General features: G+C 71.2%; 53 protein-coding genes and 1 rRNA gene (1 of these 54 only partly in view). 21 read left to right on the forward strand and 33 right to left on the reverse strand.

From position 1 onward, the window contains the following. The first annotated feature begins 160 nt into the window (after positions 1-160). Positions 161-277: ribosomal RNA gene (rrf, locus tag ACFY0P_RS14255) — 5S ribosomal RNA — on the forward strand. A gap of 106 nt (positions 278-383) precedes the next feature. On the opposite strand, the gene ACFY0P_RS14260 is transcribed toward rrf, so the two are convergent. From ACFY0P_RS14260 to ACFY0P_RS14280, 5 genes are read right to left on the reverse strand one after another with little or no spacing between them, the layout of a single operon-like run. Then, complete coding sequence (locus ACFY0P_RS14260; protein ID WP_388911502.1) at positions 384-1,694, reverse strand: DUF58 domain-containing protein; 1,311 nt, start codon at positions 1,692-1,694, stop codon at positions 384-386. Continuing rightward, positions 1,694-2,683 (reverse strand): MoxR family ATPase, encoded by a 990-nt coding sequence (locus ACFY0P_RS14265; protein WP_351501493.1) that lies wholly within the window; start codon positions 2,681-2,683, stop codon positions 1,694-1,696. Before ACFY0P_RS14265 ends, ACFY0P_RS14260 begins: the two co-directional genes overlap by 1 nt. Then, on the reverse strand, positions 2,683-3,882 hold the full coding sequence (locus ACFY0P_RS14270) for a DUF4350 domain-containing protein (protein ID WP_388911505.1): 1,200 nt from the start codon (positions 3,880-3,882) through the stop codon (positions 2,683-2,685). Before ACFY0P_RS14270 ends, ACFY0P_RS14265 begins: the two co-directional genes overlap by 1 nt. Next, positions 3,879-4,640 (reverse strand): DUF4129 domain-containing protein, encoded by a 762-nt coding sequence (locus ACFY0P_RS14275; protein ID WP_388911508.1) that lies wholly within the window; start codon positions 4,638-4,640, stop codon positions 3,879-3,881. Before ACFY0P_RS14275 ends, ACFY0P_RS14270 begins: the two co-directional genes overlap by 4 nt. 34 nt (positions 4,641-4,674) lie before the next feature. Then, entirely contained in the window at positions 4,675-6,045 is a 1,371-nt protein-coding gene (locus ACFY0P_RS14280; RefSeq protein ID WP_388911511.1) for a hypothetical protein, read from the reverse strand. A 140-nt stretch (positions 6,046-6,185) separates the two neighbouring features. Here ACFY0P_RS14280 and mtnA point away from each other — a divergent pair, with 140 nt between their 5' ends. Next, positions 6,186-7,325 (forward strand): S-methyl-5-thioribose-1-phosphate isomerase, encoded by a 1,140-nt coding sequence (gene mtnA / locus ACFY0P_RS14285; RefSeq protein WP_388911514.1) that lies wholly within the window; start codon positions 6,186-6,188, stop codon positions 7,323-7,325. 91 nt (positions 7,326-7,416) lie between these two features. On the opposite strand, the gene xerC is transcribed toward mtnA, so the two are convergent. The 15 genes from xerC to ACFY0P_RS14360 form a co-directional block, all read right to left on the reverse strand. Then, entirely contained in the window at positions 7,417-8,622 is a 1,206-nt protein-coding gene (gene xerC, locus ACFY0P_RS14290; protein ID WP_388911517.1) for a tyrosine recombinase XerC, read from the reverse strand. Next, complete coding sequence (locus tag ACFY0P_RS14295; protein ID WP_388911519.1) at positions 8,622-8,810, reverse strand: helix-turn-helix transcriptional regulator; 189 nt, start codon at positions 8,808-8,810, stop codon at positions 8,622-8,624. Before ACFY0P_RS14295 ends, xerC begins: the two co-directional genes overlap by 1 nt. Then, on the reverse strand, positions 8,807-10,231 hold the full coding sequence (repSA, locus tag ACFY0P_RS14300; RefSeq protein WP_388911521.1) for a replication initiator protein RepSA: 1,425 nt from the start codon (positions 10,229-10,231) through the stop codon (positions 8,807-8,809). Before repSA ends, ACFY0P_RS14295 begins: the two co-directional genes overlap by 4 nt. Further along, a complete protein-coding gene (locus tag ACFY0P_RS14305; RefSeq protein WP_388911523.1) occupies positions 10,228-10,923 on the reverse strand; it encodes a DNA methylase in 696 nt (231 codons plus the stop codon). Before ACFY0P_RS14305 ends, repSA begins: the two co-directional genes overlap by 4 nt. Beyond that, a complete protein-coding gene (locus ACFY0P_RS14310) occupies positions 10,920-11,165 on the reverse strand; it encodes a hypothetical protein (protein ID WP_388911525.1) in 246 nt (81 codons plus the stop codon). The genes ACFY0P_RS14305 and ACFY0P_RS14310 overlap by 4 nt, the downstream gene beginning before the upstream one ends. Continuing rightward, complete coding sequence (locus ACFY0P_RS14315; RefSeq protein ID WP_388911527.1) at positions 11,165-11,347, reverse strand: hypothetical protein; 183 nt, start codon at positions 11,345-11,347, stop codon at positions 11,165-11,167. The genes ACFY0P_RS14310 and ACFY0P_RS14315 overlap by 1 nt, the downstream gene beginning before the upstream one ends. A gap of 93 nt (positions 11,348-11,440) precedes the next feature. Further along, on the reverse strand, positions 11,441-11,677 hold the full coding sequence (locus ACFY0P_RS14320) for a hypothetical protein (RefSeq protein ID WP_388911529.1): 237 nt from the start codon (positions 11,675-11,677) through the stop codon (positions 11,441-11,443). Between the two features lie 5 nt (positions 11,678-11,682). Then, on the reverse strand, positions 11,683-12,000 hold the full coding sequence (locus tag ACFY0P_RS14325) for a hypothetical protein (protein ID WP_388911531.1): 318 nt from the start codon (positions 11,998-12,000) through the stop codon (positions 11,683-11,685). A 20-nt stretch (positions 12,001-12,020) separates the two neighbouring features. After that, positions 12,021-12,203: a mobile element transfer protein gene (locus ACFY0P_RS14330; protein WP_351957803.1), complete on the reverse strand. Its 183-nt coding sequence runs from the start codon at positions 12,201-12,203 to the stop codon at positions 12,021-12,023. Position 12,204: 1 nt separating this feature from the next. Beyond that, positions 12,205-12,384 (reverse strand): hypothetical protein, encoded by a 180-nt coding sequence (locus ACFY0P_RS14335; protein ID WP_388911533.1) that lies wholly within the window; start codon positions 12,382-12,384, stop codon positions 12,205-12,207. An 18-nt stretch (positions 12,385-12,402) separates the two neighbouring features. After that, positions 12,403-13,041, reverse strand: coding sequence for a DUF2637 domain-containing protein (locus ACFY0P_RS14340; protein WP_388911535.1), 639 nt, complete (start codon positions 13,039-13,041; stop codon positions 12,403-12,405). A 40-nt stretch (positions 13,042-13,081) separates the two neighbouring features. Continuing rightward, entirely contained in the window at positions 13,082-13,258 is a 177-nt protein-coding gene (locus ACFY0P_RS14345) for a hypothetical protein (protein ID WP_388911537.1), read from the reverse strand. Between the two features lies 1 nt (position 13,259). After that, positions 13,260-13,481 carry a hypothetical protein gene (locus ACFY0P_RS14350; RefSeq protein ID WP_388911540.1) on the reverse strand — a complete coding sequence of 74 codons (222 nt, stop codon included), beginning with the start codon at positions 13,479-13,481 and terminating at the stop codon, positions 13,260-13,262. Between the two features lie 81 nt (positions 13,482-13,562). Continuing rightward, entirely contained in the window at positions 13,563-14,909 is a 1,347-nt protein-coding gene (locus ACFY0P_RS14355) for an FtsK/SpoIIIE domain-containing protein (RefSeq protein ID WP_388911543.1), read from the reverse strand. 2 nt (positions 14,910-14,911) lie between these two features. Beyond that, positions 14,912-15,241, reverse strand: a complete 330-nt coding sequence (locus tag ACFY0P_RS14360) for a hypothetical protein (RefSeq protein ID WP_351957808.1) — start codon at positions 15,239-15,241, stop codon at positions 14,912-14,914. A gap of 191 nt (positions 15,242-15,432) precedes the next feature. Between ACFY0P_RS14360 and ACFY0P_RS14365 the strand changes: the two genes are divergently transcribed. From ACFY0P_RS14365 to ACFY0P_RS14405, 9 genes are all read left to right on the forward strand, one after another. Then, positions 15,433-15,753: a putative quinol monooxygenase gene (locus ACFY0P_RS14365; protein WP_388911546.1), complete on the forward strand. Its 321-nt coding sequence runs from the start codon at positions 15,433-15,435 to the stop codon at positions 15,751-15,753. Continuing rightward, on the forward strand, positions 15,750-16,985 hold the full coding sequence (locus tag ACFY0P_RS14370; protein WP_388911549.1) for a helix-turn-helix domain-containing protein: 1,236 nt from the start codon (positions 15,750-15,752) through the stop codon (positions 16,983-16,985). The genes ACFY0P_RS14365 and ACFY0P_RS14370 overlap by 4 nt, the downstream gene beginning before the upstream one ends. A 486-nt stretch (positions 16,986-17,471) precedes the next feature. Continuing rightward, complete coding sequence (locus ACFY0P_RS14375; RefSeq protein WP_388911552.1) at positions 17,472-18,014, forward strand: hypothetical protein; 543 nt, start codon at positions 17,472-17,474, stop codon at positions 18,012-18,014. A gap of 198 nt (positions 18,015-18,212) precedes the next feature. Further along, entirely contained in the window at positions 18,213-18,902 is a 690-nt protein-coding gene (mtrA, locus tag ACFY0P_RS14380; RefSeq protein ID WP_015659998.1) for a two-component system response regulator MtrA, read from the forward strand. 1 nt (position 18,903) lies between these two features. Next, on the forward strand, positions 18,904-20,946 hold the full coding sequence (gene mtrB, locus ACFY0P_RS14385; protein ID WP_388911555.1) for an MtrAB system histidine kinase MtrB: 2,043 nt from the start codon (positions 18,904-18,906) through the stop codon (positions 20,944-20,946). Continuing rightward, the gene (locus ACFY0P_RS14390; protein WP_388911558.1) at positions 20,936-22,774 is read left to right on the forward strand and encodes an LpqB family beta-propeller domain-containing protein; all 1,839 of its coding nucleotides are present in this window, start codon (positions 20,936-20,938) and stop codon (positions 22,772-22,774) included. Before mtrB ends, ACFY0P_RS14390 begins: the two co-directional genes overlap by 11 nt. Positions 22,775-23,053: 279 nt before the next feature. Beyond that, positions 23,054-23,980 carry a ComF family protein gene (locus ACFY0P_RS14395; RefSeq protein WP_388911561.1) on the forward strand — a complete coding sequence of 309 codons (927 nt, stop codon included), beginning with the start codon at positions 23,054-23,056 and terminating at the stop codon, positions 23,978-23,980. A 314-nt stretch (positions 23,981-24,294) separates the two neighbouring features. Continuing rightward, a complete protein-coding gene (gene hpf / locus ACFY0P_RS14400; RefSeq protein ID WP_388911564.1) occupies positions 24,295-24,987 on the forward strand; it encodes a ribosome hibernation-promoting factor, HPF/YfiA family in 693 nt (230 codons plus the stop codon). 207 nt (positions 24,988-25,194) lie between these two features. After that, positions 25,195-25,944 (forward strand): response regulator, encoded by a 750-nt coding sequence (locus ACFY0P_RS14405; RefSeq protein WP_388911567.1) that lies wholly within the window; start codon positions 25,195-25,197, stop codon positions 25,942-25,944. A 27-nt stretch (positions 25,945-25,971) separates the two neighbouring features. On the opposite strand, the gene ACFY0P_RS14410 is transcribed toward ACFY0P_RS14405, so the two are convergent. Further along, complete coding sequence (locus ACFY0P_RS14410) at positions 25,972-27,189, reverse strand: winged helix-turn-helix domain-containing protein (protein ID WP_388911570.1); 1,218 nt, start codon at positions 27,187-27,189, stop codon at positions 25,972-25,974. A gap of 49 nt (positions 27,190-27,238) precedes the next feature. Continuing rightward, positions 27,239-27,814 carry a GNAT family N-acetyltransferase gene (locus tag ACFY0P_RS14415; RefSeq protein WP_388911573.1) on the reverse strand — a complete coding sequence of 192 codons (576 nt, stop codon included), beginning with the start codon at positions 27,812-27,814 and terminating at the stop codon, positions 27,239-27,241. A 291-nt stretch (positions 27,815-28,105) separates the two neighbouring features. Here ACFY0P_RS14415 and secA point away from each other — a divergent pair, with 291 nt between their 5' ends. Beyond that, positions 28,106-30,952, forward strand: a complete 2,847-nt coding sequence (secA, locus tag ACFY0P_RS14420; RefSeq protein ID WP_388911576.1) for a preprotein translocase subunit SecA — start codon at positions 28,106-28,108, stop codon at positions 30,950-30,952. A gap of 129 nt (positions 30,953-31,081) precedes the next feature. Here the strand turns inward: secA and ACFY0P_RS14425 are convergent, their stop codons facing one another. Then, positions 31,082-31,543, reverse strand: coding sequence for an Rv3235 family protein (locus tag ACFY0P_RS14425; protein ID WP_388911579.1), 462 nt, complete (start codon positions 31,541-31,543; stop codon positions 31,082-31,084). 338 nt (positions 31,544-31,881) lie between these two features. Between ACFY0P_RS14425 and ACFY0P_RS14430 the strand changes: the two genes are divergently transcribed. The 4 genes from ACFY0P_RS14430 (at position 31,882) to ACFY0P_RS14445 (ending at position 39,470) form a co-directional block, all read left to right on the forward strand. Further along, on the forward strand, positions 31,882-32,397 hold the full coding sequence (locus ACFY0P_RS14430; protein WP_388911582.1) for a DUF6912 family protein: 516 nt from the start codon (positions 31,882-31,884) through the stop codon (positions 32,395-32,397). Between the two features lie 91 nt (positions 32,398-32,488). Further along, positions 32,489-33,154 carry an HAD family hydrolase gene (locus ACFY0P_RS14435; RefSeq protein ID WP_388911585.1) on the forward strand — a complete coding sequence of 222 codons (666 nt, stop codon included), beginning with the start codon at positions 32,489-32,491 and terminating at the stop codon, positions 33,152-33,154. Between the two features lie 748 nt (positions 33,155-33,902). Beyond that, on the forward strand, positions 33,903-38,840 hold the full coding sequence (locus tag ACFY0P_RS14440; protein WP_388911588.1) for an NAD-glutamate dehydrogenase: 4,938 nt from the start codon (positions 33,903-33,905) through the stop codon (positions 38,838-38,840). A 186-nt stretch (positions 38,841-39,026) separates the two neighbouring features. Beyond that, positions 39,027-39,470, forward strand: coding sequence for a GtrA family protein (locus ACFY0P_RS14445; RefSeq protein ID WP_388911591.1), 444 nt, complete (start codon positions 39,027-39,029; stop codon positions 39,468-39,470). 36 nt (positions 39,471-39,506) lie between these two features. Here the strand turns inward: ACFY0P_RS14445 and ACFY0P_RS14450 are convergent, their stop codons facing one another. Then, complete coding sequence (locus ACFY0P_RS14450; protein ID WP_388912783.1) at positions 39,507-40,388, reverse strand: ABC transporter ATP-binding protein; 882 nt, start codon at positions 40,386-40,388, stop codon at positions 39,507-39,509. Positions 40,389-40,410: 22 nt separating this feature from the next. Then, complete coding sequence (locus ACFY0P_RS14455; protein WP_388911595.1) at positions 40,411-41,328, reverse strand: ABC transporter permease; 918 nt, start codon at positions 41,326-41,328, stop codon at positions 40,411-40,413. Positions 41,329-41,709: 381 nt separating this feature from the next. Between ACFY0P_RS14455 and ACFY0P_RS14460 the strand changes: the two genes are divergently transcribed. The 3 genes from ACFY0P_RS14460 to ACFY0P_RS14470 all read left to right on the forward strand — a co-directional run bounded on the left by ACFY0P_RS14460 (position 41,710) and on the right by ACFY0P_RS14470 (position 43,752). Next, positions 41,710-42,336, forward strand: a complete 627-nt coding sequence (locus ACFY0P_RS14460; protein ID WP_388911598.1) for a TetR/AcrR family transcriptional regulator — start codon at positions 41,710-41,712, stop codon at positions 42,334-42,336. A gap of 78 nt (positions 42,337-42,414) precedes the next feature. After that, positions 42,415-42,792, forward strand: coding sequence for a DoxX family protein (locus tag ACFY0P_RS14465; RefSeq protein ID WP_388911601.1), 378 nt, complete (start codon positions 42,415-42,417; stop codon positions 42,790-42,792). Positions 42,793-42,825: 33 nt separating this feature from the next. Next, positions 42,826-43,752, forward strand: coding sequence for an RNA polymerase sigma-70 factor (locus ACFY0P_RS14470; RefSeq protein WP_388911604.1), 927 nt, complete (start codon positions 42,826-42,828; stop codon positions 43,750-43,752). Positions 43,753-43,759: 7 nt separating this feature from the next. On the opposite strand, the gene ACFY0P_RS14475 is transcribed toward ACFY0P_RS14470, so the two are convergent. From ACFY0P_RS14475 to ACFY0P_RS14485, 3 genes are read right to left on the reverse strand one after another with little or no spacing between them, the layout of a single operon-like run. After that, positions 43,760-44,698, reverse strand: a complete 939-nt coding sequence (locus ACFY0P_RS14475; RefSeq protein WP_388911607.1) for an ADP-ribosylglycohydrolase family protein — start codon at positions 44,696-44,698, stop codon at positions 43,760-43,762. Positions 44,699-44,715: 17 nt separating this feature from the next. Further along, a complete protein-coding gene (gene galE / locus ACFY0P_RS14480; RefSeq protein ID WP_388911610.1) occupies positions 44,716-45,696 on the reverse strand; it encodes a UDP-glucose 4-epimerase GalE in 981 nt (326 codons plus the stop codon). Positions 45,697-45,751: 55 nt separating this feature from the next. Then, positions 45,752-46,969, reverse strand: coding sequence for a glycosyltransferase 87 family protein (locus ACFY0P_RS14485; protein ID WP_388911613.1), 1,218 nt, complete (start codon positions 46,967-46,969; stop codon positions 45,752-45,754). Positions 46,970-47,354: 385 nt separating this feature from the next. Here ACFY0P_RS14485 and ACFY0P_RS14490 point away from each other — a divergent pair, with 385 nt between their 5' ends. Then, positions 47,355-48,872 (forward strand): glycosyltransferase family 39 protein, encoded by a 1,518-nt coding sequence (locus ACFY0P_RS14490; RefSeq protein ID WP_388911616.1) that lies wholly within the window; start codon positions 47,355-47,357, stop codon positions 48,870-48,872. A 72-nt stretch (positions 48,873-48,944) separates the two neighbouring features. On the opposite strand, the gene ACFY0P_RS14495 is transcribed toward ACFY0P_RS14490, so the two are convergent. Further along, entirely contained in the window at positions 48,945-49,433 is a 489-nt protein-coding gene (locus ACFY0P_RS14495) for a MarR family winged helix-turn-helix transcriptional regulator (RefSeq protein ID WP_388911619.1), read from the reverse strand. 136 nt (positions 49,434-49,569) lie between these two features. Between ACFY0P_RS14495 and ACFY0P_RS14500 the strand changes: the two genes are divergently transcribed. After that, positions 49,570-49,986: an organic hydroperoxide resistance protein gene (locus tag ACFY0P_RS14500; protein ID WP_388911622.1), complete on the forward strand. Its 417-nt coding sequence runs from the start codon at positions 49,570-49,572 to the stop codon at positions 49,984-49,986. On the opposite strand, the gene ACFY0P_RS14505 is transcribed toward ACFY0P_RS14500, so the two are convergent. The 4 genes from ACFY0P_RS14505 to ACFY0P_RS14520 form a co-directional block, all read right to left on the reverse strand. Further along, positions 49,976-51,502, reverse strand: a complete 1,527-nt coding sequence (locus tag ACFY0P_RS14505) for a hypothetical protein (RefSeq protein ID WP_388911624.1) — start codon at positions 51,500-51,502, stop codon at positions 49,976-49,978. The genes ACFY0P_RS14500 and ACFY0P_RS14505 overlap by 11 nt on opposite strands. 72 nt (positions 51,503-51,574) lie before the next feature. Continuing rightward, positions 51,575-52,873 (reverse strand): hypothetical protein, encoded by a 1,299-nt coding sequence (locus ACFY0P_RS14510; protein WP_388911627.1) that lies wholly within the window; start codon positions 52,871-52,873, stop codon positions 51,575-51,577. After that, a complete protein-coding gene (locus ACFY0P_RS14515; RefSeq protein WP_388911629.1) occupies positions 52,870-55,083 on the reverse strand; it encodes a CDP-glycerol glycerophosphotransferase family protein in 2,214 nt (737 codons plus the stop codon). The genes ACFY0P_RS14510 and ACFY0P_RS14515 overlap by 4 nt, the downstream gene beginning before the upstream one ends. Positions 55,084-55,085: 2 nt before the next feature. After that, positions 55,086-56,115: the final stretch of a bifunctional glycosyltransferase family 2 protein/CDP-glycerol:glycerophosphate glycerophosphotransferase gene (locus ACFY0P_RS14520; protein WP_388911632.1), read on the reverse strand. It continues 1,163 nt past the right edge of the window; 1,030 of the gene's 2,193 nt are visible here — the last part of the coding sequence; its start codon lies off the right edge, out of view; it ends in the stop codon at positions 55,086-55,088.

Raw genomic sequence — 56,115 nt, forward strand, 5'->3', positions numbered from 1 at the left:
GTTGATAGGCCGGATCTGGAAGCCAGGTAACTGGTGGAGGTGACCGGTACTAATAGGCCGAGGGCTTGTCCTCAGTTGCTCGCGTCCACTGTGTTAGTTCTGAAACCACGAACAGCCCCACGTTCCACAGAGCGTGGCTCGGTTGTCTGTTTCATAGTGTTTCGGTGGTCATAGCGTGAGGGAAACGCCCGGTTACATTCCGAACCCGGAAGCTAAGCCTCACAGCGCCGATGGTACTGCAGGGGGGACCCTGTGGGAGAGTAGGACACCGCCGAACAAATATTGAGAAAGAGCCCCACACCTCACGGTGTGGGGCTCTTTTGCGTTTGGGGGCTTGGAGTGAAATCGACAGAGGCCGGCCTGCAGCCCCTGTCGTCCGAGAATCAGAGTCGGCCCGCCGCCTTCAAGGCCAGATACGCATCCGCCAACGCAGGCGCGAGATCATCAGGCGTCGCGTCCACAACCGTCACACCGTGCCGACGGAGTTGTTCTGCGGTCCGATGCCGTTCGCTCTGGGCCTGCGCGGCCGCCGCTGCCTCGTACACCGCGTCGGCGTTTCCACGACCCGTCGCCATGCGGGCGATCCGGGGATCGGCCACCGAAGCGAGCAGAACCGTGTGCCGTTGGGTCAGTTGAGAGAGCACGGGAAGCAGACCCTGCTCGACCGGAGCGGTGTCGAGCGTCGTGAGCAGGACGACCAGGGACCGCCGTGGAGCCGTCCGGAGCGCGGTGGCGGTGAGGCCGCGGGCGTCCGTTTCGACGAGCTCGGGCTCCAGCGTGGCCATGGCACTGACCAGAGAGGGGAGCACATCGCCCGCGGCGCGGCCCTGGACGAGAGCGCGGACCCGGCGGTCGTAGGCGAGGAGATCCACCCGGTCGCCCGCTCGCGACGCGAGGGCCGCGAGGAGGAGTGCCGCGTCCATGGAGGCGTCCAGGCGCGGGGCGTCGCCGACTCGGCCGGCGGAGGTGCGTCCGGTGTCCAGCACCAGCAGGATGTGCCGGTCGCGTTCGGGGCGCCAGGTGCGTACCGCGACCGCCGACTGCCGTGCTGTGGCCCGCCAGTCGATGGAGCGGGTGTCGTCTCCGGGCACGTACTCGCGCAGGCTGTCGAATTCCGTGCCCTCACCGCGGGTCAGGACGCTGGTGCGGCCGTCGAGTTCACGCAGTCGGGCGAGTTTCGACGGCAGATGCTTGCGGCTGGTGAAGGGGGGCAGAACCCGTACGGTCCAGGGCACCTTGTGGCCGCCCTGGCGGGAGAACAGGCCGAGGGGGCCGTAGGAGCGGATCGTGACGCGGTCCGCCTGGCGGTCGCCGCGGCGTGTGGGGCGCAGGCGGGTCGTGACGCGTCGGCGTTCGCCCGGAGGGACGGTCAGGCGGTGGCGTGAGGCCTCGACCTCGGTGCCGGGCTGCCAGCTGCTCGGTGGCCAGCCGTCCCTGAGGCGGGCCCGCAGAGGGCGCCCGGACGGGTTGGTGACCGTCAGGGTGACGTCCGCGGTCTCGCCCAGGCGGGCGGACGTGTCGCCTGCGCGGGTCAGCACGAGGCGTCGTACCGGAGCCGCCAGAGCGAAGTCGCAGGCACAGGCCAGAGCCAGTGGGCCGTCGACGGCGAGGATGCCCGTCCAGCTGGGTCCCCAGATGCCGATGGGGATCGATCCGATGGCCGCGACGAGGGCGGCGCGTCCGGTGAGGGGCATCAGCGGGGGACCGGGACGTGGGCGAGGATCGCGTTGATGACGGAGTCGGCGGTCACGCCCTCCATCTCGGCCTCGGGGCGGAGTTGGACGCGGTGGCGGAGCGTGGGCAGGGCGAGGGCCTTGACGTCGTCGGGGATGACGTAGTCGCGGCCGGTCAGCCAGGCCCAGGCGCGTGAGGTGGCCAGGAGGGCGGTGGCGCCGCGCGGGGAGACGCCGAGGGTGAGGGACGGCGACTCCCGGGTGGCGCGGCAGATGTCGACCACGTAGGCGGTGATCTCGGGGGAGACGGTCGTCTTGGCGACCGCTGCGCGGGCGGCTTCGAGGTCCGCGGGGCCTGCGACGGGGCGTACGCCGGCGGCGCGCAGGTCGCGCGGGTTGAAGCCCTCGGCGTGGCGGGTGAGGACGTCGATCTCGTCCTGGCGTGAGGGCAGAGGGATCGTCAGTTTGAGGAGGAAGCGGTCGAGCTGGGCTTCGGGGAGGGGGTAGGTGCCCTCGTACTCGACGGGGTTCTGGGTCGCGGCGACCAGGAACGGATCGGGGAGCAGGCGCGGGATGCCGTCGACGGTGACCTGGCGTTCCTCCATGGCTTCGAGGAGCGACGACTGGGTCTTGGGCGGGGTGCGGTTGATCTCGTCCGCGAGGAGGAGGTTGGTGAAGACCGGGCCGGGCTGGAAGGAGAATTCGGCGGTGCGGGTGTCGTAGACGAGTGAGCCCGTGACGTCGCTCGGCATGAGGTCGGGAGTGAACTGGACGCGTTTGGTCTCCAGTTCGAGCGCGGACGCGAGGGCGCGGACGAGCAACGTTTTGGCGACTCCGGGGACTCCTTCAAGGAGAACGTGTCCGCGGCAGAGAAGAGCGACGACGAGGCCGGTCACGGCGGGGTCCTGGCCGACCACGGCTTTGGCGATCTCCGCGCGCAGGGCCTCCAGGGAGGCCCGGGCGTCGGCCGGGTTCCCGGTGTTCCCGGCGTTGTCAGTGGTCGGGTCCATCATGGACGGCGTACCTCTCTTTCGAGGGCGTCGAGTTGATCGGTGAGGGCGATGAGGGCCGCGTCGTCGCCGGGCGGCGGTCCGAAGAGCAGGGCATGCAGGGTCTGTCCGTCGCCGTGCAGGTGGGCGGAGAGGGCGGGGAGCAGGGCCTCGGGCGCGTGCGCCTGGGAGACGGGGACGCCTACGAGGGGGGCGAGACGAGTGCGGGCGGTGGCGCGAAGAGCGGCGGCCGCGCGGTCGCGGGCGCTGGCCTTGCGGTAGAGGCGGGCGCGGCCTTCGACGGTCTCGGAGGCCCGGATCGCCACGGGGAGTTTCTCGGGTACCAGGGGGCCGAGCCGGCGTGCCCGCCAGAAGGCGGCGAGGGCTGCGGCGATGAAGAGCTGGAGCGTGCCCCAGAGCCAGCCGGAGGGCAGCAGGTCGAACAAGGATTTCTGGTCGCCGGTGCCGGTGGCCGTGGAGTCGGCGAGCGAGGGGAGGTACCAGACCAGATGGGGGCGGGAGCCGAGGAGCTGGAGGGCGAGCGAGGCGTTGCCCTGCTCGTCGAGGCGGTCGTTGAGCAGGATGTCGGGCGCCCCGAGGACGACGGTGTCACCGCCTCCGGAGGCCGCGGGGATGCGGAGGAGCGTGGCCAGGCGCTGGCTGGGGTAGCAGGAGTCGGCGTCGAGGTGGGTGGTGGTGTAGCGGATGCCACCGGTGTCGGCGCTGCCCGCCCGCCGGGCCGCGGCCAGCGTGCAGTGGGGGTCGAGCGTGGACCCGACGCTGTTGGCGGGGTCGGCGGTGACGCCGGGGGCGAGCCGTTCGACCGACGTGCTGCCGGCGGCGACCAGGACGGTGCGGCCGCCCGACCGGGCCGTCGACGCCTGCAGCAGGGACTGCTGGTGCGGCGTCAGCAGGTCCGGGAGGGCGACGAGAAGGGTGGTGTCGCGGCCGGCCGCGGCGCGCGCCTCGGTGAGAGTGGTGACCACGCGCGTGTCCACGCCTCGGTCGGCGAGGAGCTCGGCGACGGCGCGGCTGCCGTATTGGTCGGCGGAGCGTGGGTCGAGGTCGCCGTGCCTGTTGTCGGAGCGGATGACGGCGATGGCGACGGCCCCGGCGAGGACGAGCACCACGGCGAGGACGATGCCCCTGGTGCGGGTCCACACCTGGCGGTTGGTGGGCGCGGTGGAGGTGGTCGGGAGGGTGGCCACGCCGGTGGTCATTCGGCGGCTCCCTGGCGGGTGTTGTGGGCCGTGCTGGGGGTGCTGATGGCGCTGCCGGCCAGGATCGGCTTGGTGCGTTCCAGGTCGCGGTCGAGGTCGGCGACGCGGTCGTACGACGCCTGGGTCGCCCTGCGGCCGCCGTACGTCACGTCGTCGAACTCCCGGGCGGCGGCGCGCAGCCGGTCGGTGTGGGCGGGCAGGGCGCGGCCGGCTTCGGCGGCGGCCTCGTCGGCGGTGCGGCCGGGACGGACGTCGAGCAGGGCGCGTTCCTCCAGGGCGCGGACGACGGCGCGCATGCGTTCCTGGAGGGCCTGGTTCCAGTGGCCTTGTGCGGCGTGTGCCTCGGCGGCCGCGCGGTGTTCGGCGGCGCTGCGGGGGCGGTCGTCGAAGAGGGCGGCGGCGGAGACGGGCTGGCGGCGGGGGGCGCCCAGGCGCCACCACAGGGCGGCCAGGACGGCGATGACGGCCAGGACCACGACGACCAGGCCCAGTGCGCCTCCGGGCGTCGCGGAGGCGGCGGCGGAGAGCAGGCGGTCGACCCAGTCCAGGACGGCGTTCAGGGCCCGCTGGAACAGCCCCGGGTCGTTCTCGTGGTACATCCGCTTGGACAGTTCATGCCGTGCCGCCTCCCGCGCGGGGTCGCGCGGAGTGGTCACGGGCGGTTGGCCGTCCGAGCCCAGCGACAGCAGCACGGTGTCCTGGGCCCGCAGCAGGCCTCGTACGGCCTCGTCGGCGGCGCGCGGCAGGGCTGCGGGCACCGCTGTGAGGACTCCCCCCGTCGGGCTCACCGCATCAGCTCCCCGGGACGGTGCCGGGGGTGCCGGCGCCGTAGTTCTCGACACCCGCGGCGCGGGCCAGTTCGAGGTCGAGGGCCTCGCGGCGGATGCGCTGGTCGATGTAGAGCAGCACGGTGACGCCCGCGTTGATCGGGAAGGTGAGCATGGAGCCGATCACCGAGCCGATGCCGCTGATGACGAGGAACGTCCAGCCGTAGTTGTCGTTGGTGCTCTCGAGGAAGCCGTTCAGTCCGTGGCCGCCGGCGTAGGCCCCGATCAGGGTGAAGGGGACCACGGCCAGCGACGAGACGATGTTGGCGATGATCGAGGCGAGGAACTGGATGCCGAAGACCCGCCACCAGGAGCCGCGGACGAGTTTGGTGGAGCGGCCCAGCGACTTGGTGATGCCCTGCTTCTCCAGCATCAGGGCGGGCGAGGCCAGCGAGAAGCGGACCATCAGCCACACGGTGACGACGAGGCCGGCGAGGATGCCGAGGATGAGCAGGGCGGCGATGGCGCCGCTCGGGCCGCCGGCGATCGCGACGACGATGCCGGGCAGTGCGCCGACGAGCAGGACGCCGACCGCGATGAGCCCGGTCAGGAGGATGAGGCCGAACAGCTTGAGGACCTGCGGGCGGGCGTCGCGCCAGGCCTCGCCGATGGTCACGGACTTGCCGAGTACGGCGCGGCTGGTGACGGTCGTCAGCAGGGCTGTCGCGATGATGGTGCCGACCAGGGTGATCAGCAGGACGGCACCCGAGCTGAGCACGACCTCGCCGGCGGCGCGGCTGATCTCGGTGAGGGAGGCGCTCGGGTCCTTGAGGGCGTCGGTGGTCTCGGCGTCGTTCAGGACGAGGCCCTGGAGGAGGATCACCGCGACCTCGGTGATGACGGCGATCGTCAGCGAGATGCCGAGGACCGTGCGCCAGTAGGTGCGCATGGTGGAGACGGCGCCGTCGAGGATCTCGCCGACGCCGAGCGGACGGAGCGGGATCACGCCGGGCTTGGCGGCGGGCGGGGGGCCGCCCCAGCCGCCGCCCCAGGCTCCGTATCCGCCGGGCGGCCCGTATCCGCCGGGGCCTCCGCCGTAGCCTGCGGGCCCCCCGTAACCGCCGCCGGGGGGCCGGCCGCCCCAGCCGGGGCCGGGGGGTGGGGGCGGCGGTGCCTGGCCTGGTGCCGGGGTGCCGGTAGGCGCGGACCACTGGCCGGGCGGCGGCTGTTCCTTGGACCACTGCGAGCCGGAGCCCTGTGGATCCGTACCCGGCTGATCGGCGGGCTGTTCGACAGGCCCTGCGGGAACGGGGCGGTCGGCGGGGGCGGACGCGCCGGGTTCCCGCCCGTCGGACGGGGCGGATCCGGGCGAGGCCCAGCCCGGAGTGTCGTTCATCGAAGCTCCTTCACGGTGCCCGTCCGCGAGCGCGGTGGCAGGTTGGCTGCCATCGTGCCATGGGGTGGGCGCCCAGTGACCGGCCGCGGTAGAGGCTGCGCACCTTCAATTGTCCGACGGATACGGGGCAGACTGAGCCCATGGCTGATCAGTACGCGCAAACCGGCGAGGACAAGCGGCCGACGGGAATGCCAGTGATCCGATGGGAGGAGCCGCCCGAAGGTCCGGTGGTGGTCCTTCTCGACCAGACCAGACTGCCGGCGGAGGAGGTCGAGCTGGTGTGCACGGACGCGTCGGCGCTGGTCGAGGCGATCCGCTCGCTCGCGGTGCGCGGGGCGCCGTTGCTCGGGATAGCGGGGGCGTACGGCGTGGCGCTCGCCGCCGCGCGGGGCTTCGACGTGGAGGAGGCCGCGGTGGCGCTGTCGGGCGCCCGGCCCACGGCCGTGAATCTTTCCGTCGGGGTGCACAGGGCCGCGTCGGCGTACCGGTCCGCCCTGGCCGAGAGCGGTGACAGCGGGGCCGCGGCCGTGGCGGCGCTGGGGGCGGCGCGGGCGCTGCACCGGGAGGATGCCGAGGCCAGCGCCCGGATGGCCGAGCACGGGCTGGCGCTGCTGGAGGAACTGCTGCCCGGCGGAGGGCACCGGATCCTCACCCACTGCAACAGCGGATCGCTGGTCTCGGGAGGGGAGGGCACGGCGTTCGCGGTGGCCCTCAAGGCGCACCGGGCGGGGCGGCTGCGGCGGCTCTGGGTGGACGAAACGCGTCCGTTGCTGCAAGGTGCTCGCCTGACGGCATACGAGGCGGCTCGCAGCGGCATGGCGTACACCTTGCTCACCGACAACGCGGCCGGTTCGCTGTTCGCGGCGGGGGAGGTGGACGCGGTGCTGATCGGGGCGGACCGGATCGCGGCCGACGGATCGGTGGCGAACAAGGTGGGGAGCTATCCGCTCGCGGTGCTCGCGCGGTACCACCATGTGCCGTTCATCGTGGTGGCGCCGTTGACGACGGTGGATCCGGAGACACCGGACGGGGCTTCCATCGAGGTCGAACAGCGCCCCGGATACGAGGTGACCGAGGTCACAGCACCGCAGGTGCCGGTGACGGGAGCGGGAGGCGGGATTCCGGTGGCGCCCCTGGGGACCCAGGCGTACAACCCGGCGTTCGACGTGACGCCACCCGAGTTGGTGACGGCGATCGTCACCGAAGAAGGCGCTGTTTCTCCCGTGACGGCTGAGGCTCTTGCCGAGCTGTGTGCCAGGTCACGCCAGGTAACGATTTAGCTAATGGGATGATGTCGGCTCGCCCGACGGAAACGGCCCCTCCACCTGCGACGATTCGCAGGCCAAGGGGCCGTGACATCCAACAGCTACATCAACGAGTGTCGAAGTCGGACCGATCGGCTCCCAACTCCCGAATTCGGGCCGGCTGCCGAAGCAGGTGGTCGAGCTGGCCCACCGCCGCGATCACGTCCGGGTCCAGGGCTTCAGCGTAGATGTCCATCGTGGTGGCGATCCGGCTGTGCCGGAGAATCGCCTTCACGATCCGGGGGTGGACCTTGAGGTGCACCAGGAGTGTGCCGCAGGACTTCCGCAGCCCCTTCGGGTTCATCTTGCCGAGTCCCTCATCCTTGATCACGCGCTGCATGGTCAGGTAGAGGTTCGAGGCCAGGAGCGGGTGTCCCGTCCGTGAGATGAACACGTGCCCGTCCGGATCTTCGAACCACGGGCGCCCCATGCTCAGCGCGCGCTCACGAAGCATGGCCGTGCGCATCCGGGTCCAGCGCAGGGGCGCGATGCACTGAGCCGGCAGCGGCAACGGCGCCTTCGACGTGTCGGTCTTCAGCTCCAGGTCGATCGTGCCGGCGCTCGATCGCTGCCGTTGCTGCTCGACCCAGATGACCCGGTTGTCGAGATCGATGTTCTCCCACCGCAGCCCGCACACCTCAGCCCGCCGGAGACCGAGCAGGCACAGCAGCAGGAACGCCGGGTAGTAGACGGTCAGCCGGCGAGCCGCAGCCAGGAATCGGAGCACCGTCACCGCGTCCCAGCTCTTACCGCTGTCGGTGGTCGCACGGACGTGCACGAGCTTGGCCACGTTCCGGGTCAGCCCGATGTCTTCCACCATCGCGGCCGTGAGCGCCGCCGAGAGGACCCGGAGGGCCTGTCGAGCGGTCTTGGCTCCCTTCTCCTCTGCAAGCCGCTGTATGACCCCGCGCAGTTCCTTGACGCCCAGCTTCGCCATGACCTTGGAGCCCAGACGCGGACGGAGGTAGTAGCGCACCCCTTGCTCGTACGTCCGGTAGCTCAGCGGCTTCAGGTTCGGCTTCACCACGACCTCAAGCCAGTAGTCGAACCACTGTCCCAAGGTCATGTCCCGAGTCGGTGTCGGAATGCCGCCCTGGGCCCGCTCGATCATCTCCCGGCGCTTCGCGTCGCACTCGTCGTAGGTCTTGCCGTATGCGTACTTCCGCTTGACAGTGCCGTCCGGCTGAGGGACGTACACCGCTGCCTGGTACCGCCCGTCGGAGCGCTTTGTGACCGTGCCCGAACCGTTCGGGTTCCGCTTGCGCTGAGGCATCAGGCAGTCTCCTCAAGACCCGCGCGGATGTAGTCCTGAACCGCGCTCTCGGGAATCCGCCGGCACCGGCCCTCTTTGATCGACGCGAGCCGCTTCGTGCGGATCAGGTCATAGACCTTGGAGCGGCTGTACTTGAGCCGCGTCATGACCTCGGGGACCATCAGCAGCACGGGAGTAGGGGTGGTCATGTAGCGGCTCCTTCCAGTTCGAGCAGGGCAGGTAGTTCCTCGCGGGCGGTCTCGCGGTTGAGCTGGATCTCCTGGCGGATGTTGGCGGCGAGCCAGGATTCGCCGGGGGTATGGCCGTGGCCGGCGTAGGCCCAGTGGGCGAGCATGAGCGTGGTGGTCTCGGTGTCGTCGTCGGGGTCGGGCAGGCCGAGGGAGCGGCGTTGCTGCTGCGCGCGGTAGTCGGCGCGGACCTGTCGCAGGGCGCCCAGGGTGGTCGAGTAGCGGCGGGACTTGGTGGAGAAGTGGCCGCGGAAGCCGAGCATGTGGGCCCAGTCCCGGAGCTTGCGGTCCGGGTAGAGCGCGTGCAGATCAAGGCAGGCTTCGATCAGCCGGCGCGGGTGGTCCGGAACGCCAAGCAGGGTCAGCGCTTCTTTGTTGCCGATCCGGCGGTCGACGGTACCGGTGGTCTCGGCTGCCTTGGTGGCGTACTTGGCGACGTAGGAGGCCACCGCAGCTTCCGTGATGTCTTCGCCCTCGCCGAAGGCGCGGATCGGGCGTACGTCGACCTGGGCGCCCCACGTCAGGGTGCGGGCGGGTTGGGTGTGGGCCGGTTGGTCGGGGGCGGGCTGGTGACAGGCGGGCTTGACGTCGACCTGTGCGCGGCTGGCGGCGGCGTGGATCGCGTCGGTGAGCAGGTCGAGGGTGGCCCAGGCCGGGGGCGGGGAGTCGGGTCCTTCGGGTCCGTCGAAGCGGATCACGGCGTGAAAGTGGACGGCACCGCGCTTCTGGTACTCGGCGACCTTGCCGAAGGCGACGCGGGACTGTTCGTGGGCGGCTTTCTGGGTGAGGCCGGCGCGGCGGGCGATCTCGCGGCGCAGGTAGATCGTGAAGTACCGCCACAGGTCGGAGGCGTGGTTGTTCCACAGCACGGCGCCCGCGTAGTCGTAGCCGTCGGGGTCGAGGGGGGTGCCGAGTTCGGGCGCGTCCTCGCCGTGCCGGGTGCCGCAGCGGCAGGGCCGGGTGCCGGGCCGGTTGTGGACCGGGCCGAAAGACGGGGCGGTGAGGGTGGCGAAGACGCGGGGGTGGTCGCGGATGGTGGAGGGGGTGCCTTTGGCGGGGTCGCCGACGAGGCCGGCGCGGATGAGGTGGTAGGTGTCTCCGGCGTAGGTCCAGGCGCAGGCGGGGCAGCGGGAGGCGCGGCGGTTGCCGCACGCGATCCGCAGCCGGCCACCCGGCTCGTTGTCGGTGTCGTACCGGTGCAGGACCTGGCCGGTCGCACGGTCGCGGGTGACGGTGGAACCTTGCAGGTGGATGGGGTCGGAGCAGCCGCCGGTACGGCGGATCTGGTCCTGGATGCGGTCGAAGCCGGGGGACCCGGCCAGCCTCAGTAGATCGGTGAGGGTGGCCGGGTCCAGGCCCGCCATGGTGGCGGTGTCGGTCACGCGAAGACCTCCTGGCGTGCGGTCAGGAAGGCGTGGCCGATCCATCGGGTGTAGGCGGGCGGGATTGCTTCGGTGAGTTCCTCGTGGACGTCGATCCACGTGATCCCCATCGCGGCCTGCATCTCGGCAACGGTGGCCTTGCCGCCGCCCTCGCCGTACGCGGCCACATACGGGCCGTCGCGGTAGACGCCGTGGCGCCAGCCGCGGACATAGCCCCGATGCCGGGGGTGAGCCGGCCGGAGGACACCCCAGCCGCCGAGTTCGAAGTTGCGGTGGCGCAGCACGCCGAGCCCGAACATCTCGCCGCACAGGGTCAGGTCCTTGCGGATCTCCGCCTTGCCGTTGGGCTGCTCGATCACATACGGCAGGCCGGAAGCGTCGAGGAGCGTGCGGGTAGGTGCCACGAGGTCTTCGTGGGCGCCGCCCCAGCCCTGGGAGTGGTTGGTTCCCACGGTGAGCGCGGCCTTGGCCTGGCAGGGCGGAGAGGCGTGCACGAGGGTGTAGCGCTCGATCTCGCCGGTGGTGATCAGGCGGGCGAGGTAATCGAGGGCGTCGCCCCGGTGGTAGGGGAAGGGGTAGTTCGGCCGGTCGGCGATGTCGCAGCCGTCGACCGCGAATCCGGCGTCCGCGTAGCCCTTGCCGGCCCCGCCAGCGCAGGAGAACAGGTCCAGGACCCGACGCACGGTGTTCATCGGCGACCGCCCCGGTGGGCGGGGCCGTGGTTGTCGGTCCAGTCCTGGACCAGGGCGCGGACGCGGGAGGCGCCGCGGGCGGTGTCGGACTCACCGCAGGTTCCGCAGGTGTAGGAGCCGGTGGGGGCGGTGACGGTGGTGGTCCACCAGCGGGCGGGGTCGTCGTGCTTGCGGTAGATCGGTTCGGCGGAGACGTGCAGGCCGGGACGGTCCGGGGTCGGGGTCAGGTCGGACACGGCCATCACCTCCCGACCCGGACGAGCACCGGCGCGGGGGTGGTGGTACCGGTGCCGTGGCAGGCCCGGCAGGTGACGGTGAGGGTGGTGCGGGTGCCGTCCGGGTTGCGGGTGCCGGTGGTGATGGCGACGACGGGGAAGCCGTCGCAGTCGCGGCAGGGGCGCGGGTTCGGGGTGTTCCGGGGCATGATGGGGCTTCCCTTTCGGGTCCGTTGGATCAGGAATGGGTGCAGGCGCCCGGAGCGGCGGATACTTGGCGGTAGAGGCCGCTCCGGGGGCCGTTACTTGCGGCGGGTGTTGCGGCGGCGCGGGACGGGCGGGATGGAGTCGTAGGACTCCTGGCCGGCGCGGAAGTCGCTCAGGTCGGTGACGTCCTTGTCGGTGCCGATCTCGCGCATGATCCGGTTCATGGCCTTGCGGTCGTTGTGGCGGCGGGCGATGGCGTAGTCACGGCCCAGCTCGCTCATGCGCTCGTCACGGGCGGGTTCCGGCTGGCTCTTGCGGCTGAACAGGCCCATGACCATCACTTCCCCTGCTGGTTGAGCATGGACTTCAGGACGACCGCGCACACGGCCACGGAGACGGCGGTGATGGCGACGGCGAGGAGCATGGAGACCAGGACCGCGCCGACGACCAGGACCACGGCCGTGCCGCCGCCGACGAGGGCGAGCGTGCTGCCGGCGGTGAGCTGAACGGTCGGCCGGGCCGGGACCGGGGCCGGCGCCGCGGGGGCGACCGGGGCCGGGACCGTCGGGACGACGGGCGCCGGGGCGGCGGGCTGCGGTGTGGCGGGTACCGGGGTCGGGGCGGTGTCGGGGGTGGGGTACTTCGGGGTGAACATCAGCGGATCTCCCTTCGGGGTCAGTGGCAGGTGTGGGTGCGGGCGGCGAGTTCGGCGGCCGCTCGGTCGAAGTACTCGTTCGAGACGCCGCACTTGGGGGCGGTGCAGGCGGCGATGTGCTTGGTCTGGCCACGGCCGTTGTTGAAGGTGGCGACCTTGACCGGCCCGATGCGGATCACGTCGTAGAAGCGGTTCGGGCGCATCTCAGCCCTCCTGTCCGGTGAAGTCGTCGGTGTGGTCGGCGAGCCACTGCCGTACCTCGGGCTGTTCCTCGTCGGTGGCCCGGTTGATCGCGGCCTCCCCGAGAGCGAAGCCGTCGACCAGGCGGTTGTTCCGGGTGAGTTCGGCGGCCTGTTCCAGGGCCGACCGGATGGACGGACGCATACGGTTTCTCCTTGTCTGTCAGGCGAGTTGGGCGACGATGGCGCCGGCCAGGTCCTCCGGGACACCGAGCCGGGCGCGCAGGGTGGCCGCGTCGATCTCGGCCCCGGTGCGGGCGCGGTGGTCGGTGGCGACCTTCCGGGCGTGGTCGATCAGAGCCGGAGGCACGCTCGGAGCGGCCTTCGGCAGCGCCGGGACAGGCTCAGGCTCGGCGACCTCCGGGGCCGGTTCGGGTGCCTCGGGGCGGTCGACCGCGACCACCGGACGCGGCTCCGGCTCGGGAGCGGGCTCCGGGTCGGGGTCGGTGTGCTGGTGGGCGAGGAGGGTGCCGCCGAGGAAGGCCAGGGCGGGCCAGCCGGCGACGCCGAGGCGGAGCAGGGCGGGCGGGTGTTCCATGTCGAGGAAGCCGGCCGTGGCGATGTTGGCGCCGAGGGACGCGACCAGAGCGACCACGAACCAGCACCAGGCCAGCCGGGAGCGCTGCGCCCGCAGCCGGCGCCATGCGGCGACCAGCAGCAGGTCAACACTGATCGGGTAGGCCCAGGCCTTCCATCCGGTCTGCCCGGCGGCTTGGGCGAGGTCGTGCAGGTGGGCGAAGGACAACGCACCCGCGATCACGGCTTGGACCAGCACGGCGTCCGGTCGGATCGAGAGCTTCAATGTCTTCACCTCCTTCAGGGCGTTGGAGCAGGTCAGGGGACTATTCGGTGGGGGCGTCGCCGGAGCCGAGGCAGTTGAGGCACAGGCCCGTTTGCTGGCCGACCACACGCTGTTTGCGGCCGACCTGGACCGTGCGGGAGACCTCCCCGGAGCCGTGGCAGACCGAGCACTCAGCGGGTTTCGGCTCCGGGGGCGGGGTGGTCTTCGGCGCGGCCATGTCAGGCGTCCAGGCGGGGGTAGCCGTGACCGGGCGGCGGGTAGGCGCCGGCGTCGGCCAGGGAGAACTCAGCGGCCAGCGCTCCGGCCATCACGAGCGTGAAGGCATCCCGCTCGGGGTGGCCGTTCACGTGCTCCACGAAGGCCTTGAACAGGTAGCCCAGCCGGTTGACGTCATCGGCGATGACGGCCCGGCGGTGCTCGCGTTCCTGGTCGGGGGTCATGGGTGTTCCCTTCCGGTTTTCGGCATGGCGCGGGTAGGGACCTGGCGCGAAGCGGTCGCGCCGACCGGAGTTACGCGGGGATTACTCGCCGACCGGCAGGACTTCCACCAGCGGCGGCTCACTGGGCATCGGCGGGATCACCATCTGGCCGACCGGGCGGAACGGGGCCAGGAACGGCAGGTTCGGGGTCAGGTGCGCGAACTGGCGGCAGACCGCCTTCGCTTGGTCCGGGGTGACCTCGGGGGTGCGGATGCGGGACCAGTAGCCGGAGGCGTCGCCGGCCACCGCGACCCCGGGACGATCGGCCCGGATGCCGGTCACGGAGACCACGGCGTCGGGGGCGACGTCGCCCAGGCCCATCTCCGCGGTCTGTTTGTCGTTGACGCGGTGGACCACGCGTCCGGTGAGCTGGGCGCGTAGGGCGGTGGCACCGCGGCCGAGGTCGGAGCCGAAGCGCTGCCCGCACACCTCCAGGTAGATGCCGATCGCACGGGCCATCTGCCCGAGGCGCACCAGTTGCATGACGGTGTGGTCGCGGTCGGCTTCCTCCTTCTTGGAGGTCACCAGGAACAGTTCCGCCACCTCGTCGATGAGCACGACCAGCGGCACGGGCCGGACGTCGTCGGGGAGTTCCCACAGGTCGGAGACGCCGTAGAGGGCGAGCAGGTCGAAGCGGTCTTCCATCTCCTGCACCAGCGCGTCGACCAGGCGGCCGGCGGTCTGCCGGTCGGTGGCCAGGGCGGACAGGCGCGGGGCGTAGCGGGACTGCTCGACACCGCGCTTGCAGTCGATCCCGACCAGCCCGACCGGGAGCTGGGCCAGGCCCTTGATGAGGTTGCGCTGGAACATGGACTTGCCGGACTGGTTTGCGCCCAGGGTCAGGGCCATGGGCTGCTGCCGGTAGTTCCGCTCGAAGACCGTGCCGTCCTCCCGTAGCGCGACCGGGACGACCAGGTCACGGGGCTTGGCCGCGCGGGGCATCCGGACCCGGCGCAGGACGTCGTAGCCGGTCATGCGCAGCTCGACGTAGCCGGGCTTGGTCTCCGCCACGGTGACTGAGTGCACGCCCCAGGCGTGGCGCAGGCGCTCGGTCGCTGCGGCGATGTCGGCGGGCTCCAGGCCGGCGGGAAGGCGGAGGGTGACCAGGAGACCGGTCGACGTCCCGCGGACCCGGCGGACCTTCGGGGGCGCGGGCCGGACTTCGGCACGGGCCAGGTTGCGGCGGACGAAGGCGCGGAAGCCGGACGGCTTCACCGTCAGCCCGCACACCTCCATGGTGTCCCGGTAGGTCCAGGTAAACCGGCCCCAGGTGACCGGCAGACCGACCAGCGACCAGTACACGCGGGGAGCGCGGACCTTCGCGTAGCCGATCCCGCCGGCCCCGGCGGCTAAGCCACCGAGTTCGAGCAAGGGCGTGACGTCGGTCATGGTCAGACCCCGGTCGTGATCGCGACGGCGCGGAACGAGATGCCGTGTCGCTTCTCGCCGTTGAACGTGTTCTCCCAGTCACGGGCCTTCAGGCCGACGACCCGCACCGGCATGCCCGGCGCCAGCCCCTCGGGAAGACCGGTCTCCGGGACGGTCACCTGGTAGAGGTTGCCCTCACCCTCGTCCGAGACCAGCAGACCCACGGTCGACAGGCTCGCGTTGGTCTCCCGGTCCACGGCCCGCTCACCGGTCTTCTTGTTGACCATCTTGGGTTCCGGCGCCGTCGCCACGAACACCACAGCGGTTGAAAGGTCGATCTTGAAGGACGGCATTATGGAGTCTCCCCTAGTGGGATGAGCCCCGGGCTGCGTTGTGATCTTGGCGGATGGCACGTAGCCCGGGGCGCCTTTGTGTCCTGACACCAACGAAGCTACCCGCAGAAAAACTGCGAGTCAACAGAAAATCTGCGACTAGCAGTAGAAGTCTGCCTCTGCGAGACTGAGTGCGACGAGTAGGAGGAGAAATGGCAAACTTTGGGCTCTTTGTTCGCTTCACTCTTCGCGAGGGCGCAGGCGAGGCCTTCGACGCGCTGATTCGGGAGACCGCAGCGGGGATCAGGGCGCACGAGCCGGGCACGCTTGTCTACGCCTGCCACGAGGTCGAGGGCGCACCGAACGAGCGGATCTTCTTTGAGTTGTACTCAGACCACGCCGCATTCGAGGAGCACGAGCGTCAACCGCACACGCGCCGCTTCCTCGCCGAGCGCAGCAAGTACGTCGAGAAGACCGAGGTTGACCGGCTTGAGCCGTACGCCGGCAAGTACCCCACCGGAGCTGAGGCGTGACAGGCTCCGATACCAAGGCCCTAGGTCAGCGAGTCAAGGAGCTGCGCCGCGCCGCTGGCATGTCGCAGAGCGACCTTGCTACCGCCATGACCCGCTCAGAGAGTTGGGTCTCGCAGGTCGAGAGAGGCGTGCAACCGGTTGAACGGCTGTCGATTCTTCAGGCCCTCGCCGATGCGCTGAACGTGCCCGTACGCGAGCTACGCCCGGACGCCGCACCAGCCGAGGAAGCCGAGCCAGAGGGGACTCCCCAGAGCAACGACCTTGACGGACTCCGCGTAGCCCTCACTGGACACCCAGCTCTGGGCAGCCTCTTTGAGCAGTCGCCGACCGGACCGATCCCCACTCTTGCCGACTTCCGCCGACTGGTGGACGAGGCATGGACGCTTACTCACGCGTCGAGCTACGGAGCGCTCAGCGATCACCTTGCCCGGTTGCTCCCGAGCATCGAAACGGCGGTGCGCCACGCGCCGGCGGGGGACCGTGCCGAACTTCACGCCCTCCGCGCGAAGGCGTACCAAGCCGCAGCGGCCAGCTTCACCCGGCAGGACCAGGCCGACGCGGCATGGGTCGCGGCGGATCGAGCGCTACAGGCAGCCGAGCTTGCGGGGCAACCCCTGGAGGTGGTCGCGAGCCTGTTCCGCATGGCGCACGCCTTCATGCGGCAGCAGCACATGGACCAGGCCGAACAAGCGGCCAAGTCCGCCGTGGCCGTCATGGCGCCCCGGGCGGAGGCTCCCGCGTGCCCGCCTGAAGAGCTGTCGTTGTTGGGGGCCATGAACCTGGTTCTCGCCGTGATCAACGCGAGGGAAGGTAACCGGAGCGGAACCCACGAGCACATCGACCAAGCGCGAGCGATCGCAGCGCGGTTGGGTGGGGATCGCAACGACTTCGACACCGAGTTCGGACCAACGAACGTCGAGATTCACGCGGTGAGCACAGCGGTGGAGTTGGGGGACGCGGGGCTCGCCCTGGACGTGGCTCATCGGGTTGACGCATCAGGTCTTTCACCTGAGCGGCAGTCACGTTTCCTTCTTGACGTGGCGCGAGCGCACGCGCAGCGGCGACACGTCGGCGAGGCCACAGCCGCACTCTTGGAATCCGAGGCCTTGGCACCCGAGCAGATCCACGATCACCACTTGGCGCGCGAGGTCATCCGCGACTTGGTGCAGCTCTCCGAGCCTCGTGTTCCTGAGTCCCTGCGCGGCCTGGCCGAGCGAAGCGCGGTTGGCTAGCGGATCTTGTTACAGGTTTCTCTACCTCATCAAGCCGGCTGCGCTCCGCTCCGCCGGGCGCGCTCCCGGCTCCGCTCCGGGCGCCGCTCCTGCCTTCGGCCCGCTCCGCCCGCGCTGCGCCGACGCGCGCCCACGTGGCCAACGCCGGGACATGAGTCGATCACCGCAGAGACGCAGCCACCATCAGAACAGCCTCCGGCGGGGGCGCTCAGGCTCCGAGATGGCGGGGGGCGCCGTTCGCGGGTGCCGGCGAGCAGTGGCGTGCGTGGGGTGCTCCCATCCCGCCTGCCATCGCCCCAGGCAGAGCCGAGCAGACGCGGCCCATGGCGTCCAGGTCGTTCGTACAGTGGCGCGCTCCACCTGGACGCCATGAACCACGCCCGCTCCACGGTGTGTGGGCCGACGGCAGACGGGATGGGAGCCGGGGTGAGTGGTGGGCTGAGGAAAACCTCAGCGCGCGCGGTCACTCACGAGCAAGATGCAAGGATGACGAGCGGCCAGAGCGAGCACCACCCACGAGCGATATACGAGCTGTTGGGGCAAATGGTGTCCACAGCAGCCCAGCTGGAGCTACTCCTCCAACTGCTCGCCAGGTTCCTTGTGGAGACGCCGTATGCGGCCCACTGGATCAACGGCCAGAACAGCGGCACCCTGATCAAGCTCATCCGTGATGTCACCAAGGAACACCCAGGCGTCTCTCCCGATCGCCTTACGGAGCTACAGGTGACACTGACCGAGTGCGCACGCCTCTTCGATCGGCGGCACGGCTACGTGCACGGTGCGTGGTCGGTTGACGCCTCAAGCCCTGACGAGCCCGGGGCGTGGCAGACGATGCGCTTCACGCGTGGCAAGCAGGTGCCGACCTTTGCGCCTCTTTCTTTGGACGATCTTGCGGACCTGATTCACGGACTGGATGAGGTGCGCTCCAAGGTGACCACGTGGTACATGGAGCAAATCAGAGTGGGCTCGATCACGGTGCGCAAGGCCGGCACGATCGGCGACGAGTCCGAGGCCGCGACTCCGAACTGAGGAGCTGCCTGGACGAGGGAACGCGCACGCAGAGCGCTCTACCCGCCACCGCCAGGCCGCCACACAGTCGGGCGAGCTGACATCCGTCACTGACATCAACGCCGACGGACGGGGGCAGACAGTGACGGTCTCCAGCGACTATGGTCACTGGCCGGTGAGCCTGGTCACCTGCGTAACCTTCACTGTTATGAGAATGGGATGATGTCGTTTATGAAGGGACGAGTCCTTGTCGTCGACGACGACACCGCACTTGCCGAGATGCTCGGCATCGTGCTGCGTGGTGAAGGTTTTGAGCCGTCTTTCGTAGCCGACGGCGACAAGGCGCTGGCCGCTTTCCGTGAGACCAAGCCCGACCTGGTGCTCCTGGACCTGATGCTGCCCGGTCGGGACGGTATCGAGGTGTGCCGTCTGATCAGGGCGGAGTCCGGGGTGCCGATCGTGATGCTCACGGCGAAGAGCGACACCGTCGACGTGGTCGTGGGCCTGGAGTCGGGTGCGGACGACTACATCGTGAAGCCGTTCAAACCGAAGGAGCTGGTCGCCCGGATCCGGGCCCGGCTGCGGAGGTCGGAGGAGCCGGCGCCGGAGCAACTCGCCATAGGTGACCTGGTCATCGACGTGGCCGGGCACTCGGTGAAGCGGGACGGGCAGTCGATCGCGCTGACCCCGCTGGAGTTCGACCTGCTGGTCGCGCTCGCCCGCAAGCCGTGGCAGGTGTTCACGCGTGAGGTGCTCCTGGAGCAGGTCTGGGGCTACCGGCACGCGGCGGACACCCGCCTCGTCAATGTTCACGTCCAGCGGCTGCGCTCCAAGGTCGAGAAGGACCCGGAGCGTCCGGAGATCGTGGTGACCGTCCGTGGTGTCGGATACAAGGCGGGACCGAGCTGACATGTCCGGTGACAGTGCCGCTTCGGCCCCCGGCCGGTCCGGGGACCGTCCGGAGCGGCCTGTCGGCGGGAAACGGTTCGGTTCGCGCTGGCGCCTGCTCTTCGAGGGCGGACTGCTTCAGGGCGGGGTTCAGGGCAGCCCGGTGCTGCGCCTGTTCATGCGCTGGGTGCGGCGGCCGCTGCTGCCGGTCATGCGGCTGTGGCGGCGCAACATCCAGCTCAAGGTCGTCGTCACGACGCTGCTGATGTCGCTGGGTGTCGTCCTGCTGCTCGGCTTCGTCGTCATCGGGCAGGTGCGCAACGGCCTGCTGGACGCCAAGGTGAAGGCCTCGCAGAGCCAGGCCACCGGTGGTTTCGCGGTGGCCAAGCAGAAGGCCGACGAGGCCGCGACCGGCACCGGTGACACCGCGGAGTCGGCGGACGGGCGGCAGTCGCAGAACGTCACCTCGTGGATGAGCGACCTCGTCGAGTCGCTCTCCAGCGGCGGCCAGGGCGCCTTCGACGTGGTCACGCTGCCTGCCGGCGACAACAACAGCGGCGGCGGGCGCACACGGGCCTCCGGGCAGGTCGACCCGACGGCCAGCGTGCCCGACGACCTGCGCGCGCGGATCAACGGCAATACGACGGCCGCGCAGAGCTATACCCGGATCATCTACACGGACGACAAGGACTCGCAGCCCGCGCTGGTCATCGGCAAGCAGGTCAGCGACCCGAACAACGACCCGTACGAGCTGTACTACCTCTTCCCGCTCACCCAGGAGGAGAAGTCCCTCAGCCTGGTCAAGGGCACGCTGGCGACCGCGGGACTGTTCGTCGTCGTCCTCCTCGGGGCCATCGCCTGGCTCGTCGTACGGCAGGTCGTCACGCCGGTGCGGATGGCGGCCGGGATCGCCGAGCGGCTGTCGGCGGGGCGGCTCCAGGAGCGGATGAAGGTCACCGGCGAGGACGACATCGCGCGGCTCGGCGAGGCCTTCAACAAGATGGCGCAGAACCTCCAGCTGAAGATCCAGCAGCTGGAGGAACTGTCGCGGATGCAGCGCCGGTTCGTGTCGGACGTCTCGCACGAGCTGCGGACACCGTTGACGACCGTCCGGATGGCGGCCGACGTGATCCACGAGGCCCGCGAGGACTTCGACCCGGTGACCGCGCGGTCCGCGGAACTGCTCGCCGACCAGCTGGACCGGTTCGAGTCGCTCCTCGCCGACCTGCTGGAGATCAGCCGCTTCGACGCGGGCGCTGCGGCGCTGGAGGCCGAGCCGATAGACCTCAGGGAGGTCGTACGGCGGGTGGTCAGCGGGGCCGCGCCGCTCGCGGAGCGCAAGGGCTCGCACATACGCGTGGTCGGAGACCAGCAGCCCGTCGTTGCGGAGGCCGACGCGCGGCGGGTGGAGCGGGTGTTGCGGAATCTCGTCGTCAACGCCGTGGAGCACGGCGAGGGCAAGGAGGTCGTCGTCAAGCTGGCGGCGGCCGGCGGCGCGGTCGCGGTCGCGGTGCGCGACTACGGCGTCGGGCTCAAGCCCGGCGAGGCGACCCGGGTCTTCAGCCGCTTCTGGCGGGCCGACCCGGCACGCGCGCGTACCACCGGTGGTACGGGCCTGGGGCTGTCGATCGCCCTGGAGGACGCGCGGCTGCACGGCGGCTGGCTGCAGGCGTGGGGGGAGCCGGGCGGTGGCTCGCAGTTCCGGCTGACGCTTCCCAGGACGGCGGACGAGCCGTTGCGGGGCTCGCCGATACCTCTGGAGCCCAAGGACTCCCGGCGCAACCGGGGGCTCGGCGAGGCCGGTCTGCCGAGCAGCGGCGAGGACAAGCGGGCCACCGTGCCGGTGCAGCCCGGCGGCGGCCAGGCGTCGTCGCTCGCGCCGATGACTCAGCGGATGGCCGCCGTGGCCCCCACCGCCGACCCGACCGCGCTGCCCGGCAACGGCGCGCGCGTGGTGCCACGCCCGGCCCAGGGCGCTGGGCGTCAGGAGGGCACGCCCGAGAAGGGGCAGGGCGACGGGGCGGACGAGTCGAACAAGCCAGGGGAGGCATTTCGTGGGCGCTGACCGCGAGGGGAGCGCCCGGCGCAGGCCGGCGCGCGCGGTGGCGTACGCCGCCTGTGGGGCCGTACTGCTGGGGGGCTGTGCCTCCATGCCGGACAGCGGCGACCTGCGGGACGTCGAGTCGACGCCACGGCAGGACACGCAGGTGCGGGTCTTCGCCATGCCGCCGCAGCAGGACGCCTCGTCCACGGAGATCGTGCAGGGCTTTCTGGAGGCCTTGACCAGTGACGATCCGAACTACGACACGGCGCGCAAGTACCTGACCAAGGCCGCCGCGAAGACCTGGCAGCCGGAGTCGCAGGCCGCGGTGCTGGCGAACGGGCCGAGCATCCAGACGGACCCGCGGCCTGCGAGCCGTGAGGGCACGAACAGCATCACCTACGCGCTCCAGGGCAGCCGGGTGGCCACCGTCGACGCGCAGCAGGCGTACGCGCCGGCGGACGGGTCGTACCGCAGGACGGTGCATCTGACGAGGGACGCCAAGAGCGGGCAGTGGCGGATCGACTCGCTGCCGCAGGGAGTCGTGATGGGCAAGTCCGACTTCCAGCGCAACTACACGTCGGTCGACAAGTACTACTTCGCCTCGGACACGTCGGCCGGGGAGACCGGGCAGCCGGTGGCGGTCGCCGATCCCGTCTTCGTGCGCAGCCGGGTGGATCCGACGACCCAGCTGGTGCGTTCGCTGCTCAGCGGTCCCACCACCTGGCTCCGCCCGGTGGTCCGGTCGAGTTTCCCGACCGGTACGGCGCTGAAGAAGGGCGTGTCCGGGCTGACACCGGACGACCAGAACCAGCTCACGGTGCCGCTGAACGTCAAGGCGTCCCGGATCGGTTCCGCCAAGTGCAGTGAGATGGCGACCCAGCTGCTCTTCACGCTGCGCAACCTGACACCCACCGTGGACTCGGTGGCGGTGCAGTCCGTCAACGGCGCCCACATGTGCGACGTCACCGAGGAGCAGGCCGAGGCGACCGCCTGGCGTGCCTCCAACAAGCACCCCGACTACCTGTACTTCCTCGACGGCAAGCACCGGCTGGTGCGGATGACGACCGGTGGCACCGGCACCAGTGCGGTCGCGGTACCGGGCCCGTTCGGCGCGGGCACCAAGCCGCTGCGGTCGGTGGCGGTCGCCCGCGACGAGCGGACCGCGGCCGGGGTCACCAGCGACGGCAGGACGCTGTACGTCACCTCGCTCGCGTCGGACGGTTCGCTGGGCGACGCCGTCCTGACCAGCCACGGTGCGACCGAGGACGACCGGCTGACGGCGCCGAGCTGGGACGCCCGCGGGGACCTGTGGGTGGCCGACCGCGACCCCGCCAAGCCGCAGCTGTACATGCTGGCGCAGGGCGTGGGCCAGCCGGTGGCCGTGCAGATCCCCGAACTGGACGGCCGCATCGAGGACGTGCGGGTCGCCGCGGACGGGGTGCGGATCGCGCTCGTCGTCGAGAAGGACGGCAAGCAGTCGCTGCTCGTCGGGCGGATCGAGCGCACCAAGTCCGACGACCAGCAGGAGGTCTCGGTCCTCGAACTGCGCTCCGCGACCCCCGGATCCGAGGAGGTCACCGCGATGTCCTGGGCCGGGGACAGCAGGCTCGTGGTGGTCGGGCGCGAGCAGGGCGGCGTGCAGCAGACGCGGTATGTCCAGGTCGACGGCTCCACGCCGGACGGGCCGGCGCCCGCGGCGCTCACGGGGATCCTGGCGATCGCCGCGTCCGAGGACGACCGGGTGCCGCTGGTGGCCCGCTCGCAGGACGACGGGATCGTCCGGCTGCCGTCCGGGGACCAGTGGCAGAAGGTGGTCAAGGACGGGTCGGCGCCGGTCTATCCGGGCTGAGCCCCGAGCCGTGCTTGAGCGGCCGTCCCGGTCCGGCGTCGAGCCGGCGGGACGGCCGCTTTCGGGTTCCCTGGGGCGGAAGCTGTTGTGCGCCTCAAGCAACCGTTGCCCGGGTGGCCCTGGCTACTGCCCGTCTCGGTGCCTCGGGCGACCCTCTCCGGGCCGGCGTCGTTCTTTCTCACCCGTGTGGGTGAGGTGCTACGCGTGTCGCGTGGAGTTGTCCACAGGCGGTTGTCCACAGGGGTGGCCGGTCGGGCCGGTCGTTGGCACAGTGGGCACATGCGGGGGTGGTGGCAGGACCTCACCGACCTGGTGCTACCGGCCGAGTGCGGAGGCTGTGGGACGCCTCGCACGGTGCTCTGCGACGAGTGCCGTGGCGCCCTGAGCGGGGCCGTACCGCGCCGGGTGCGACCGGTGCCGGAACCGCCCGGGCTGCCGGCGGTGTACGCGGCGGCGCGTTACGCGGACGAGGTTCGGGCGGCTCTCCTCGCCCACAAGGAGCGTGGTGCGCTGGCGCTCGCCGGGGCGCTGGGCGCGGCGCTCGCGGGAGCGGTGCGGTCCGGGCTGCGGGACGGCTCGGCCGGGCTTCGGGACGGCAGGACCGTGCGGATCGTCGCCTCGTGGGGCGGTACGACGGGTGGCACCGCCGGCGCGTCCGAGCCCGAGCCGGTGCTGCTCGTCCCCGTGCCGTCCGCGCCGTGGGCCGTACGGGCGCGGGGACACGACCCGGTGCGGCGGATCGCCCTCGCGGCGGCCGCGGAGCTGCGGCGTGCCGGGGCCTCGGCCCGGGTGGTCCCGGTGCTGCGGCAGCGACGGGCCGTGGCCGACCAGGCGGGGCTCAACGCCCGGCAGCGGTTCGCGAATCTTGCGGGCGCGCTGGAGGTGACGGCGGGCGGTGCCCGGTTGCTGGCCGGGGGCCGGGTCGTCCTCGTCGACGACCTCGTCACCACGGGCGCCACCCTTGCGGAGGCGGCGCGCGCGGTAAGGGAGGCCGCAGGGGCCGAAGGGACAGGAGAGGCCACAAGGGCTGTGTATCGGCGCGCGGCTTGGGAAGGTAGGGAGGAACGGAAGACCGGACCAGGGGAAGAGCGGGCGAAGTGGGTACGGAACGCACCGGGAATGGCCGAGGCGAACGGCCTCGCGGGGCCGGTCCGCGCCGCTGTGGTCGCGGCCGCACCGGATTCTTTCGAAATGAACCGGAACTGACCGTGAACGTACATCGTTGCAGGTAGTGACGGGGTCAATTCACCTGAATGGAGGTACGCATCAGTAGAGGGTGACGACATCCGTCCGGGCGAGATATGTTCGGTTGTGAGGGAGAAAGCCGCAGGCCATGTCTCCCCTATCCGAATGCCGTGCCGCGGGTTTTCCGCAATCATCGCGGTGCCGGGGTGCAGATCTTGCCCATGGGGGAGGAGGAGGTGAAGTCGCCGAGTCCGAGGCTCCGGGGTTCACCGGAGCTGGGTGCAAAAGGGAGATGCTCCGCAGTGCAGCGGAGCGATCCGGGAACGGAGTTCTGCGTGGACATCGTCGTCAAGGGCCGCAAGACCGAGGTGCCCGAGCGGTTCCGCAAGCACGTGGCCGAGAAGCTGAAGCTGGAGAAGATCCAGAAGCTCGACGGCAAGGTGATCAGCCTCGACGTCGAGGTGTCCAAGGAGCCCAACCCCCGACAGGCCGACCGTTGCGACCGAGTGGAGATCACGCTCCGCTCCCGCGGTCCGGTGATCCGGGCGGAGGCAGCGGCCAGTGACCCGTACGCGGCACTCGACCTGGCGGCGGAGAAGCTGGACGCGCGACTGCGCAAGCAGCACGACAAGCGGTTCTCGCGCCGTGGCGCACGGCGGATCTCGGCGGCCGAGGTCCCCGACCACGTCCCGGGCGCGGCGACGCTCAACGGGAACGGCAGCCCCGTCCACCCCGAGGACACGGACGGAGTGCCCACCAAGAAGATGGGCTCCCTCGAGGTGCAGGGCGAAGGCCCCCTCGTCGTCCGCGAGAAGACGCATGTCGCCGCACCGATGACCCTCGACCAGGCTCTCTACGAGATGGAGCTGGTCGGACACGACTTCTACCTGTTCGTCGACTCCGAGACCAAGGAGCCGAGTGTCGTCTACCGGCGGCACGCGTACGACTACGGTGTCATCCACCTCAACACGGACCCGATGGTCGCCCAGGCGCAACCGCCCGCGGCGGGAGGCACGCTGGGCGGCTGACCGGCCCGCCCGGCAGTTGAGCCTGTGCCCCTGGAAGCGCGTGTGCGCCCCCAGGGGCACCGGTGTGCGACCACTTCGCGCCCCGCTCGGTCACCCCGTTGTCGCCCGGGCATGGAATCATGGCCACAACGGCCCAACCGGTGGGCCGCTGCCTTGGGTTGGCGGATGGCACAGCACCACAGGCCAGAGCCTTCAGGGGGAGGAACGATGGCGGACAGCTTCGGACCGATGCAGGACGGTGATGCCGACGGCGTCGTCGTCGGCATGGGCCCGGACGCGGGCGGTACTTCGCGCAAGGAACCGATCAGAGTCCTTGTCGTCGACGACCATGCCCTCTTCCGCCGCGGACTGGAGATCGTGCTCGCCGCCGAGGAGGACATCCAGGTCGTCGGGGAGGCGGGCGACGGCGCGGAGGCCGTCGACAAGGCCGCCGACCTGCTGCCCGACATCGTGCTGATGGACGTCCGGATGCCCAAGCGCGGCGGCATCGAGGCCTGCACCTCCATCAAGGAGGTCGCACCCAGCGCGAAGATCATCATGCTGACGATCAGCGACGAAGAGGCCGATCTCTACGACGCGATCAAGGCGGGAGCGACCGGATACCTCCTCAAGGAGATCTCCACCGACGAGGTGGCCACCGCCATCCGCGCGGTGGCCGACGGCCAGTCGCAGATCAGCCCGTCCATGGCGTCGAAACTCCTCACCGAGTTCAAGTCGATGATCCAGCGCACCGACGAGCGCCGGCTGGTGCCGGCGCCGCGGCTGACCGACCGTGAGCTCGAAGTGCTCAAGCTGGTCGCCACGGGGATGAACAACCGCGATATCGCGAAGGAGTTGTTCATCTCCGAGAACACCGTCAAGAACCATGTGCGCAACATCCTGGAGAAGCTGCAGCTGCACTCCAGGATGGAAGCGGTGGTCTACGCGATGCGGGAGAAGATCCTCGAAATCCGCTGAGGCCGCCGGTGCCGGCGTCGGCACCGGTCAGCGCAGCGCGGCGATCAGGGCGCGGGTCACTTCCTTCAGGAGCGGCTCGCGCAGCTCGGGGGCGTCGACGTGCTCCACGCGCACCGTCGTGCAGTCCACCCAGCTCGCCGCCTCGACCAGCGCCTCCGCCACCGCCGGGACGGCCTTCGGGCCGTCCAGCGTGACCTGGCGGGCCACCAGGACGCCGCCCGCCTCGCGCGCCGGGTCCACCCGGCCCACGAGCCGGCCGCCGGCCAGCACGGGCATCGCGTAGTAGCCGTGCACCCGCTTCGGCTTCGGGACGTACGCCTCCAGGCGGTGGGTGAAGCCGAAGATCCGTTCCGTGCGCGCCCGGTCCCAGATCAGGGAGTCGAACGGGGAGAGCAGCGTCGTACGGTGCCGGCCGCGCGGGGGCGCGGCCAGGGCCGCCGGGTCCGCCCAGGCGGGCTTCCCCCAGCCCTCCACCTCCACCGGGACCAGACCCGAGTCGGCGATCACCGCGTCGACCTGCTCGCCCTTGAGCCGGTGGTAGTCGGCGATGTCCGCGCGCGTACCGACACCCAGCGACTGCCCGGCCAGCCGCACCAGGCGGCGCAGGCACTCGGCGTCGTCCAGCTCGTCGTGGAGCAGCGCGCCCGGGACCGCGCGCTCGGCCAGGTCGTACACCCGCTTCCAGCCGCGCCGCTGGACGCACACCACCTCGCCGTACATCAGGGCGCGCTCCACGGCGACCTTGGTGCCGGACCAGTCCCACCACTCGCTGGTCTTCTTCGCGCCGCCCAACTCCGTCGCGGTCAGCGGGCCTTCGCTGCGCAGCTGCTTGATCACCTGGTCGTAGGCGCCGTCGGGAAGGTCGTGGTTCCAGTGCGGGCGACCGCGGTAGGCGCGGCGGCGGAAGGCGAAGTGCGGCCACTCCTCGATCGGGAGGATGCAGGCCGCGTGCGACCAGTACTCGAAGGCGTGCGGTCGTGCCGGGGACGCGCCCGAAGATCCTGTCTGCCAGTAGGCCGCCTCGACCGTCCTGCGGCCGACGCGGCCGAGACGGGCGTACGGGATCAACTCGTGCGAGCGGGCGAGGACCGAGATGGTGTCGAGCTGGACCGCGCCGAGGTGGCGGAGCACGCCCCGCACGCCGGAGCGGCGGTCGGGGGCGCCGAGGAAGCCCTGTGCCTTCAGCGCGATACGACGGGCTTCGTCCGCCGAGAGGGCGGCGGCGGGGCGCGGGAGGGTCGTCATGGGTCGGACGATAGAGGGTGGCACTGACAGCCCGGCACGAGCTGCGGTTTCAGCCGTGCGAGGGGGCCGGCAGGTAGGGCGCCGCGGAGGGCAGGCCCAGGTCCGACGGGAGCAGGGAGCCGACCCAGCAGTCGCGTCGTACGCCCTTGTTGTTGAGGGAGGAGCGGAGGGTGCCCTCGACGGTGAAGCCCGCGCGTTCCGCGACCGCGCGCGAGGCGTGGTTGCCGACCTCGGCACGCCATTCGACCCGGTCGATCGCCATCCGCGTGAACGCCCAGCGGGCGGTCGCGACGGTGGCTTCGGCGGTGTACCCGTGGCCGCGGTGCACCTTGGCGGTCCAGAAACCCACCTCGGCAGTCCCCGGCGAGCGCATGGTCAGGGCGAGCATCCCGGCCAGCCCTCCCGTCGGAAGGAAGACGCCGAAGGTGAACATCGAGCCCTCCGACCAGCCGTCGGGCACCATCTGCTCCGTGAAACTCCGGGCGTGCTCGGCGAGGTAGGGCGAAGGGATCGTCGTCCAGCGCTGGATGTCGGGGTCCTGGACGGCCGCGTACACCGCGTCGGTGTCCTGCGGGCCGACCGCGCGCAGCAGCAGACGAGGGGTGGTGAGCGTGACGGGTTCCATCGGCTGATTCTGCTCGCCAGGGCGTCCGGTACGCCATTGATTTCGCTCTCCGTGAGCGAGTGATCACATTTCGCGCAATTCCTCGCCCCGTCGCGGCACTATCCGTCCGCCCCGGCCGTTGTCCCGGATGAAGCACGAAGTGGGCCGGCAGGGCCCTCTGAAAGGCGACGGACCGTCGTCGGGCCGACAGGCCTCCCGACACAGCCGGGTCCTCGCATACGATGGCCGTTGCTCAGTACGTCAAATGGAAACCGACCCTCCCAGGCCCGACCGGCAAGGAGACAAACCCCCGTGTCCGTCCTCTCGAAGATCATGCGTGCAGGCGAAGGCAAGATCCTGCGCAAGCTGCACCGCATCGCGGACCAGGTCAACTCCATCGAAGAGGACTTCGTCGACCTCTCCGACGCCGAGCTGCGAGCCCTCACCGATGAGTACAAGCAGCGCTACGCCGACGGTGAGAGCCTCGACGACCTGCTCCCCGAGGCGTTCGCCACCGTCCGTGAGGCAGCCAAGCGCGCCCTCGGCCAGCGCCACTACGACGTGCAGATCATGGGCGGCGCGGCCCTCCACCTCGGCTACGTGGCGGAGATGAAGACCGGTGAGGGCAAGACCCTCGTCGGCACCCTGCCCGCGTACCTCAACGCGCTGGCGGGCAAGGGCGTCCACCTCATCACGGTCAACGACTACCTGGCCGAGCGCGACTCCGAGATGATGGGCCGCGTCCACAAGTTCCTGGGCCTCACCGTCGGCTGCATCCTCGCCAACATGACGCCGGCCCAGCGCCGCGAGCAGTACGCGTGCGACATCACGTACGGCACGAACAACGAGTTCGGCTTCGACTACCTGCGCGACAACATGGCGTGGGCCCAGGACGAGCTCGTCCAGCGCGGCCACAACTTCGCCATCGTCGACGAGGTCGACTCCATCCTGGTCGACGAGGCCCGTACGCCGCTGATCATCTCCGGCCCGGCCGACCAGGCCACCAAGTGGTACGGCGACTTCGCCAAGCTGGTCCTGCGCCTGAAGAAGGGCGAGGCCGGCAACCCGCTCAAGGGTCAGGAGGAGACCGGCGACTACGACGTCGACGAGAAGAAGCGCACCGTCGCCATCCACGAGTCCGGTGTCTCCAAGGTCGAGGACTGGCTGGGCATCGACAACCTCTACGAGTCGGTGAACACGCCTCTGGTGGGCTACCTGAACAACGCCATCAAGGCGAAGGAGCTCTTCAAGAAGGACAAGGACTACGTCGTCCTCGACGGCGAGGTCATGATCGTCGACGAGCACACCGGCCGTATCCTCGCCGGCCGCCGCTACAACGAGGGCATGCACCAGGCGATCGAGGCGAAGGAAGGGGTGGACATCAAGGACGAGAACCAGACCCTCGCCACGATCACCCTGCAGAACTTCTTCCGCCTCTACAAGCGTCACGACCACAACGGCAAGGAACAGCCGGGCCTGTCCGGCATGACCGGTACGGCCATGACCGAGGCCGCCGAGTTCCACCAGATCTACAAGCTCGGCGTGGTCCCGATCCCGACGAACAGGCCGATGGTCCGCAAGGACCAGTCGGACCTGATCTACCGCACCGAGGTCGCCAAGTTCGAGGCGGTCGTCGACGACATCGCCGAGAAGCACGAGAAGGGCCAGCCGATCCTGGTCGGCACGACCTCCGTCGAGAAGTCGGAGTACCTCTCGCAGCAGCTCTCCAAGCGCGGCATCCAGCACGAGGTGCTCAACGCCAAGCACCACGAGCGCGAGGCCTCGATCGTCGCCCAGGCCGGCCGCAAGGGTGCCGTCACGGTGGCCACCAACATGGCCGGCCGTGGTACGGACATCAAGCTCGGCGGCAACCCCGAGGACCTCGCCGAGGCGGAGCTGCGGCAGCGCGGCCTCGACCCCGAGGAGCACATCGAGGAGTGGGCGCAGGCGCTGCCCGCCGCCCTGGAGAAGGCCGAGCAGGCGGTGAAGGCCGAGTTCGAGGAGGTCAAGGACCTCGGCGGGCTCTACGTCCTCGGTACCGAGCGGCACGAGTCGCGGCGGATCGACAACCAGCTGCGCGGTCGGTCCGGCCGTCAGGGCGACCCCGGCGAGTCCCGCTTCTACCTCTCCCTCGGCGACGACCTGATGCGCCTGTTCAAGGCCCAGATGGTCGAGCGCGTGATGTCCATGGCGAACGTGCCGGACGACGTGCCGATCGAGAACAAGATGGTCACCCGCGCGATCGCGTCCGCGCAGTCGCAGGTCGAGCAGCAGAACTTCGAGACCCGTAAGAACGTCCTGAAGTACGACGAGGTGCTCAACCGGCAGCGCGAGGTCATCTACGGCGAGCGCCGCCGCGTCCTGGAGGGCGAGGACCTGCAGGAGCAGATCCAGCACTTCATGGACGACACGATCGACGCGTACGTCGGCGCGGAGACCGCCGAGGGCTTCCCGGAGGACTGGGACCTCGACCGTCTGTGGGGCGCCTTCAAGCAGCTCTACCCGGTCAAGGTCACCGTCGACGAGCTGGAGGAGGCGGCCGGCGACCGTGCGGGCCTGACCGCCGAGTTCATCTCCGAGTCCATCAAGGACGACATCCACGAGCAGTACGAGTCGCGCGAGGCGCAGCTCGGCTCCGAGATCATGCGCGAGCTGGAGCGCCGGGTCGTGCTGTCGGTCCTGGACCGCAAGTGGCGCGAGCACCTCTACGAGATGGACTACCTCCAGGAGGGCATCGGCCTGCGCGCGATGGCCCAGAAGGACCCGCTGGTCGAGTACCAGCGCGAGGGCTTCGACATGTTCACCGCGATGATGGACGGCATCAAGGAGGAGTCCGTCGGCTACCTGTTCAACCTGGAGGTCCAGGTCGAGCAGCAGGTCGAGGAGGTCCCGGTCGAGGACACCGAGGGGGCCGTGGAGAGCGTCCAGGACGCGGTGCCGGCCCAGGCGGGTTCCCGTCCCGAGATCCGCGCGAAGGGTCTTGAGGCGCCGCAGCGGCGGGGCATGCACTTCTCCGCGGCCACGGTGGACGGCGAGGGCGGCCTCGTCGAGGGCGACTTCGACTACGACGACGAGGAGCCGGCCCGCTCCGAGGCCGACGGCCTGACCCGCGCCGAGCGCCGCAAGCAGGCGAAGAGCCGGCGCGGCCGCAGGAAGTAACCCGGCACCAGCGCGCGGTTCGCGAGGGCCGGTCACCCTGGAGAGGGGGGCCGGCCCTTCGGCTTGCCGCGTGGGGCCTGGGCGGGCCTGGGTGGCCCTCGACCGGGGGCCAGGCCCGTCTGCACGCCGTCAGGGGCCGTGCGGCGGGCGTGGGCCGCCCATCTCCACTGCCGTGCAGCGCCAGCGCAGGTCCGCGCCCTGCTCCAGGCGGAAGGCCATCGCGCGCAGCCGGTCGCCGGCGGCGATGCGGGCGAAGACCTCCAGGGCACCGGCGCGGGGGACGTAGTAGCCGATGTCGCGGACGACGGGGTCGGTGCCGCGGGTACGCAGGGGGCCGCGTTCGGCGAGGCGGGCCAGGTCGTCGTAGGCGTGTCCTGCGGTGTGCCGGAGCATCCAGTGGACGGGGCGGCGGCCGCTGAGGACGGCCAGCAGACGCTCCGCGAAGAGGTCGGTGGGTCGTGGGCCGCGCGGGGCCGCCGGAGGCGTGAGGGGCCGGCGGGAGGAGGGGGCGCCGGGGCGGCGGGAGTCGCGGCGGCCGGGCGGCCTGGTGGCCGGGCGGAGCTGGGCGGTCCTGGTCATGACCTTGTTCATGGGCATCCCCGTTCGGCGGGCCCGGCGGGTACCGGGCGGTAACTTTCGGTCACCGATCTTGTACGGGGGCCGGGACGGCGACAGCAAGGCGGTGGCGGGCCCGTGTCGGGGTCCGGGAATGTTCACCTATCCGAGTGGTCGGGGGTGTGGGAAATCCGCTGGGCGGGCGGCCGGACCGGGTGAATCGCGGGGCGTCGGGTGGACGCTCCCGACGTCACCGGCCGGGACCCGAAAGGGGACGCCCGCACGTATCCTGAAGGCCCTCCGGAAGGCGCCAGGCCCTCCGGGAGGCGCAATGCCGAAGCAGAGTCGAAGAGCAGGAAGAGAGCGGCCCAGCCATGCGCGTCTACGTCCCCCTGACCCTCCCCGGGCTTGCCGAGGCGCACAAGACGGGCGAGCTGGGGACCGGTCCGTTCGTCGCCTACGCCGTCACGCCCGCGCTGCGCGAGTGGTACCTCTCCGACGACATAGAGGAACTGGAGTACGCCGCGCTCAACCGGGCCGCGCTGGCCTCCCTGCGGCTGCTGGCCGCCGACCCGGGCGCGGTGCGGCGCCGGGTCGTGGTCGCCGTCGACGTGCCCGACGGCGCGGCGGCGGCCGACCCGGACCGCGGGCTCGACCCGGTGGCGCTGGGCGAGGTCCGGGTGACCGGGACGGTGGCGCTGGCCAGGGCGGCCGCGGTGCACGTCGACTCCGACGACGCGGAGGAGGACGTGACCGCGGCGGCCGGGGCGCTGGAGGCGGCGGACGGCGGTGACGACGACGCGCAGTTCGTCGTGGACGGGGCCGAGGACCACGAACTGCTCTGGTACGCCACGCAGGAGATCCCGAACCTGGTGGGGCTGGGCGGCTGAGGCGAGGCCGACGGGGCCGGCAGGGTGGCTGTGACCTGCGGTGATGTGCCGTCGGTCTTGATTGTCAGTGGCGGCGGGTAGCGTTTTTGGCATGGGGAAGCATGAAAGCGCACACATTGTCTGGGACTGGAACGGGACGCTGTTCCACGACAATGACGCGATCATCGGGGCGACGAACGCGGCCTCGGCCGAGCTGGGCCTGGCGCCGATCACGCTGGAGCAGTACCGGGCGCTGTACTGCGTGCCGGTGCCGAAGTTCTACGAGCGGCTGATGGGGCGGCTGCCGACGGGGGCCGAGTGGGAGGTCATGGACGAGGTCTTCCACCGGTACTACGCCGAGCACCGCGGCCTGTGCGGGCTGACCGAGGGGGCGGCCGAGCTGCTGGCCGGGTGGCGTTCGTCAGGGCGCAGCCAGTCGCTGCTGAGCATGTACGTGCATGACGAACTGGTCCCGCTGGTGCGGGGGTTCGGGATCGAGCCGCACTTCATACGGGTGGAGGGGCGGGTCGGGCCGTCGGGGGGCAGCAAGGCCGAGCACATGGTGCGGCATCTGCGGCAACTGGCGGATGTGAGGCCGGGGCGGACTGTGGTGATCGGGGACGCGGCGGACGACGCGGTGGCGGCGCAGGCGGTGGGGGCGAAGGCGGTGCTGTACACCGGGGGGTCGCACGGCAGGGCGAGCCTGGAGGAGGCCGGGGTGCCGGTCGTGGACTCGCTGGCGGAGGCCGTCGAGGAGGCGGAGCGGCTGGTGGCGTGAGTCGTGCGGGTGGGCTGGGAGCGGGGGGTTTCACTCGCCCGCGTTGGCGGGGTGCCTCCCCCACGCTCGGCTTCGCTCGCGCGGGGGACCCCCATCGCCCACCCGTGCCGCCCTGGGGGCACCTCCCAGGCCCTTGAGGCACTGGGGGAGGCACGACTGCCCGCAGCTGTGTGGCTGACGTGACTGCAGCGCCCCTTTAGGGGCGCTGGGGGTACCCCCGGCCGAAGGCTGGGGGAGGAGCTGCGCGACCAGCCCCCACTCACCCGCACCCTCACCGCCTGTTTTCAGCCACCCCCCCCACCCCCCCATGTCGGCCAAGCCAGCGCCGCGCCACCGCGCCCCTGTGCAGAACGTCAAAGTTCTACCCTCTGTTTTGTACACATACGGCTCATGACGGCCCCCCGGTCGGGAGCGATAGCCTTGGTGGCGTGATCAGCGCGATAGTTCGCGGGGGCATCGGTGCCCCTGCCCTGCGCCCGGTGAGCACGGAACACCTCCGTGACCGGGTGGCGGTCGCTGGTCTTCCCGGGCGGAGGGCGCCGAAGGCGGCCCAGGCAAGGAGCGCTGCCGAGAGCAGCATCACACCTGCCGAGCAGCTCAAATATGGCTCAATACCCCCCGCTCGTCTCACCTTGCGGCATAGCGTCGGAGCAGACCGGAGAACCCGGCCGTGGCGTCGAGCCGCAGGGGGAAGAGCCCGTACTTCCTTCTACGTCACGCAATGGCGCGCGACAGGAGCCAGAGGACAATGCAGACCAAGCTGGACGAAGCCAAGGCCGAGCTGCTCGATCGGGCCGCCCGGGTAGCTGAGAACAGCCCGGCCGGGGGGCACCTACCGACTGGGACGACGGGAGAGGTGGACCAGGAGTCCGTCTTTGCGTTCCTCCAGCGCTACTACCTGCACACCGCACCGGAAGACCTGGCCGACCGCGACCCGGTCGACGTCTTCGGCGCTGCCGTCTCGCACTACCGCCTCGCCGAGACCCGCCCCCAGGGCACCGCGAACGTCCGGGTCCACACCCCGACCGTCGAGGAGAACGGGTGGACCTGCACCCACACGGTGGTGGAGGTCGTCACCGACGACATGCCGTTCCTCGTGGACTCGGTCACCAACGAGCTGACCCGGCAGGGACGCGGCATCCACGTCGTCATCCACCCCCAGATCGCCGTCCGCCGCGACCTCACCGGCAAGCTGATCGAGGTGCTGCCCACCTCGGCCGTCGGCGAGGAACTGCCGCACGACGCGTACACCGAGTCGTGGATCCACGTCGAGATCGACCGCGAGACCGACCGCTCCGACCTCAAGCAGATCACCGCCGACCTGCTGCGCGTGCTGTCCGACGTCCGCGAGGCCGTCGAGGACTGGGAGAAGATGCGGGAGGCGGCCGTCCGCGTCGCCGAGAACCTCGGTGAGGAGCCGGTCCCCGCCGACCTGCCGCGCCCCGAGGTCGAGGAGGCCCGCGAGCTGCTGCGCTGGCTGGCCGCAGACCACTTCACCTTCCTCGGCTTCCGCGAGTACCAGCTGCGCGAGGACGACTCGCTGGCCGCCGTGCCCGGCACCGGCCTCGGCATCCTGCGCTCCGACCCGCAGCACGCCGGCGAGGAGGGCCACCCGGTCAGCCCCTCCTTCGAGCGGCTCCCGGCCGACGCGCGCGCCAAGGCCCGTGAGCACAAGCTCCTCGTCCTGACCAAGGCGAACAGCCGGGCCACCGTGCACCGGCCGTCGTACCTGGACTACATCGGCGTCAAGAAGTTCGACGCCGACGGCAACGTGGTGGGTGAGCGGCGCTTCCTGGGGCTGTTCTCGTCCGCCGCCTACACCGAGTCGGTGCGCCGGGTGCCGGTCATCCGCCGCAAGGTCGAAGAGGTGCTGGAGCGGGCGGGCTTCTCGCCCAACAGCCACGACGGCCGCGACCTGATGCAGATCATGGAGACCTACCCGCGCGACGACATGTTCCAGACCCCGGTCCCGGAGCTGGAGTCGATCGTCACGAGCGTGCTCTACCTCCAGGAGCGCCGCCGGCTGCGCCTGTACCTGCGCCAGGACGAGTACGGCCGCTACTACTCGGCCCTCGTCTACCTCCCGCGCGACCGCTACACCACGGGCGTCCGGCTGCGGATCATCGACATCCTGAAGGAGGAGCTCGGCGGCATCAGCGTCGACTTCACGGCCTGGAACACCGAGTCGATCCTCTCCCGGCTGCACTTCGTCGTCCGTGTCCCGCAGGGCACCGAGCTGCCCCAGCTGTCGGACGCCGACAAGGACCGCATCGAGGCCCGCCTGGTCGAGGCGGCCCGCTCCTGGGCCGACGCCTTCGCCGAGGCGCTCAACGCGGAGTGCGGCGAGGAGCGCGCGGCCGAGCTGCAGCGCCGCTACACCAACTCCTTCCCCGAGGGCTACAAGGCCGACCACACCCCGCGCGCGGCGGTCGCCGACCTGGTCCACCTGGAGCGGCTCACCGAGGAGCCGGGCAACGACTTCGCGCTCAGCCTCTACGAGCCGGTGGGCGCCGCTCCCGGCGAGCGCCGCTTCAAGATCTACCGCAAGGGCGCGGCGATCTCCCTGTCGGCCGTGCTGCCGGTCCTGAACCGGCTGGGCGTCGAGGTGATCGACGAGCGGCCGTACGAACTGCGCTGCGCGGACCGGACGACCGCGTGGATCTACGACTTCGGGCTGCGCATGCCGAAGGTGGCCGGCGGCGGCAACGGCGACTACCTGGGCGACGACGGCCGTGAGCGCTTCCAGGACGCGTTCGCGGCGACCTGGACCGGCCTCGCGGAGAACGACGGCTTCAACGCGCTGGTGCTGAGCGCCGGGCTGAGCTGGCGGCAGGCGATGGTGCTGCGGGCGTACGCGAAGTACCTGCGGCAGGCCGCCTCCACGTTCAGCCAGGACTACATGGAGACCACCCTCCGCAACAACGTCCACACCACCCGGCTGCTCGTCTCCCTGTTCGAGGCGCGGATGTCGCCGGACCGGCAGAAGGCCGGCCTGGAGATCACCGACGCTCTGCTGGAGGAGCTGGACGCGGCCCTTGACCAGGTGGCGAGTCTCGACGAGGACCGCATCCTGCGTTCCTTCCTGACCGTCATCAAGGCGACGCTGCGCACCAACTTCTTCCAGGAGACGGCCGACGGCAAGCCGCACTCCTACGTTTCCATGAAGTTCGACCCGCAGGCCATCCCGGACCTCCCGGCGCCCCGCCCGGCGTTCGAGATCTGGGTGTACTCGCCGCGGGTCGAGGGTGTGCACCTGCGCTTCGGCAAGGTCGCGCGCGGCGGTCTGCGCTGGTCCGACCGGCGTGAGGACTTCCGCACCGAGATCCTCGGCCTGGTCAAGGCGCAGATGGTGAAGAACACCGTCATCGTGCCGGTCGGCGCCAAGGGCGGCTTCGTCGCCAAGCAGCTGCCCGACCCGGGCGTGGACCGGGACGCGTGGCTCGCGGAGGGCATCGCCAGCTACAAGACGTTCATCTCGGCGCTGCTCGACATCACCGACAACATGGTGGCCGGCGAGGTCGTGCCCCCGCAGGACGTGGTCCGGCACGACGAGGACGACACCTACCTGGTGGTCGCGGCCGACAAGGGCACGGCGACGTTCTCCGACATCGCCAACGAGGTCGCCGGCAGCTACAACTTCTGGCTCGGCGACGCCTTCGCCTCCGGCGGCTCCGCGGGTTACGACCACAAGGGCATGGGCATCACCGCACGCGGTGCCTGGGAGTCCGTGAAGCGGCACTTCCGGGAGCTGGGCGTCGACACCCAGGCCGAGGACTTCACGGTCGTCGGCATCGGCGACATGTCCGGTGACGTGTTCGGCAACGGCATGCTGCTCAGCGAGCACATCCGCCTGGTCGCCGCCTTCGACCACCGGCACATCTTCATCGACCCGAACCCGGACGCGGCCACCTCCTACGCCGAGCGCCGCCGCCTGTTCGACCTGCCCCGCTCCAGCTGGGGCGACTACGACACCGACCTGCTCTCGGCGGGCGGCGGGATCTTCCCGCGCAGCGCCAAGGCCATCCCGGTCAACAGCCACATCCGCGAGGCCCTCGGCATCGAGGAGAAGGTCACCAAGCTGACCCCGGCCGACCTGATGAAGGCGATCCTCGGGGCCCCGGTCGACCTGCTGTGGAACGGCGGCATCGGTACGTACGTCAAGGCGTCGACCGAGTCCAACGCGGACGTCGGCGACAAGGCCAACGACGCCATCCGCGTCGACGGCGCCGACCTGCGCGTCAAGGTCGTCGGCGAGGGCGGCAACCTGGGCCTGACCCAGCTGGGCCGGATCGAGTTCGCCCGCCAGGGCGGCAAGATCAACACCGACGCCATCGACAACAGCGCCGGCGTGGACACCTCCGACCACGAGGTGAACATCAAGATCCTGCTCAACGGCGTGGTCGCGGACGGCGACATGACGGTCAAGCAGCGCAACAAGCTGCTCGCCGAGATGACCGACGAGGTCGGCGCCCTGGTGCTGCGCAACAACTACGCGCAGAACGTGGCGATCGCCAACGCCCTGGCCCAGTCCGGGGACATGCTCCACGCCCAGCAGCGGTTCCTGCGCCACCTGGTCAGGGAGGGCCACCTCGACCGGGCCCTGGAGTTCCTGCCCACCGACCGCCAGATCCGCGAGCGCATCGGCACCGGCCAGGGCCTGACCGGCCCGGAGACGGCCGTCCTGCTGGCGTACACGAAGATCACGGTCGCCGACGAGCTGCTGGCCACCACGCTGCCGGACGACCCGTACCTGAGCAGCCTGCTGCACGCGTACTTCCCGACGGCCCTGCGCGAGCGGTTCGCCGCCGCGCTCGCCACCCACCCGCTGCGCCGCGAGATCACCACCACGGTCCTGGTCAACGACACGGTCAACACCGGTGGTACGACCTACCTGCACCGGCTGCGCGAGGAGACCGGGGCCTCCCTGGAGGAGATCGTCCGGGCGCAGACCGCGGCCCGCGCCATCTTCCGCTCGGCCCCGGTGTGGGACGCGGTCGAGGAGCTGGACAACAAGGTCGACGCGGCCGTCCAGACCCGGATCCGGCTGCACTCCCGCCGCCTGGTGGAGCGCGGCACCCGCTGGCTCCTCAACAACCGGCCGCAGCCGCTCCAGCTCCTGGAGACCGTCGACTTCTTCGCCGAGCGGGTCGAGCAGGTCTGGCAGCAGCTGCCGAAGCTGCTGCGCGGCGCGGACCTGGAGTGGTACCAGCACGTGTACGACGAGCTGTCCGGCGCCGGCGTGCCCGCCGAGGTCGCCACCCGCGTGGCCGGCTTCTCCTCCGCCTTCCCGGCGCTGGACATCGTCTCGGTGGCCGACCGCACGGGCAAGGAGCCGCTGGACGTCGCCGAGGTCTACTACGACCTCGCCGACCGCCTCGGCGTCAGCCAGCTGATGGACCGCATCATCGAGCTCCCGCGCGCCGACCGCTGGCAGTCGATGGCCCGCGCATCCATCCGCGAGGACCTGTACGCGGCCCACGCGATGCTCACCGCCGACGTGCTCGCCGCGGGCGACGGCACGGCGACTCCCGAGCAGCGCTACCAGGCCTGGGAGCAGAAGAACGCCGCGATCCTGGGCCGGGCCCGGACCACCCTGGAGGAGATCCGCAGCTCGGACTCCTTCGACCTGGCCAACCTCTCGGTGGCCATGCGGACGATGCGGACGCTGCTGCGCACGCACTCGTAGCCGTACGAAGGATCCGTACAGGGCAGTAGACGGTGCAGTAGTACGAGATGAAAGGCGCCCCGGGCCGGTTACGGCTCGGGGCGCTTTCTTTCTTACCCGTGCTTGTTCTTGCCGAGGTTCAGGGGGAAAAGGGCGGCGAATTTACCGTTTCCTGCTGATCCGGATGTCTCGGTTATGGTCTGCCGTGTGACAGTGCAACTCACGGTGGGACGGCCGGTCCCGCACGTCGTCCTCGAGGTCGTGAAATTCGCGGTCGTCGGCGGCAGCGGTGTCCTCGTCAATTTCCTGGTCTTCAACCTGCTGCTGCACGGCCTGCGTTGGCCGGCCATGACGGCGACGGTGGCGGCCAGCTGCCTGGCGATGGCGACCAATTACGCGGGCTTCCGGTTTTACGCCTATCGCGACCGGGCCTCGCGCACACGACAGCAGATCGCGCTTTTCTTCGTGTTCAGCGGCCTGGGTGTCGTACTGGAAAGCGGTCTGTTCTACGTCGGTTATCACGGCCTCGGTCTCGACGGGCCACTGGAATCCAACGTGGTGAAGGCGCTGTCGATCGTGCTCGCCTCCGCCTTCCGCTTCCTCGTCTACCGGACGTGGGTGTTCCAGACGGACACGAGCCGCGCCGTGTAGCGACGGCGCGGCTCATGGTCGTGAACAGGGCTTGCTTCAGGAAGGCTGGGCGGCCTTCGGCTTCGGCTTGGGCTTCGCCTTCGTCTTGTCGGACTTGTCGCCGGTGAAGGCCTCGTACTCGGCGAGGACCTCTTCGGTCGGCCCGTCCATGCGCAGCACACCGCGCTCCAGCCACAGCACCCGCTCGCAGGTGTCGCGGATGGACTTGTTGTTGTGGCTGACCAGGAAGACCGTGCCCGCGTGCTGGCGCAGCTCGCGGATCCGTTCCTCGGACCGCATGCGGAAGGACGCGTCACCGGTGGCCAGGGCCTCGTCGATGAGGAGGACGTCGTGGTCCTTGGCGGCGGCGATGGAGAAGCGGAGCCGGGCGCCCATGCCGGAGGAGTAGGTGCGCATCGGGAGGGTGATGAAGTCGCCCTTCTCGTTGATGCCGGAGAAGTCGACGATGTCCTGGTAGCGCTCCTTGATCTCCTCGCGGGACATGCCCATGGCGAGGCCGCCCAGGTAGACGTTCTTCTCGCCGGTCAGGTCGCCCATCAGGGCCGCGTTGACGCCGAGGAGGGAGGGCTGGCCGTCGGTGTAGATGGCGCCGTTCTCCACCGGGAGGAGGCCCGCGACGGCCTTGAGCAGGGTGGACTTGCCGGAGCCGTTGGTGCCGATGAGGCCGATCGCCTCGCCCTTGTAGGCGACGAAGGAGACGTTCTTGACCGCGTGCACCTTGCGGACGCCGGCCGCCTGCTCGGCCTGCTTGCGGCGCAGCATGCGGTTGAGGGCGGCGGTGGCGGAGCCGCGGCCGGCGCCGGTGCCGTTGACCCGGTAGACGATGTCGACGCTGTCGCAGACGACGGTGGGGACGTCGCTCACGGTGCGGGACTCACGCACGGTGGGGGTGTCGCTCACGTCGAGGGTCTCGCTCATGCTGGAGGTGTCGCTCACGTTCTCAGCCACGGCCGTACGTCTCCTCAGCCTTCCAGAAGTAGATGAACCCGCCGACGCCGACGACCAGGGCCCAGCCGGTCGCGATGATCCACACGTGGGTCGGCAGCTGGTTGGCGTGGAAGCTGTCGATCAGGGAGAAGCGCATCAGGTCGATGTAGACGGCGGCCGGGTTGGCCTTGAGCACCGGGTTCACCCAGCTCGGCAGACCGTGGTGGTTCTTGGTCAGCTTGTCGATGCTCCACATGACGCCGGAGATGTACATCCAGGTGCGCAGCACGAACGGCATCAGCTGGGAGATGTCCGGGGTCTTGGCGCCCCAGCGGGCCATGATCAGCGACATGCCGGTGTTGAACATGAACTGCAGGAGCAGCGTCGGGACGGCCAGGGCCCAGGAGAAGGCCACCGGAACACCGAAGCAGAGCAGGATCACGACCAGGGCGGCCATCGAGAACAGCAGCTGCTGGAGCTGCTGGAGGCAGAAGGAGATCGGGAGTGCGGCCCGCGGGAAGTGCAGGGCGCGGACGAGACCGAGGTTGCCGGCGATCGCGCGGGTGCCGGTCATGATCGAGCTCGACGTGAACGTCCAGATGAACACGCCGGTGACCAGGAACGGGATGTAGTCCGGTACGCCCCTCTTGGTGCCCAGCAGGATGCCGAAGATGAAGTAGTACACCGCGGCGTTCAGCAGCGGGGTCATGATCTGCCAGACCTGGCCGAGTTTCGCCTGGGCGTACTGGGCGGTGAGCTTGGCGGTGGCGAACGCGGTGATGAAGTGCCGCCGCGCCCACAGCTGGCCGACGTACGCCGGCAGGGAGGGACGGGCGCCGCTGACCGAGAGACCGTACCGGGCGGCGAGCGCCGCGAGGTCGTCCTCGGCCGTGACCGGGGCCGGGGGCGGTGTGTGGAGAACCTGGGTCACATCCGCTGCTTTCACTCGGGGGGTGGGGGTGCGGCGTCCGGCTGGGCGCCGGGCCCGTACATCCGGCGTTTCCTTACGCTTCTCTTCACGTTTTCTTACGTCGGAACGGGACCGTATCGTCGCAACGGGAGCGTAGGCCGAGTCGGCGTCGGAACGCAACCGTTTCGTCGTCACGGACGGATGTGTGCCGTGACACTTTCGAGGTCGGGGCGCGACCGATTCGTTGCCGTGTGTTGCGGGCACGCGTTCGGTACGGCGGTGAGCTGGGGCGTGTTCAACTCGACCGCGTCGCGACCGCGTTGCGGCGTTCGGGTGGCGGCTCGGTGTCGGTGCGTCGTCGGAACGCAACCGTTTCGTCGTTACGCCCCTATGCTGGGAGGCATGACGACGAACGCCGAGGAGTCCCAGACGCGTCCGCGCCGACGAGCCCCCGCCGGGGCGGCCGTCCTCCGCGAGGACGTGACCGAGGCGATCCGCGCCGCCGTCTTCGAGGAACTCGCGGCGGTCGGGTATGCCCGGATGTCCATCGAGGGCATCGCGCGCCGCGCGGGCGTCGGCAAGACCGCCGTCTACCGCCGCTGGCGCTCCAAGCTGCACCTGGTCCTCGACGTCGTCTCCGCCCTCGCCGTGATGGGCCTGCCGGTGCCCGACACCGGCTCCCTGGAGGGTGACCTGCGGCTGCTGTACGAGGTCACGTCCCGCGCGCTCCGCCACCCGGTCGCCTCGCAGATCATCCCGGACCTGCAGGCCGAGGCGGCCCGCAACCCCGACATCGCCGAGGCCATGCAGAAGACGCTGCGCGAGGGCCAGGAGGGGGTCGCCAGCAAGATCATCGAGGCGGCGCAGCGACGCGGCGAACTCGCCGAGGGCCTCGACGACGACCTGGCCATGGACCTGATCTCCGGCCCGTTGTACTGGCGCTCGGTGGTGATCCGCACCCCGAAGCTGCCGAAGGGGTATCTGGCGGCGCTGGCCCGCGGCACCGCGGAGGCGCTCAAGGCGCTGTGAACCACTCCCGGGGATGTCACAGGCGCGGCGGCCGTCTCGTCGTAGAGGGCGCAGGCATCCTCGATCAGGGAGTGGACGATGAACCTCGCGCTGTGGATCGCCGCCGGGCTGCTCGCCGCGGTGGCGGCGGCCGGCGGGATCAGCAAGACGTTCGTGCCGCGGGAGAAGCTGGCCGCGGCCCACGGCGGCGGCTGGACCGGTGACGTCGGCGACGGTTTCGTGCGCACGCTCGGCATCCTCGAACTCCTGGCCGTGGCGGGCCTGGTCCTGCCGGCCGTCACCGGCGTCGCGCCGGTACTGGTGCCGGTGACGGCCACCGCCTGGATCCTGCTGATGATCGGTGCGATGGTCATCCACGGCCGGCGCGGCGAGCGGGCTTTCGTGGCGCTGAACCTGGTCTATCTCGCGCTCGCGCTGGTCGTCGCGGTGGGCCGGTTCGGCCCGGGCGCCTTCTGACGGAACTGGGACATGGGGCATGGGGGAGTGGACATGGAGAACAGGACCGAGGAGTTCCAGGAGCTGCGGCCGCTGCTGTTCTCGATCGCGTACCGGATCCTGGGCAGCGTCGGCGAGGCCGAGGACGCCGTCCAGGAGGCCTGGCTGCGCTTCGCCGGCTCGCCTACGGAGGTCAGGTCGCCGAAGGCGTTCCTGTCGGCTGCGGTGACCCGGATCTCGATCGACGTACTGCGCTCGGCCCGGGTCCGGCGGGAGGAGTACGTCGGCCCGTGGTTCCCCGAGCCGCTGCTCGCCGACCCCTACGAGGACCCGGTGCGGTCGGCGGAGCTGGCCGACTCGGTGTCGATGGCGGCCCTGCTCCTCCTGGAGCGGCTCAGCCCCCTGGAACGCGCGGTCTTCGTCCTGCGCGAGGTGTTCGACTTCGGCTTCCCCGAGGTCGCGTCGGCGGTGGGCCGCTCGGAGGCGGCCTGCCGCCAGCTGGCGGTCCGGGCCCGGCGCCACATGGCCGAGGGCCGCCCCCGCTTCGAGGCGGACCGCAAAGAACGCGACGAACTGGCCGCACGCTTCTTCGACGCCCTCCACGAAGGCGACCTGGCCGGCCTCCAGGAACTGCTCGCCGCCGACGTGTCGCTGGTCAGCGACGCCGGCGGCAAGGCCCCGCAACTGGCCCGCGCGGTCCTGGGCGCCCCGAACGTGGCCCGCCTCCTCGCCGCCGTCGTCCCGCTGCTGTTCCGGATCGACGTGACCTGCGAGCAGCACGACGTCAACGGCCAGCCCGGCGCGATCTTCCGCGACCGCGACGGCAGGGTCCTGCAGACCTTCTCCCTCGACATCCTCGACGGCCACATCCAGACCGTCCGCCTGGTCCTCAACCCCGACAAACTCGGCCACATGGGCCCGGTGGCGGACGCCTGGGCCATCGCCGAAGAAGCCAAGCAGGCCCGCAGGAGCGTGGGATGAGGGGGCCTCAGGACCCGAGCCGACGGGCCAGTGCCGCCAGGTCCGCCGCCCGCAGCACCCGGTCACCGAACCCGGGCAACGGCACGTGCAGGACGTCCGTCCACCGTTCCGGGACGGCACCGACGCCGTGGACGGCACCGGCCAGGGCGCCGGTGACCGCCGCGACGGTGTCCGTGTCGCCGCCCAGGTCGACGGCCGCACGGACGGCTTCCTCGTAGGAGGAGGTGGTCCGCAGCGCCCAGACCGCGGAGCCGAGGCAGGGCCACACGGCGCCGTTGAACTCGGTCGCGAGGTCGGGGTGCCAGTCGGCGGCGAGGACGGTGGCGTACCGGTCCCGGTGGTCGGGGTGGACCGCCGCCAGTGCTTCCGGTACGGCGGTCAGCGGGTCGTCCCCGGACAGGGCGACCCGCAGCAACTCGTGCAGGATCGCGGTGCCCTCCCAGGCGGCCCGGTCCCCGTGGGTGAGCGCGGCCAGCCGGCGGCCGGCGTCCATCGTGCCGCCCCGGCCCAGGGGCGCGAAGTACACCCCGGAGGTCGCCGCGCGCATCAACGCGCCGTTGCCCGCGGCGCGTTGGCTGATCTGGAAGTGCAGGGCGGCGGCAAGGTCCCACGGGTCGCCGCTGGCCAGCAAGGCCTCGGTCTGCAGGCCGATGTCCTTCGGCTCGGCCGCCGCCCACCGCTGGAACCGCCGGAAGACGTCCGGGAGTTCGAGCCCGCCGCACTCCACCAGGGACTCTCCGACGAGCACCGCCATCTGGGTGTCGTCGGTCGCCTCGCCGGGCTCCCAGCCGCCGCCTCCGCACATGTCGCCCCGGTGACCCGCCGTCGGGAACCGCGCGGAGAAGACCCCCTCGGGGCCGAACTCGAAGGGTGCGCCCAGGGCGTCACCGACGGCGGAACCGATGACGGCGCCCAAGGCGCGGTCGAGGCGGGACGGGCCAGGCATTTCCGCAGGATACGGGGTCAGCCCCGGCCCGCCTCCGGATGCAGGCGGACCCAGCCGGCCCAGGCTGAGGTGATCATGTCGTGGACGTCGTGTTTGGCCTTCCAGCCGAGTTCGGTGGTGATGCGGTCGGCGGAGGCGACGACGCGGGCCGGGTCGCCGGGGCGGCGTGGGGTGACGGTCGGGGGGAGGTCGTAGCCGGTGACGGCGTTGATGCGGTCGATCATCTCGCGGACCGAGACGCCCTCGCCGCGCCCGATGTTGAGGGTGAGTTCGCGGCCCGGCTCGGCCTGGAGGGCGCGGGCCGCGGCCACGTGGGCCTCGGCGAGGTCCACCACGTGGATGTAGTCGCGGATGGTGGTGCCGTCCGGCGTCGGGTAGTCGGCGCCGAAGATGCGCGGCGGGGCGTTCTCCGTGAGCTTCTCGAAGACCATCGGGACGAGGTTGTAGACGCCGACGTCGGCGAGTTCGGGGCGGGCCGCGCCGGCCACGTTGAAGTAGCGGAGCGAGGCCGTGGACAGGCCGGTGGCCCGGCCCGTCGCGCGGACCAGCCACTCGCCGGCGAGTTTCGTCTCGCCGTACGGCGACATCGGCACGCACGGCGTCTCCTCCGTCACCAGGTCGACGTCCGGCATGCCGTAGACCGCAGCGGAGGAGGAGAACACGAAGGACGGGACCCGGGCCTCCGTGACGGCCTGAAGCAGGACGCGCAGGCCTTCGACGTTCTCGTGGTAGTAGTGCAGCGGGCGGTCCACCGACTCGCCGACCTGCTTCTTCGCCGCCAGGTGCACGACCCCGGTCACCTCGTGCTCGGCCAGGGCGCGTGCGACCTTCTCACCGTCGAGGGTGGAGCCCACCACCAGCGGCACGTCCTGCGGCAGGCGCTCGGCGATGCCGGTGGACAGGTCGTCGTACACCACCGTCCGCTCGCCCGCCTCCGCCATCGCGCGTACGACATGCGCCCCGATGTAGCCGGCGCCGCCGGTGATCAGCCAGGTCATGTGTGGCCGTCCCCTCCGTGAGTTTGGCCCGTGGTGTTCGTCAGCCGCGGGTTCGTCAGCCGCGGTCACCCCTCAGTGAAGCAGGTGCCGGCGTCCTCTGCGGACGGCCGGCCTGACTCACCGCGGTCATGTGGACACGTGGCGTGCTCCCGCGGCGCCGGGTGGCACGCCACAGGCGGGTCAGGGAGAGCACGGCGGCGGTGGCCAGCAGGCCGTTGCGGGCGAGCATCAGCAGGCAGCCGGTCCAGGTGCAGTGGACGACCTCGGCGTAGAACGCGGGGTAGGCGACGGCACTGAGCACGGTCGCCGCCAGGACGAGCCCGGCGACCGGACGCTGGGTGGTGTGCCGTGAGGTCAGGCAGACGGCGGCCAGGCCGAGCAGCCAGATCATGTACTGGGGACTGATCACCCGGCTGGTGACGGTGAAGAGGAGTACGGCGCTCAGCGCCGCGTCGTACGGGGTGGCCGGGGTCCAGTGCCGGGCCCGTACCCGCCACAGCAGCAGCACTGCGAAGGCGGCCGCGGTGAGCGCGAGGGAGGCGGTCGCGACCGCGCGCACATGCGGGCCGACCAGTTCGATGGCGCCGTACTGGTAGCGGGTGGTGCCCCGCCAGCCGGCGTGCCGGGCGAGGCTGAGCGCAGTCCCGCCGAGCGACTCGATCTGCACACCCCGGCCGCCCTGCTGGCGGAGGAAGGCGAGCGGGTTGCGGAACGACACCACGAAGACGGCGAGGGTCACGGTTCCCGTCAGGGCCGCGGTCAGCCACGCCCTGCGCGTCGGACGCCCGCGCTCCAGGCCCAGCAGCACCAGCGCAGGCCACACCTTCACCAGCGCGCCCAGCGCCGCGAGCGCACCGCACGCGCGCGTGGAGCGCGCCAGCGCCAGCAGGGAGAGCACGGCGAAGGCGGTGACCTCGACGTCGTAGCGGGCCAGCGGGAGGTGCAGCAGGAGGGGCAGCCCGCCGGTCCACAGGGCCGCGCCGAGCAGGGTGCGGCCGGGGCGCCTGCCCGCGCGGGCGAGTGCCGCCGTGACCAGCGCGTCGGTGGCCAGGGTGAGCGCCACGAACGCCTGGAAGTAGCTCAGTGCGGGCACCAGCCCGGGCGCGAGCAGCACCGCGCCGGCACCCGGCGGGTACTGCCACAACGTGTCGTGCGCGGGGAACGCGCCGTGCGACAGCACGCCGTACCAGTGGAAGTAGAGCCGCCACACTTCGCGCGCGACCGCTCCGTGCCCCAGGGGTCGCTCGTTGTTGTGGGCGAGGAGCCACAGCATCAGCGCGCGCGTGGCGGCCCAGGCGACGGCGAGGCGGAGGAGCGGCGGGGGGAGACGCGGGGGGCCGGGCGGGCGGCGGAGACGCGGGAGTCGAACAGGCGGGGCGAACGGGACACGCGGAACCGGAGTGTAGGGGTGGCGATTCATCGACCGCGAGCGTAAGCCGCGCGGATGGTGTATCCATGCCGATACGCCGTCAATACCCGGCAAAGGTTGGCTAATCGCAAAAGATCGGGCCGTGGTGAGTATCGGGCCTCTCGTAAAAACACATCAGCTACATCCGCGAAGGACGCGAACAGCACAGGACGGCCGGCCGGCTCCGCGGAGTCGGCCGCGCCCGTTGGGCGGCCCGCCCCGGTGGCCGCGAGCCGCCCGGCTCCTCGCCGTGGCCACCCCGGCCGCGGTGATGCTGGCGGTCGGCTGCTGGGGGCTGCACCGCGGCGGCATGTGGCGCGACGAGGCCGTCACCTACCAGGTCGCCCGGCGCACGGTGCCGCAGATCTGGCGACTGCTGCACGGCGTCGACGCGGTGCACGGCCTGTACTACCTCCTGATGCACGTCGTCCTCGCCGCCGATCCCGGCCACCCCGGCGAGGTCGTCCTCCGGCTGCCCTCGGTGTGCGCGGCGGCCGCCACCGCGGGCCTGGTGGCCGCCCTCGGCAGCCGCCTGGCCCGGCCGCGCGTCGGCCTGTGGGCCGGACTGCTGTACGCGGTCACCCCGCTGGTCGGCCACTACGCGCAGGAGGGCCGCTCGTACGCCCTGGTCGCCGCGGGTGCCACCGGCGCGACGCTGCTCCTCGTCCGGGCGGTGCGGGAAGAGGGGCGGCGGCCCTGGTGGTGGTACGGCGCCGTCCTCGGACTCACCTGCTGGCTGCACGAGTTCGCCGTCCTGCTGCTGCTCGCGCACGCGGGAACCCTGGCGCTGGCCCGTTCGTCGGGAAAGGTGTGGCGGAGGTGGGGCTGCGCGGCCGGGGGCGTGGCGCTGGCGCTGCTGCCGATGGTCGTGGTCTCGCACGGGCAGTCGGCCCAGGTGGCCTGGCTGCGGGAGCCGGACGTGGAGACCGCGCAGGAGTTGCTGCGCCAGTACCTCGGACCGACCGACGGGGTGTACTGGCCGTGTCTGGCGCTCGGGCTGCTCGGGCTGACGCGGCTGGTGGGCCGGCGCGGCGAGGTCACCCTCGCGGCGGTCGCGCTGCCGCTCGCGGTGCTGCCACCGGTGGCGCTGATGCTGGCCTCGCAGCTCACACCGCTGTACGTCGACCGGTACGTGCTGTACGCGCTCGCCGGGGGGCCGCTGCTGGTGGCGCTCGGCGCGGACCGGGTCGCCGGGGCGCTCGGCCGGCTCCGGTTCCACGGCGTGCAGCCGGGGCCGCGGTCGCCCGCGCTCACTCTGGCCGGGGCCCTGGCGGTTCTCCTCGCCTTCACCCACCAGGTCCCGCTGCTGCGGGCGGACCGGGTTCCCGGCACCCGTCCGGACGACCTCGGTGCGGTCGCGGCGGCCGTGGCCCGTGTGCTGCGGCCCGGCGACCCCGTGCTGTTCCTGCCGGCTCATGCGCGCGGGGCGGAGCTCGCGTATCCCGCCGACTTCAAAGGCACGAGGGACGTCGCACTGGCCGAGCCGGGGGCGCGGTCCGGGACGTTGTACGGGCGTGAGGTGGGGGTGGCGACGCTGCGGCGGAGGTTGGCGGGGGCCGACGAGGTGTGGGCCGTGATGGAGAAGTACGCGCTGGTGAGCGGGTATCGGCCGCGGCTGGGGACGGAGCGGGCCAAGTTCGCCGTGCTGAACCAGCAGTTCGTGCTGCGGGAGGAGATGGTGATCGACCGGATTGCCGTGAGGCTGTACGTGCGGCCGATTCGGGTGGGTGCGGAGGAGTCCGGGCTGCGGACGGGTGGGGGCCGGTAGCGCCCACGCAGCGGCAGCGGCACATCGACGACAGCCCCGCGCCCCTGACGGGGCGCTCCACGCGAACCCCGCTCAGCAGGAACCCTCTTCCGGGGCCGCCGAGTCCAGAGTCCCCGTCAGCTGGTCCAAGCGCGCCTTCAACTCCCGGATCTCCTCCACGTCGAAGCCCGTCGCCGACACGATCCGGCGCGGTACCTCCAGCGCCCGCTCCCGCAGCGCGGCCCCCTCCTCCGTCAGCCGTACCTCCACCGAGCGCTCGTCCCGGGCGCTGCGCTCGCGGCGCACCAGGCCCGCCGCCTCCAGGCGTTTGAGCAGCGGCGACAGGGTGCCGGAGTCCAGGCGCAGGTGTTCGCCGAGCTTCTTGACCGGCAGGTCGCCCTGCTCCCACAGCACCAGCATCACCAGGTACTGCGGGTAGGTGAGCCCGAGGTCCTTGAGGATCACGCGGTAGACGCCGTTGAAGGCGCGGGACGCGGCGTGCAGGGAGAAGCAGATCTGGCGGTCCAGGTGGAGCCACTCCGCCTCGGGAGCGGCGCTGGGGGTCGGGGTCGTCGCGGTCATGGCTCAAGCGTAGCGCTTGCGGGTCATTTAGTTGTGCGCAATTTAATTGCGTGCTCTACTTGGGGTCGTGAGGGCGGCCGGAACGGGAGCCGCCGGAACACCGATACTTCGAGTACTTCGAGAGGGATGGTCTTCCATGGACGCCATCTACACCGCAGCCGCCACCGCCACCGGCCGGGAAGGACGGGCGGTCAGCTCGGACGGCCAGCTGGACCTCACGCTGGCGTTCCCGGCCGCGCTGGGCGGCAACGGCCAGGGCACCAACCCCGAGCAGCTCTTCGCCGCCGGTTACGCCGCCTGTTTCGCCAGCGCCCTCGGCGCCATCGGCCGCCAGGCCAAGGTCGACACCGGCGAGATCTCCGTCACCGCCGAGGTCGGCATCGGCAAGGACGAGTCCGACGGCGGCTTCGCGCTCAAGGTCACCCTGCGCGTCGAGCTCCCCGAGGCGCTCGCCAACGAGACCGGCGAGAAGCTGGTCCACCAGGCCCACGACTACTGCCCCTACTCCAAGGCCACCAAGGGCAACATCCCGGTCGAGCTCGTCATCGAGTAACCGATCGAGTAACCAGCGGCACCGGGGACGCCTCGTCCCCCGTCCGGGTGAGCCGCGCGAGCACCTCCCCGGTCCGCCGGCTCCAGTCCACCACCACCGCCTCCGCGGGCAGCCGCTCCTGCCGCGTCAGCAGCAGCCAGCGCACCCGGGGGCGGTGGTCGTGGCCGTCGGCCAGGTCGATGCCGTATCCGGGGAGCAGCCGGACGGCGTAGTAGGCGTCGGTGACCACCGGTTCCCCCGGGCCGATGTGCCGGGCCGCCCAGTCGTACGACGGCCAGCGCGGCGGCTGGACGAAGCCGACCGGGTCCACCGAGCGCGGTACGACCGCCCCGGCCTGCGCGGCCAGAAAGCCCAGGCAGACCCCGCCGGCCGTGGCCCAGCCGAGCGCCCGCCGCCACCTGGACCAGGGCCGCTCCGCCGCCAGCTCCACGGCGAGCGCACACTGCGGCGCCAGCAGCACGAGCCCGAGGACGCCGACGACCCGGCCGCACACCAGCACCAGGCACTCCAGGGCGAACAGCAGCACGAGCGGATCACGCCAGGCCGCGGGCCCCGCCGCACCCCGCAGAGCAGACCCCGCCGCACCCCGCGCCGAACACCCCGTCGGCCCTGCGGCCGGCCGCCGTACCCGCAGCCACAGTGCCGGGATCCCGAGCAGGGCCAGCCAGCACTGGTCGGTGCGTCCGGCGAGCCCGGCCAACCCGCCGTACGACACGTACGGCTCGTACGGCGCGGGCGACAGCACCCGCGCGTGCGTTCCCAAGGCGAGCACGGCCGCCGCCACCGTGCACATCAGCGCCCACCGCCCCCACACCGCGCCCCGCCACGCCCGCTGCCACCCCGCCACGAAGGCCACCGCCCCGGCCGCCGCGCCCACCCCGGTCACCGGGTCGACCAGGGCCACCGTCCCGTACAGCAGGCCGAGCGCCGCGTATCCGGACAGGCTGCGCAGGCCGCTCGGGCCGACATAGCGCACCCGGCGCAGATCGCGGGCGCGGGCGCCGGTCAGGGCCCAGGCCCAGAGGGTGAGGCCGAGGGCGAACGCGGACGGGTAGCCGAGGCTGCCGGTCAGCGGCAGCAGGGCCAGCGAACCCCCGCCCCACGCCGGTCGCGTCCCCCACAGCACGGACAGGAAGGCCAGCGCCAGCACCGGCGCCCACGAGCGCGGGGTGAGGACGCGGACCAGCCGGCCGAGGCCCGTCACCAGCACCAGCAGGTTCAGCGGGCCGCACACCCGGAGCAGCTGCCACCCGCTCAGCCCGGTCAGCCGCGCCACGGCACCCTGCGCCAGCACGTACGGGGACCCGGCGGCGGCCGTCAGTCCCGCCCGCACCCGTGCCACCGCCGCCGCGTGCTGCCCGGCCTCGCAGCACGGTGGCACCCGCCAGTACGCCAGGGTCATCAGCAGCCAGAACAGCAGGCCGAAGACCTGGTACGGGGTGAGTCTGCGGACGCGGCCGCCGCGCAGGGCGGTGGAACCGCGCGTGGTGCGCCGGAGCAGGGCGCCGGTGCTCACCGGAGGAAACGGACGGGGCGGGCCATTTGCCAAGTGTTCCCGTCCGCCCCGACCGCGTTGCCGTCCGTCACCTCATCGAGTGATGCCGACCGCCCTGGGCGTCCCCTGTACGGGAACCGGAAGCGACCGGCGCACCAGCGGTTCGAGAAGCAGCGGCACGCCCACCACCGGCAGCAGCCACGCCGGCACGATCAGCCGGTCGCCCCCGATGGTGATGTCGGGGTGCCCGGCCTGGGTGAGGATCCCGGTTCCGGCGGCCGCCAGCAGGAAGACGCCGAAGGCGGGCCGCCGCCGCGCTCCCCACGCCCCGGCCGCCAACGCGGCCGGGAACAGCGGCTCCATCAGTTGTCGCCGCAGCCACTCCGCCCAGAAGTCGAACTCCAGATGGAGGAACTCCCGCCACGGGTGGGCCCGGTCCGGGTGGGCGTAGTGACCGGTCAGCAGGTCCTGCACGCTCTCCGCCTCGGAGGGGTAGTGCAGCAGCCGGGCGAGGAACAGGGTGCCGGCCACCGCCCCGCACCCCACCACCGCGACCGCGACCACCCCGCGCCCCGCGCTCCGCCCGTGCCCGGGGATCCCCCGGTGCCGCCGGCGGCGCCACAGCGCGACCACCACCGCGGCCCCGGCCAGGCCCGCCCCGAGAAAGAGGGCCTGCGAGTGTTTCACGGCGAACAGCGCGAGCAACGCACCCGCCACCGTCGCCGTCCCCGCCCGCGTCCGCCCGGTCAGGGCCAGCGCGCAGCCCCACACCGCCGTCAGGGTCAGGGCCAGCATCAGGCCCTCCGCCATCGGTCGCATCGCGGTCGTGCCGACCGGCAGCACGTAGTACAGGGCCTGCCCGGTCAGCGCGAGCGGCGCCGGTACCGACACCGTCCGCAGCACCAGGAAGACCAGCATCCCGCCCGCGCCCGCGACCAGCACACTCGCCAGCCACACCCCCCACGTCACCCCGCACACGGTGACGAACGGCACCAGGAACACCGGATACCCCGGCCGCACCTCGAAGATCCGGCGCAGCCGCGGGGCCACGAACGGCACGACGTGCCCGTCCGTCTGCGCTCCGCCGGCCCGCAACCGCCGCTCCACCCGCCGCAGTTCACCGGCCCGGCACTCCGCGAACACGCGGCCCGCCGGACTCGGCGCGTGGAAGCGCAGCACGTCCACACGCTGCGTGCGCTCCGCCGCCGACGCCTGGCCGGCGCACACCCAGTCGACCGTCTCGGCCGCCGCCTCCCGCTTGCCCGCCCCGCCCAGGGTCAGCGCGTACGACACGTAGTTCTTGGAGTCGGGCGTGTCCCGGCCGGTGACGTTCGCGAGTTGCAGCACCGCGAAGACGGCGGCCAGCACCAGCACCCAGGTGCGCGGTCTCACGACGACGCCAGCAGATCGCGTACGCCGGCCGGACCGGGGACCCGGGCCGGCGGCTCCGGCATCGACTCGCCCAGCAGCAGCGTCCGTACGACCCGTTCGGCGGCCCTGCCGTCGTCGAACTCGCAGAACCGGGACCGGAAGTCGGCCCGCAGCCGCGCCGACTCCTCGTCCCGCCAGCCGCCCGAGGCGAACAGCCATGCCAACTCCCGGTAGGAGTGCGAGACATGCCCCGGCGCCTCGGCGGTGATGTCGAGATAGGCGCCCCGGCTCGCCGTGTACGCGGCCCAGTCGTCCGCGTGCACGACGATCGGCCGGTCCAGGTTGGCGTAGTCGAACATGATCGAGGAGTAGTCGGTGACCAGGGCGTCCGCGGCCAGCATGACGTCCTCGACGTGCGGTTCGCAGGTCGCGTCGACCACGACTCCGCGCCGGTGCAGCTCGGCCAGGCCCATTCCGCGCGCCGGCCCGGTCGCGAGGGCGGGATGCAGGCGGACCACCAGCGTGTGCCCCGCGCCGAGGTCGGCGGCGAACCGGGTCAGGTCGATCCGGTCGACGTGACCGCCCCGGACGTAGTCGCGGCGGGTCGGCGCGTAGAGCACCACGGTGTGGTCGGCCGGAATGCCGTACCGGGCCCGGAAGTCCGTCGGGCCGCCGGCGACCAGCACGTCGTTGCGCGGGCTGCCCGTGCGGGCCGACGCGAAGTGGCAGGGGTAGGCCCGCTCCCACACCAGCTCCGAGTGGCGGTTGGCGACCAGGCTGTGGTCCCAGCGGTCGGCCCGGCGCAGCATCTGCGGCACGTCGAAACCGAGCCGGGCGCCGGGCTTGCCCAGCAGGTCGGCGCCCAGGTACTTGAGCGGGGTGCCCCGGTGGGTGTGGACGTGCACGCTGCCGGGCCGTTTCACCAGCGTGCCGGGCCAGTTGACGTCGTTGACGAAGAACTTCGCGCGGGCGGTCAGCCGCAGGTACTCGGGGGAGTCCAGCAGCACACGGTCCACGTCGGCCGGCAGCTCCGCCGCCACCTCCGCGTCCCGCACCACCCAGACGCCTCGCAACCGCGGGGCGATCTTCCGGGCCGCCCGGTACACGGCCGCCGGGTCGCCCCGCAGCCCCTGGTGCGAGGCCGCCGAGTACAGGACCAGGTCCTCGTCGAGCGGGCGGAGACCGCGGAGTCCGGTCAGCGCGCGCCGGGCCCGGGCCCCCGCCGCCCGCCGCACCCGCAGCGCCTGCCTGCCGCCCGCCCGTCCGGCCCGCCCGGCCTGCTGCCGCAGCCGGTACGAGGCGTACGACCCGGCGAGCACCCCCAGGCCGGCCGCGGCCTCGGCCCCCTCGTCGGCCCCTTCCGGCCGGAACGCCCGGTACAGCTCAGCCGTGCGCCGGAAGAACTCACCCCTGGCGGCGGGCGGCAGCCGGTCCGGTTTGGCGAGGATGTCCAGGCAGTGCTCGCCCATCTTCCGGTGCAGGTAGGGCCGCCAGCCGGCCAGTTCCGGGTGGGCGTCGACGAAGGCGAAGACCCGCTTGTACTGCTCGTGCACGTCGAAGTGCTTGCGGCTGGTGGTGGAGAGGATGTTGCCCTGCCGGCGCTGGCGGTAGTCGAGGCAGATCCGGTCGAGGGTGGCGATCCGGGCCGCGCTGAGCATGACCGGGAAGGTCCACGGGGTGTCCTCGTAGTAGCCCGGCGGGAACCGGAAGCCGTTCTCCTCGACGAAGTCCCTGCGGTAGGCCTTGTTCCACACCACCATCAGCAGGTCGAGGATCTCGGGGTGTTCGGCCGCCGTGAAGACGTCCGACCTGGCACCGAGCAGCTCGGCGAGGGCGTTGCGCCGGGTCCCGCCCCACCAGTAGGCGCGGGCGTAGTCGAAGACCAGCACGTCCGGGTCGCCGGTCTCCGCCAGCCGGTCGGCGACCGCGCGCAGCGCACCCGGCGTGAGGGTGTCGTCGCTGTCGAGGAAGAGGAGGAAGTCACCGGTGGCATGGGGGAGTCCGGCGTTGCGGGCACGGCCGAGGCCGACGTTCTCCGGCAGGTGCAGGACCTTCACGCGCGGGTCGCGGGCCGCGTACTCGTCGAGGATCGCGCCGCAGCCGTCCGGGGAGCGGTCGTCGACGGCGATCACCTCGATGTCGTGGAAGGACTGCTCCAGGACCGAGTCGAGGCACTCCCGGAGGAAGCCCTGCACCTGGAAACAGGGGACGATCACGCTGAATCGGGGCACGGTCAGCTCCTGACGAGGGTCGCGGCCGGGGCGGGCAGGCGTTCGGCGAGCGGGATCACCGTCGGAATGTCCTGGGGCGGCCGGCCGAGGAACACCCGCCGTACGACCCGCTCGGCGGCCAGGCCGTCGTCGAACTGGCAGAAGCGGGCCCGGAACGCGGCGCGCAGCTGCCTGGACTCCGGGCCCCGGTAGGAGCCGTCGCGGAAGATCCGGGCCAGCTCCTCGGGGGTGTGGGCGATCGGTCCCGGCGGCTCGGCCATCAGGTCGAAGTAGACGCCCCGGGTCTGCCGGTAGACCTCCCAGTCGTCGGCGTAGACGACGATCGGCCGGTCCAGGTTGGCGTAGTCGAACATGATGGAGGAGTAGTCGGTGATCAGCGCGTCCGCGGCCAGGCACACGTCCTCGGCGGAGCGGTGCGCGGTGACGTCGATGACCCGGCCGGTGCCCGCCGGACGGCCCCGGTCGTAGAAGTAGTGCGCGCGCAGGAGCACGACGACGTCCTCGCCGGCCGCCTCGCAGAAGGCCTCCAGGTCGAGGCCGGGTTCGAAGCCGGTGTGGTGGTCGCGGTGGGTGGGGGCGTACAGCACGGCCGTCCTGCCGTCGGGAACGCCCAGTCTCCGGCGGGCCCGGACCACCTCGTGGGCGGACGCCGTGTAGTAGACGTCGTTGCGCGGATAGCCGTACTCCAGGGTCTGGTACGAGCCGGGGAAGGCGCGTTCCCACGTCTGGGTGGAGTGGCGGTTGGAGGAGAGGTTGAAGTCCCAGCGGTCGACGCGGCCGAGCAGGTTGGCGAAGCTGCCGGACCGCGCGGCGACCACCGGGTACGTCGACTGGTCGACGCCCATCTTCTTCAGCGGGGTGCCGTGCTGCGTCTGGACGTGGACGCTGCCGGGCCGCTTGACGACCCCCTCGGCGAAGTTGGCGTTGTTGACGAGGTACTTGGCGCGGGCCAGCACCTGCCAGTACCGGCGGCTGCCGATCACCGCGTACTCGACGTCGTCCGGCACGGTGTGTTCCTGGCCGGCCTCGACC

The sequence above is a fragment of the Streptomyces sp. NPDC001714 genome (assembly GCF_042892755.1).
In the GTDB taxonomy this organism is placed as follows: Bacteria; Actinomycetota; Actinomycetes; order Streptomycetales; family Streptomycetaceae; genus Streptomyces.

Coding starts and splice junctions, on each gene's coding strand:
- ACFY0P_RS14260 (WP_388911502.1), bottom strand. CDS start 1,694: ATGCCCCTCACCGGACGCGCCGCCCTCGTCGCGGCCATCGGATCGATC.
- ACFY0P_RS14265 (WP_351501493.1), bottom strand. CDS start 2,683: ATGGACCCGACCACTGACAACGCCGGGAACACCGGGAACCCGGCCGAC.
- ACFY0P_RS14270 (WP_388911505.1), bottom strand. CDS start 3,882: ATGACCACCGGCGTGGCCACCCTCCCGACCACCTCCACCGCGCCCACC.
- ACFY0P_RS14280 (WP_388911511.1), bottom strand. CDS start 6,045: ATGAACGACACTCCGGGCTGGGCCTCGCCCGGATCCGCCCCGTCCGAC.
- mtnA (WP_388911514.1), top strand. CDS start 6,186: ATGGCTGATCAGTACGCGCAAACCGGCGAGGACAAGCGGCCGACGGGA.
- xerC (WP_388911517.1), bottom strand. CDS start 8,622: ATGCCTCAGCGCAAGCGGAACCCGAACGGTTCGGGCACGGTCACAAAG.
- ACFY0P_RS14295 (WP_388911519.1), bottom strand. CDS start 8,810: ATGACCACCCCTACTCCCGTGCTGCTGATGGTCCCCGAGGTCATGACG.
- ACFY0P_RS14305 (WP_388911523.1), bottom strand. CDS start 10,923: ATGAACACCGTGCGTCGGGTCCTGGACCTGTTCTCCTGCGCTGGCGGG.
- ACFY0P_RS14310 (WP_388911525.1), bottom strand. CDS start 11,165: ATGGCCGTGTCCGACCTGACCCCGACCCCGGACCGTCCCGGCCTGCAC.
- ACFY0P_RS14315 (WP_388911527.1), bottom strand. CDS start 11,347: ATGCCCCGGAACACCCCGAACCCGCGCCCCTGCCGCGACTGCGACGGC.
- ACFY0P_RS14320 (WP_388911529.1), bottom strand. CDS start 11,677: ATGGGCCTGTTCAGCCGCAAGAGCCAGCCGGAACCCGCCCGTGACGAG.
- ACFY0P_RS14325 (WP_388911531.1), bottom strand. CDS start 12,000: ATGTTCACCCCGAAGTACCCCACCCCCGACACCGCCCCGACCCCGGTA.
- ACFY0P_RS14330 (WP_351957803.1), bottom strand. CDS start 12,203: ATGCGCCCGAACCGCTTCTACGACGTGATCCGCATCGGGCCGGTCAAG.
- ACFY0P_RS14335 (WP_388911533.1), bottom strand. CDS start 12,384: ATGCGTCCGTCCATCCGGTCGGCCCTGGAACAGGCCGCCGAACTCACC.
- ACFY0P_RS14345 (WP_388911537.1), bottom strand. CDS start 13,258: ATGGCCGCGCCGAAGACCACCCCGCCCCCGGAGCCGAAACCCGCTGAG.
- ACFY0P_RS14350 (WP_388911540.1), bottom strand. CDS start 13,481: ATGACCCCCGACCAGGAACGCGAGCACCGCCGGGCCGTCATCGCCGAT.
- ACFY0P_RS14355 (WP_388911543.1), bottom strand. CDS start 14,909: ATGACCGACGTCACGCCCTTGCTCGAACTCGGTGGCTTAGCCGCCGGG.
- ACFY0P_RS14360 (WP_351957808.1), bottom strand. CDS start 15,241: ATGCCGTCCTTCAAGATCGACCTTTCAACCGCTGTGGTGTTCGTGGCG.
- ACFY0P_RS14365 (WP_388911546.1), top strand. CDS start 15,433: ATGGCAAACTTTGGGCTCTTTGTTCGCTTCACTCTTCGCGAGGGCGCA.
- ACFY0P_RS14375 (WP_388911552.1), top strand. CDS start 17,472: ATGACGAGCGGCCAGAGCGAGCACCACCCACGAGCGATATACGAGCTG.
- mtrA (WP_015659998.1), top strand. CDS start 18,213: ATGATGTCGTTTATGAAGGGACGAGTCCTTGTCGTCGACGACGACACC.
- mtrB (WP_388911555.1), top strand. CDS start 18,904: ATGTCCGGTGACAGTGCCGCTTCGGCCCCCGGCCGGTCCGGGGACCGT.
- ACFY0P_RS14395 (WP_388911561.1), top strand. CDS start 23,054: ATGCGGGGGTGGTGGCAGGACCTCACCGACCTGGTGCTACCGGCCGAG.
- ACFY0P_RS14405 (WP_388911567.1), top strand. CDS start 25,195: ATGGCGGACAGCTTCGGACCGATGCAGGACGGTGATGCCGACGGCGTC.
- ACFY0P_RS14410 (WP_388911570.1), bottom strand. CDS start 27,189: ATGACGACCCTCCCGCGCCCCGCCGCCGCCCTCTCGGCGGACGAAGCC.
- ACFY0P_RS14415 (WP_388911573.1), bottom strand. CDS start 27,814: ATGGAACCCGTCACGCTCACCACCCCTCGTCTGCTGCTGCGCGCGGTC.
- ACFY0P_RS14425 (WP_388911579.1), bottom strand. CDS start 31,543: ATGAACAAGGTCATGACCAGGACCGCCCAGCTCCGCCCGGCCACCAGG.
- ACFY0P_RS14430 (WP_388911582.1), top strand. CDS start 31,882: ATGCGCGTCTACGTCCCCCTGACCCTCCCCGGGCTTGCCGAGGCGCAC.
- ACFY0P_RS14435 (WP_388911585.1), top strand. CDS start 32,489: ATGGGGAAGCATGAAAGCGCACACATTGTCTGGGACTGGAACGGGACG.
- ACFY0P_RS14440 (WP_388911588.1), top strand. CDS start 33,903: ATGCAGACCAAGCTGGACGAAGCCAAGGCCGAGCTGCTCGATCGGGCC.
- ACFY0P_RS14450 (WP_388912783.1), bottom strand. CDS start 40,388: ATGAGCGAGACCCTCGACGTGAGCGACACCCCCACCGTGCGTGAGTCC.
- ACFY0P_RS14460 (WP_388911598.1), top strand. CDS start 41,710: ATGACGACGAACGCCGAGGAGTCCCAGACGCGTCCGCGCCGACGAGCC.
- ACFY0P_RS14465 (WP_388911601.1), top strand. CDS start 42,415: ATGAACCTCGCGCTGTGGATCGCCGCCGGGCTGCTCGCCGCGGTGGCG.
- ACFY0P_RS14470 (WP_388911604.1), top strand. CDS start 42,826: ATGGAGAACAGGACCGAGGAGTTCCAGGAGCTGCGGCCGCTGCTGTTC.
- ACFY0P_RS14475 (WP_388911607.1), bottom strand. CDS start 44,698: ATGCCTGGCCCGTCCCGCCTCGACCGCGCCTTGGGCGCCGTCATCGGT.
- galE (WP_388911610.1), bottom strand. CDS start 45,696: ATGACCTGGCTGATCACCGGCGGCGCCGGCTACATCGGGGCGCATGTC.
- ACFY0P_RS14485 (WP_388911613.1), bottom strand. CDS start 46,969: ATGCTGTGGCTCCTCGCCCACAACAACGAGCGACCCCTGGGGCACGGA.
- ACFY0P_RS14495 (WP_388911619.1), bottom strand. CDS start 49,433: ATGACCGCGACGACCCCGACCCCCAGCGCCGCTCCCGAGGCGGAGTGG.
- ACFY0P_RS14500 (WP_388911622.1), top strand. CDS start 49,570: ATGGACGCCATCTACACCGCAGCCGCCACCGCCACCGGCCGGGAAGGA.